49 protein-coding genes, 10 pseudogenes and 1 riboswitch (1 of these 60 running past the window's edge) are annotated in these 57,671 nt (G+C 42.7%); of the genes and pseudogenes, 21 read left to right on the forward strand and 38 right to left on the reverse strand.

The window, feature by feature from the left end; translation table 11 throughout:
* From AACW06_RS09815 to AACW06_RS09900, 18 genes and pseudogenes are all read right to left on the reverse strand, one after another.
* Positions 1-293: pseudogene (locus tag AACW06_RS09815) on the reverse strand (type VI secretion system tip protein VgrG); the annotation flags it as partial.
* A 177-nt stretch (positions 294-470) separates the two neighbouring features.
* Positions 471-1,757 carry a type VI secretion system ImpA family N-terminal domain-containing protein gene (locus AACW06_RS09820; RefSeq protein ID WP_192074917.1) on the reverse strand — a complete coding sequence of 429 codons (1,287 nt, stop codon included), beginning with the start codon at positions 1,755-1,757 and terminating at the stop codon, positions 471-473.
* 55 nt (positions 1,758-1,812) lie between these two features.
* On the reverse strand, positions 1,813-5,313 hold the full coding sequence (gene tssM, locus AACW06_RS09825; protein ID WP_192074962.1) for a type VI secretion system membrane subunit TssM: 3,501 nt from the start codon (positions 5,311-5,313) through the stop codon (positions 1,813-1,815).
* 62 nt (positions 5,314-5,375) lie between these two features.
* On the reverse strand, positions 5,376-6,773 hold the full coding sequence (gene tssA, locus AACW06_RS09830) for a type VI secretion system protein TssA (protein WP_192074918.1): 1,398 nt from the start codon (positions 6,771-6,773) through the stop codon (positions 5,376-5,378).
* A gap of 9 nt (positions 6,774-6,782) precedes the next feature.
* Positions 6,783-7,439 carry a type VI secretion system-associated protein VasI gene (gene vasI, locus AACW06_RS09835; protein WP_192074919.1) on the reverse strand — a complete coding sequence of 219 codons (657 nt, stop codon included), beginning with the start codon at positions 7,437-7,439 and terminating at the stop codon, positions 6,783-6,785.
* Complete coding sequence (locus AACW06_RS09840) at positions 7,436-9,016, reverse strand: sigma-54 interaction domain-containing protein (RefSeq protein WP_192074920.1); 1,581 nt, start codon at positions 9,014-9,016, stop codon at positions 7,436-7,438. Before AACW06_RS09840 ends, vasI begins: the two co-directional genes overlap by 4 nt.
* Positions 9,017-9,018: 2 nt before the next feature.
* Positions 9,019-11,637, reverse strand: coding sequence for a type VI secretion system ATPase TssH (tssH, locus tag AACW06_RS09845; RefSeq protein ID WP_192074921.1), 2,619 nt, complete (start codon positions 11,635-11,637; stop codon positions 9,019-9,021).
* 23 nt (positions 11,638-11,660) lie between these two features.
* A complete protein-coding gene (icmH, locus tag AACW06_RS09850) occupies positions 11,661-12,434 on the reverse strand; it encodes a type IVB secretion system protein IcmH/DotU (protein WP_192074963.1) in 774 nt (257 codons plus the stop codon).
* Positions 12,435-12,436: 2 nt separating this feature from the next.
* Positions 12,437-13,771 (reverse strand): type VI secretion system baseplate subunit TssK, encoded by a 1,335-nt coding sequence (tssK, locus tag AACW06_RS09855; RefSeq protein ID WP_192074922.1) that lies wholly within the window; start codon positions 13,769-13,771, stop codon positions 12,437-12,439.
* A gap of 4 nt (positions 13,772-13,775) precedes the next feature.
* The gene (gene tssJ / locus AACW06_RS09860; protein ID WP_192074923.1) at positions 13,776-14,255 is read right to left on the reverse strand and encodes a type VI secretion system lipoprotein TssJ; all 480 of its coding nucleotides are present in this window, start codon (positions 14,253-14,255) and stop codon (positions 13,776-13,778) included.
* A gap of 2 nt (positions 14,256-14,257) precedes the next feature.
* On the reverse strand, positions 14,258-15,736 hold the full coding sequence (tagH, locus tag AACW06_RS09865) for a type VI secretion system-associated FHA domain protein TagH (protein ID WP_192074924.1): 1,479 nt from the start codon (positions 15,734-15,736) through the stop codon (positions 14,258-14,260).
* 3 nt (positions 15,737-15,739) lie between these two features.
* Entirely contained in the window at positions 15,740-16,756 is a 1,017-nt protein-coding gene (gene tssG, locus AACW06_RS09870; protein ID WP_192074925.1) for a type VI secretion system baseplate subunit TssG, read from the reverse strand.
* On the reverse strand, positions 16,720-18,489 hold the full coding sequence (gene tssF / locus AACW06_RS09875; protein WP_192074926.1) for a type VI secretion system baseplate subunit TssF: 1,770 nt from the start codon (positions 18,487-18,489) through the stop codon (positions 16,720-16,722). The genes tssG and tssF overlap by 37 nt, the downstream gene beginning before the upstream one ends.
* A gap of 6 nt (positions 18,490-18,495) precedes the next feature.
* Entirely contained in the window at positions 18,496-18,933 is a 438-nt protein-coding gene (gene tssE / locus AACW06_RS09880; RefSeq protein WP_192074927.1) for a type VI secretion system baseplate subunit TssE, read from the reverse strand.
* Positions 18,934-18,938: 5 nt separating this feature from the next.
* Complete coding sequence (gene tssC, locus AACW06_RS09885) at positions 18,939-20,414, reverse strand: type VI secretion system contractile sheath large subunit (protein WP_192074928.1); 1,476 nt, start codon at positions 20,412-20,414, stop codon at positions 18,939-18,941.
* A gap of 48 nt (positions 20,415-20,462) precedes the next feature.
* Positions 20,463-20,972, reverse strand: coding sequence for a type VI secretion system contractile sheath small subunit (tssB, locus tag AACW06_RS09890; protein ID WP_192074929.1), 510 nt, complete (start codon positions 20,970-20,972; stop codon positions 20,463-20,465).
* Between the two features lie 364 nt (positions 20,973-21,336).
* On the reverse strand, positions 21,337-22,338 hold the full coding sequence (locus AACW06_RS09895) for a sel1 repeat family protein (RefSeq protein ID WP_202884024.1): 1,002 nt from the start codon (positions 22,336-22,338) through the stop codon (positions 21,337-21,339).
* Entirely contained in the window at positions 22,328-22,612 is a 285-nt protein-coding gene (locus AACW06_RS09900; RefSeq protein ID WP_053309034.1) for a type VI secretion system PAAR protein, read from the reverse strand. The genes AACW06_RS09895 and AACW06_RS09900 overlap by 11 nt, the downstream gene beginning before the upstream one ends.
* A 428-nt stretch (positions 22,613-23,040) precedes the next feature.
* On the opposite strand from AACW06_RS09900, the gene AACW06_RS20965 reads away from it, so the two are divergent.
* The 9 genes and pseudogenes from AACW06_RS20965 to AACW06_RS09935 all read left to right on the forward strand — a co-directional run bounded on the left by AACW06_RS20965 (position 23,041) and on the right by AACW06_RS09935 (position 30,833).
* On the forward strand, positions 23,041-23,301 hold the full coding sequence (locus AACW06_RS20965) for an IS1-like element transposase (protein ID WP_443263221.1): 261 nt from the start codon (positions 23,041-23,043) through the stop codon (positions 23,299-23,301).
* Positions 23,302-23,306: 5 nt separating this feature from the next.
* Positions 23,307-23,531, forward strand: coding sequence for an IS1 family transposase (locus AACW06_RS20970; protein WP_443263223.1), 225 nt, complete (start codon positions 23,307-23,309; stop codon positions 23,529-23,531).
* Positions 23,532-23,571: 40 nt separating this feature from the next.
* A pseudogene (locus tag AACW06_RS20975) lies at positions 23,572-23,730 on the forward strand (IS1 family transposase); the annotation flags it as partial.
* A 338-nt stretch (positions 23,731-24,068) separates the two neighbouring features.
* Positions 24,069-25,766 (forward strand): RluA family pseudouridine synthase, encoded by a 1,698-nt coding sequence (locus AACW06_RS09910; protein ID WP_192074964.1) that lies wholly within the window; start codon positions 24,069-24,071, stop codon positions 25,764-25,766.
* A 126-nt stretch (positions 25,767-25,892) separates the two neighbouring features.
* Positions 25,893-26,480, forward strand: a complete 588-nt coding sequence (locus tag AACW06_RS09915) for a TetR/AcrR family transcriptional regulator (RefSeq protein WP_168524293.1) — start codon at positions 25,893-25,895, stop codon at positions 26,478-26,480.
* A 97-nt stretch (positions 26,481-26,577) separates the two neighbouring features.
* Entirely contained in the window at positions 26,578-27,609 is a 1,032-nt protein-coding gene (locus tag AACW06_RS09920; protein WP_192074931.1) for an NADP-dependent oxidoreductase, read from the forward strand.
* Positions 27,610-27,622: 13 nt separating this feature from the next.
* Positions 27,623-28,237 carry a glutathione S-transferase family protein gene (locus AACW06_RS09925; RefSeq protein ID WP_053309002.1) on the forward strand — a complete coding sequence of 205 codons (615 nt, stop codon included), beginning with the start codon at positions 27,623-27,625 and terminating at the stop codon, positions 28,235-28,237.
* A 158-nt stretch (positions 28,238-28,395) separates the two neighbouring features.
* On the forward strand, positions 28,396-29,946 hold the full coding sequence (locus AACW06_RS09930; RefSeq protein WP_192074932.1) for a YjjI family glycine radical enzyme: 1,551 nt from the start codon (positions 28,396-28,398) through the stop codon (positions 29,944-29,946).
* Positions 29,943-30,833: a YjjW family glycine radical enzyme activase gene (locus tag AACW06_RS09935; RefSeq protein WP_192074933.1), complete on the forward strand. Its 891-nt coding sequence runs from the start codon at positions 29,943-29,945 to the stop codon at positions 30,831-30,833. The genes AACW06_RS09930 and AACW06_RS09935 overlap by 4 nt, the downstream gene beginning before the upstream one ends.
* Before the next feature lie 363 nt (positions 30,834-31,196).
* On the opposite strand, the gene AACW06_RS09940 is transcribed toward AACW06_RS09935, so the two are convergent.
* Positions 31,197-32,933 (reverse strand): SulP family inorganic anion transporter, encoded by a 1,737-nt coding sequence (locus tag AACW06_RS09940; protein WP_192074965.1) that lies wholly within the window; start codon positions 32,931-32,933, stop codon positions 31,197-31,199.
* 348 nt (positions 32,934-33,281) lie between these two features.
* Between AACW06_RS09940 and AACW06_RS09945 the strand changes: the two genes are divergently transcribed.
* Positions 33,282-33,536: a hypothetical protein gene (locus AACW06_RS09945; RefSeq protein WP_192074934.1), complete on the forward strand. Its 255-nt coding sequence runs from the start codon at positions 33,282-33,284 to the stop codon at positions 33,534-33,536.
* A 312-nt stretch (positions 33,537-33,848) separates the two neighbouring features.
* Positions 33,849-34,499: an HAD family hydrolase gene (locus AACW06_RS09950; protein ID WP_192074966.1), complete on the forward strand. Its 651-nt coding sequence runs from the start codon at positions 33,849-33,851 to the stop codon at positions 34,497-34,499.
* A gap of 95 nt (positions 34,500-34,594) precedes the next feature.
* Here the strand turns inward: AACW06_RS09950 and AACW06_RS09955 are convergent, their stop codons facing one another.
* A complete protein-coding gene (locus AACW06_RS09955) occupies positions 34,595-35,830 on the reverse strand; it encodes a DEAD/DEAH box helicase (RefSeq protein WP_192074935.1) in 1,236 nt (411 codons plus the stop codon).
* A gap of 162 nt (positions 35,831-35,992) precedes the next feature.
* On the opposite strand from AACW06_RS09955, the pseudogene AACW06_RS20980 reads away from it, so the two are divergent.
* Positions 35,993-36,118 (forward strand): annotated as a pseudogene (locus AACW06_RS20980) (ABC transporter permease); the annotation flags it as partial.
* An 88-nt stretch (positions 36,119-36,206) separates the two neighbouring features.
* On the opposite strand, the pseudogene AACW06_RS09965 reads toward AACW06_RS20980, so the two are convergent.
* Positions 36,207-36,403, reverse strand: a pseudogene (locus tag AACW06_RS09965) (transcriptional regulator); the annotation flags it as partial.
* Between the two features lie 345 nt (positions 36,404-36,748).
* Between AACW06_RS09965 and AACW06_RS09970 the strand changes: the two are divergent.
* Both AACW06_RS09970 and nhaD read left to right on the forward strand, forming a co-directional pair.
* Positions 36,749-38,053, forward strand: coding sequence for a dicarboxylate/amino acid:cation symporter (locus AACW06_RS09970; RefSeq protein WP_192074936.1), 1,305 nt, complete (start codon positions 36,749-36,751; stop codon positions 38,051-38,053).
* Positions 38,054-38,223: 170 nt separating this feature from the next.
* The gene (nhaD, locus tag AACW06_RS09975) at positions 38,224-39,672 is read left to right on the forward strand and encodes a sodium:proton antiporter NhaD (RefSeq protein WP_337923361.1); all 1,449 of its coding nucleotides are present in this window, start codon (positions 38,224-38,226) and stop codon (positions 39,670-39,672) included.
* Positions 39,673-39,766: 94 nt separating this feature from the next.
* Here the strand turns inward: nhaD and AACW06_RS09980 are convergent.
* Together AACW06_RS09980 and AACW06_RS09985 are read right to left on the reverse strand one after the other, a co-directional pair.
* A pseudogene (locus AACW06_RS09980) lies at positions 39,767-39,874 on the reverse strand (IS1 family transposase); the annotation flags it as partial.
* Positions 39,869-39,982, reverse strand: a pseudogene (locus AACW06_RS09985) (IS1 family transposase); the annotation flags it as partial. The pseudogenes AACW06_RS09980 and AACW06_RS09985, both read right to left, overlap by 6 nt.
* 273 nt (positions 39,983-40,255) lie before the next feature.
* Positions 40,256-40,417, forward strand: a riboswitch (FMN riboswitch).
* A gap of 93 nt (positions 40,418-40,510) precedes the next feature.
* Here AACW06_RS09985 and ribB point away from each other — a divergent pair.
* Positions 40,511-41,167 (forward strand): 3,4-dihydroxy-2-butanone-4-phosphate synthase, encoded by a 657-nt coding sequence (gene ribB, locus AACW06_RS09990; RefSeq protein ID WP_192074939.1) that lies wholly within the window; start codon positions 40,511-40,513, stop codon positions 41,165-41,167.
* A gap of 58 nt (positions 41,168-41,225) precedes the next feature.
* On the opposite strand, the pseudogene AACW06_RS09995 reads toward ribB, so the two are convergent.
* A pseudogene (locus AACW06_RS09995) lies at positions 41,226-42,101 on the reverse strand (LysR family transcriptional regulator).
* Between the two features lie 102 nt (positions 42,102-42,203).
* Positions 42,204-42,470, reverse strand: a pseudogene (locus AACW06_RS10000) (helix-turn-helix domain-containing protein); the annotation flags it as partial.
* A 3-nt stretch (positions 42,471-42,473) separates the two neighbouring features.
* Here AACW06_RS10000 and AACW06_RS10005 point away from each other — a divergent pair.
* The 3 genes and pseudogenes from AACW06_RS10005 to AACW06_RS10015 all read left to right on the forward strand — a co-directional run.
* Positions 42,474-43,367, forward strand: a pseudogene (locus tag AACW06_RS10005) (MFS transporter); the annotation flags it as partial.
* A gap of 118 nt (positions 43,368-43,485) precedes the next feature.
* Positions 43,486-44,211, forward strand: a complete 726-nt coding sequence (locus AACW06_RS10010; RefSeq protein WP_192074941.1) for a TSUP family transporter — start codon at positions 43,486-43,488, stop codon at positions 44,209-44,211.
* Between the two features lie 117 nt (positions 44,212-44,328).
* Positions 44,329-44,760: a YccF domain-containing protein gene (locus tag AACW06_RS10015; protein WP_053308978.1), complete on the forward strand. Its 432-nt coding sequence runs from the start codon at positions 44,329-44,331 to the stop codon at positions 44,758-44,760.
* Between the two features lie 55 nt (positions 44,761-44,815).
* Here the strand turns inward: AACW06_RS10015 and AACW06_RS10020 are convergent, their stop codons facing one another.
* The gene (locus AACW06_RS10020; RefSeq protein WP_192074942.1) at positions 44,816-45,685 is read right to left on the reverse strand and encodes a glycerol kinase; all 870 of its coding nucleotides are present in this window, start codon (positions 45,683-45,685) and stop codon (positions 44,816-44,818) included.
* Between the two features lie 214 nt (positions 45,686-45,899).
* Between AACW06_RS10020 and AACW06_RS10025 the strand changes: the two are divergent.
* Positions 45,900-46,145, forward strand: a pseudogene (locus AACW06_RS10025) (MBL fold metallo-hydrolase); the annotation flags it as partial.
* 113 nt (positions 46,146-46,258) lie between these two features.
* On the opposite strand, the gene AACW06_RS10030 reads toward AACW06_RS10025, so the two are convergent.
* The 3 genes from AACW06_RS10030 to AACW06_RS10040 all read right to left on the reverse strand — a co-directional run bounded on the left by AACW06_RS10030 (position 46,259) and on the right by AACW06_RS10040 (position 48,154).
* Positions 46,259-46,666, reverse strand: a complete 408-nt coding sequence (locus AACW06_RS10030; protein ID WP_192074967.1) for a hypothetical protein — start codon at positions 46,664-46,666, stop codon at positions 46,259-46,261.
* A 9-nt stretch (positions 46,667-46,675) separates the two neighbouring features.
* Positions 46,676-47,155: a methylated-DNA--[protein]-cysteine S-methyltransferase gene (locus tag AACW06_RS10035; protein WP_192074968.1), complete on the reverse strand. Its 480-nt coding sequence runs from the start codon at positions 47,153-47,155 to the stop codon at positions 46,676-46,678.
* Positions 47,156-47,263: 108 nt separating this feature from the next.
* Positions 47,264-48,154 carry a LysR family transcriptional regulator gene (locus AACW06_RS10040; RefSeq protein WP_192074943.1) on the reverse strand — a complete coding sequence of 297 codons (891 nt, stop codon included), beginning with the start codon at positions 48,152-48,154 and terminating at the stop codon, positions 47,264-47,266.
* A gap of 148 nt (positions 48,155-48,302) precedes the next feature.
* Between AACW06_RS10040 and AACW06_RS10045 the strand changes: the two genes are divergently transcribed.
* Positions 48,303-48,662, forward strand: coding sequence for a DUF413 domain-containing protein (locus tag AACW06_RS10045; RefSeq protein ID WP_192074944.1), 360 nt, complete (start codon positions 48,303-48,305; stop codon positions 48,660-48,662).
* A gap of 153 nt (positions 48,663-48,815) precedes the next feature.
* Here the strand turns inward: AACW06_RS10045 and AACW06_RS10050 are convergent, their stop codons facing one another.
* On the reverse strand, positions 48,816-49,067 hold the full coding sequence (locus tag AACW06_RS10050) for a DUF3081 domain-containing protein (protein WP_053308984.1): 252 nt from the start codon (positions 49,065-49,067) through the stop codon (positions 48,816-48,818).
* 320 nt (positions 49,068-49,387) lie between these two features.
* Between AACW06_RS10050 and nagB the strand changes: the two genes are divergently transcribed.
* Complete coding sequence (nagB, locus tag AACW06_RS10055; protein WP_192074945.1) at positions 49,388-50,188, forward strand: glucosamine-6-phosphate deaminase; 801 nt, start codon at positions 49,388-49,390, stop codon at positions 50,186-50,188.
* A gap of 94 nt (positions 50,189-50,282) precedes the next feature.
* Here the strand turns inward: nagB and AACW06_RS10060 are convergent, their stop codons facing one another.
* The 8 genes from AACW06_RS10060 to putP form a co-directional block, all read right to left on the reverse strand.
* The gene (locus AACW06_RS10060) at positions 50,283-50,696 is read right to left on the reverse strand and encodes a bactofilin family protein (RefSeq protein WP_192074946.1); all 414 of its coding nucleotides are present in this window, start codon (positions 50,694-50,696) and stop codon (positions 50,283-50,285) included.
* The gene (locus tag AACW06_RS10065; RefSeq protein ID WP_192074947.1) at positions 50,600-51,547 is read right to left on the reverse strand and encodes a M23 family metallopeptidase; all 948 of its coding nucleotides are present in this window, start codon (positions 51,545-51,547) and stop codon (positions 50,600-50,602) included. The genes AACW06_RS10060 and AACW06_RS10065 overlap by 97 nt, the downstream gene beginning before the upstream one ends.
* A 712-nt stretch (positions 51,548-52,259) precedes the next feature.
* Entirely contained in the window at positions 52,260-52,742 is a 483-nt protein-coding gene (locus AACW06_RS10070; RefSeq protein ID WP_192074948.1) for a YehS family protein, read from the reverse strand.
* A 187-nt stretch (positions 52,743-52,929) separates the two neighbouring features.
* On the reverse strand, positions 52,930-54,381 hold the full coding sequence (locus AACW06_RS10075) for a coniferyl aldehyde dehydrogenase (RefSeq protein WP_192074949.1): 1,452 nt from the start codon (positions 54,379-54,381) through the stop codon (positions 52,930-52,932).
* A gap of 16 nt (positions 54,382-54,397) precedes the next feature.
* Positions 54,398-54,877: an Lrp/AsnC family transcriptional regulator gene (locus AACW06_RS10080; protein WP_053308967.1), complete on the reverse strand. Its 480-nt coding sequence runs from the start codon at positions 54,875-54,877 to the stop codon at positions 54,398-54,400.
* 181 nt (positions 54,878-55,058) lie between these two features.
* Entirely contained in the window at positions 55,059-56,948 is a 1,890-nt protein-coding gene (locus tag AACW06_RS10085; protein WP_192074950.1) for a methyl-accepting chemotaxis protein, read from the reverse strand.
* Positions 56,949-57,207: 259 nt separating this feature from the next.
* Entirely contained in the window at positions 57,208-57,435 is a 228-nt protein-coding gene (locus tag AACW06_RS10090) for a hypothetical protein (RefSeq protein ID WP_192074951.1), read from the reverse strand.
* A 210-nt stretch (positions 57,436-57,645) separates the two neighbouring features.
* Positions 57,646-57,671: the end of a sodium/proline symporter PutP gene (gene putP, locus AACW06_RS10095; RefSeq protein ID WP_192074952.1), read on the reverse strand. It continues 1,465 nt past the right edge of the window; the window shows 26 of its 1,491 coding nt (coding positions 1,466-1,491); its start codon lies off the right edge, out of view; its stop codon occupies positions 57,646-57,648.

The raw sequence follows: 57,671 nt of genomic DNA on the forward strand, positions 1-57,671 counted from the left end.
AACGTATGGTGATGACCAATATCGCCCTTGCTAAATTGACGAATAATGCCATGCACGCGCTGTACTACAATGCCATCACGCAGCATCTCTAACTGCGCCGGTTTGTCCACCAGCTGCACAGCTTTGATGGTTGATTGACGACTCGCCAGTTTTATCTCGTAGCGAAAACCGTAACAGGTTTGACCGTTATCTAAGGGCTTATCCGACAGCGATTCGACCCCTTGATATTCACGCACCACTAAGGTGTCGTCTGTCAACCCATCCACTTTGAGCCTAAAACTTAACGTCGCCATTTATCTTCCTTTCCACTCATTTTTATTACAAATAGAATGGCTACAGCAAATACAGTGCCATCTATTTCATCTTATTATTCATGTGGTTATATTTGTGGTGAGTTTTTAAAGCAACATACTGCCTACGTTAAGCAAAAAACTGCTTCAAACTCACCATTTTTTGCTTAACCCCACACGCTATTGAGCCACTTCACTCTCACTTACCAAACGTTCAAATTGCAGATCCAACTCGGCTATTTTCCAACTCAAGTTATTGAGTCTCTCTTTCAAAATAGTGAATTCCTGATTCGCTTGAGTGATATCACCTTTTGCCACTAACTCTTCAACGTAAGCAGCACGACCGTAAATCGGCGACAAACTTATCGCAAAATCCTCTAGTGATTTAGTTTGCCGTTGCAATTCAGACAACCTTCCTTTTTGCGCAAGCAGTGCAATGTTAGCCATTTTTGTTCGAGTTTCACTGAAACGTTCAATAATGCTCTCTGTCTGCTGTATAGCCTGTTGTTTCGAACTTAATAAGGTTTTCTCAACCTCTAGCACCGCGGTAGATTGTGGGTACAGTAATCGCAAAGCATTCAGTACTTGCTGAGCTTCAACTCGCGCGGATTCAAAAGAGATCACAATATTCTGCTCGATCGCACTTCGATACAGCGGGACAATATCTTTCGATAACTCACTGATTTTTTCAGCAGAATGCTGCTGTTGAAAAGCCCTCACCTGATCTGTGCTACCCAGTGCTGGGCGCGCTTGTGATGTCGCATAAGGCATCGAATGGAAAAACGGTAAATACATAACTGAAACATAGACGACCGCCACAACCAAGATGCCGGCAACAAAAGTCATCACATGCGTAATACGAGCACGCTTTTGGTTACGTTCTGCTTGCACTTTATCGACTTGGTTATGGCGTTTGAGTAATGAGTGATATTGAGTCTCTAAGCGATCGATATGCTCAAAAATCGTAAAACCTACCCCTTCAAAGTCAACTAAACAATCCGGTTGCTGAGACTCTAAAATGGTATTCAATCGTTCGCAAAACCGCTCACAACGATAAAGATCTCTTAACGATTCATAGTTAGGACGAAGATCTTTCAACTCCCTCACAACTCGAGCGTTAACCCAATCTAAAACCTCTTTACGCATTTTGGCTGCTTTCACATCAGGTTGATGCAAATTACTTAAACAAGCGCATAACAGCTCTAACCCATTGGCATAACCAACTAACCCCTGCATTTTTAAACAAGCAACGGTGTAGTAACCACATAACAAAAGGTCAATACCTGGGCCTTTTGCCAATGTTTCACAAGCCTCTTTAACCACAGCCCAATCAGAACCACCCGATAACGGATTATGACGACGATTGATCTCATCTTTGACCCTTTGATAGGCATCAAGGTTACGAATCGCAGCTGAATCTTCTATTAGGTGAAAACGAGCATGGTCGATAAATATCGTATTGGACATAGCTACTGCGTCCTAAATTATGTGAGGAGCGATGACCAATCACTCCTCATTATTGTTAGTAAAGGGTTTTAGATAATTTGAAAGACTTAAATAACCGTTCAGTAAAGGGGTTAACGTCTGCTTCTGAGTTGAGTCGGTAGATCATCTCACCACCATCAACTGCAAATTTAAAGTCCACCGATGTCTCACTTGCGCCCACAACATCACCGTGTTCCAGTAAGCGGAAAAATGCCCATGGTCCTTGAATATTAATGCTTCGCGGCGACATGTTATTTTTGGTGGGTACCAGCGTCACTTTAGATATCGCGGAATCACGCAACGTATTTGGCCAAATAAGTTCAACGCTATCTCGAGGTCCATGGCTATAGGCAAGGTATTGACCATCTACATTCAAAACACTGCGACGCTTGTTCCCACTTAGGCGTAATGGCTCAACAGAGAAACTTACATCCAAAATACCTTTGCGATTAAAGAATGCTTGCTGGATTTTTTTCGCTTGTTTGAGCTGATCAAGTACATCTTTACGAATAATCGACTGCGCTTTATCGTCGTCGTTCACCGTAATATTCTCTTCCACAAACATTTTTAGTTGGTTGTTATAGAAGTTATCCAACGTACCATTCGGGGCAAAGAAGGCTTCAAAATCCGACAATGAACTGTCTTTATTTGATGAAACATTGAACGGATAACGGCCAGCTAGCTTCTCTTTGAATGTCTTATAAACGTCATCATGCCAACGCACTTCGAGGTGTTTAATCGCCTCTTGTTTGACGACATACCAACTTTCATCGGCCAATTTAGCAACCATGGTATCTAGCGGTTTAGGCAGCCCTGAGGCAATACGCTTTAGTGTATAAATTGGGTCGGCATTGACTAACTTCACGCGTGCTTTTGTTGCATCAAGAGCCGCCATACCAACATCAGGAGCGTCTTGAATAGACTTGAGGTAGTTTTGCAAATCCTCCACTGCAACCAAAACCTCATTGATGTAAGCAGGCTTATCACCCACTGGCGTTAGCATCGCGTTAAGCTCAGCAAAAGGAGCATCAATCAAAGAAGCCACTTTATATTTTGGGTTCTTTAACAACTCTTTTTGCGCTGCTTCGTCTTTTGGCACACCCGCATACATTTGAGTATTACTTTCAAGTGTGCGTAACAGACGCTGCATTGGCTCAATATTACCGGTAAAGTTTTCTAATACCGACACCGCATCATTAATATCACTGAAATACTTTACGCTAATTTCATTTAGTGCAGCACGCCAAGTATTGGTGTAATCCGCTACGTACAAATTGCGAATTTTGTCACGCAAAGACTGCTTATCTGCTTCACTAAATTGTGCAGACTTCGACTGACCTAATACCCAACTATCGATAAGCGCGAGTTCTGATACTGACTCCGACTGTGGCATGAAGTAGTCTTCAAAGCCTTTATGCGTCAGCATCTGTGGAATATACAATGCACTACTGTTAACAACCCTTTCCTCAAACACCACATCAAATACCGGGCCGACAAGGTTACGTAAATTGATGGAGGGACCAAGCACCGTTTGCGCATTCAACTTTAAGTTACGGTATACACGTTGATCATTGGGCATCGAGCCTAATTGCATTTGAACGTTGGCCACCACTTGATCATAGGGTTTCATCACTTGCTCAGCATTGAGATCACCATTTGCTCGATCACTGGCTAAGTCGGTATGCAGCATGGCGTAATCTAAGTGGCCGAGTAACTCTTCTTGAATCAAACGCTGACCGGCGAACTCACGCTGCCAGTACTTGGAAAAATAATCGAGAACGTAATCTTTATAACGTCCACTTTTGTCGACCATCATTCGATAAACACGCAATACAGCCAGTTTTTCCTCATCCGTTTTCGCTTGGTTAAGCTGTACCACCACATCCGCCATCAGCAGAGGTAAGAAGCGACTTTCCAACAAGTTCAGATATGTGGCTTCCACCATGGGACCAATCGTGTGCCCTTGATACAACCCAAAGTCAGAAATGTATTGTGGTTTTTCACGGAAGAAGCCAAATTCAAGTGTCGCTTCACGTATCTTATTTAGTGGTTCCAATACATCTTGTTGAGAAGCAAGATAGATATTGGATGGAAACTCATGTTTGTACTCATTAACTTTAGTTAACACCGCGTCTGAATGCTTTACGTTGGCTAAGTAGTAACGGTGCCAAGTCCCCACCAGCAAAACGGTGGCAATAGAGCAGGCCACAACAGACAGCCCGATTAAGCGTCGCTTTTGTTTTGCTACACGGAAATTATCAGATGCCAAACCGGCTTCTGGGTAAATGACGTTATTGAATAACTTCTGCGTGAAATAAACGGTTGAATTTTTGGCTTGTTGCGCTTTGTTAATTGCATGGTCTAGGCCATAGCGGCGCGAAGCTGCATCGTCAAAAGCGTTAGTTGGAACACCTTGTTGATAAACTGAGGTAAAGTAAGCTCCACGCACTAAAGCTGATGTAGAAAATTGATCACTTGCCAATGCGTCATTAAAAAATTGCAGCAAAATCTCTTTCAAGCCCGAAATTTGACGAGTAAAGCTATAGATTGCATTACGCTCTTCCAGATCCATAGGTACCGAAACAGCGTGAGGCAACACGGCGTTAATGTGCTCCACAAATTGGCTATAATCTACCGAAAATTCATTCAGCCAATTGTCTAAATCAGCAATTGAATCAAGAGAGAAGGTAAAGCCAAGCACTTCTTCACGCTGACTACGAGTGTAGTGTTTGAAAAATGGTTCAAAGCCATTGAGCAAATCAAGTTTGGTCAGCGCAATATAGACAGGTAGACGAGTAGACAGTGTTTCCATCAATTCGCGCAAGCGAGCTCGCAGCAAGTTAGCGTAAGCTTTGCGTTCAGTTGCCGTTGCGGTGGCTAGGTGAGACACATCCAGTGCCAATACAATACCGTTTAGTGGTCGACGGCTGCGCGTTTTTTCTAACCAGTTAATAAAATGCAACCACAAACGACGCTCCATCGCGCCATCATTATCGCTGCTGCGGTTACCCTGGGTGAGTAGTTCCCCATCCGGGTCAATCAATACCGACTCATCACCGATCCACCAATCAAACGAATAAGGGTTTTCACTTTTTTGTCCTGAAGCTCGCATTACTGAAGAGAAGACAAAGTTTTGTCCCGAACGGTTGATCAAACTAGTTTTACCGGCGTTTTCTAAACCAAGCACCAAGTACCATGGCAGTGCATACAGGTAGTCGCGCTTGTTGAGGTTCTCTTTCATGCTGACCATCACTTGGTTCAGCTCAACCTCTTGACGCTCTTCATAAGCTTGTATCGGGTCTTGGCGTAACTGTTCTTCTCGTTTTTGCTCCGCTTTAAAACCTTGTAGCTTACGCCACTGCCAAATACCCCAAACTGCCAAACTGCCCAATGTAAACAAACTGCTCGCAACCGCGCGCTCAGTAATTGAATCTAATGGTTTGTTATTTGTTATCTCTAACCAAGGGCCAGCCCACCAGATAGCTACATTCAATAAAATAAATGTGCTAAATAGCAAAATAGGCATCGCTGCCGCCATGCCAGGCTTTAATTTTTTCGCTATCCCAACAATAAATTTCCACATGGGTTCGTGTCCTTCGTTTACTCTGACGTTGTGTATTGTTCTAATTGATCAACTAATGAGGGTTCCCAATCAGTCACGCTCATGGTCGTCGCTTGAGCATGCAATGTTTGGTACTGTTCTTTCGCCATCGCATCTAAATTATTGGCATTCAATAAATCGGCTGACAGTAACCGCCAATAAAACTTGTCTCGCGGTTCACTGGCACCAACCAAACCATCGTTTAACATCGAAAGGGCGACCGCAATGCCCCCTTCTTTTGCCAAGGTGAACGCTTCTTTACGCTTTTCTTGCCAATCACCTGTTACTTGACCTTGTGAAGATCTATTGTGGCTACTCACCAGCCACTCTTTCACCGCATCGCTGATAAACGGCTCTCCACCTTTAAATTTGAGATCAATTAATGAAGGCAAACGCTCAAGAAATTGCTGGCTTTCACTAAGAATCGCTTCACACCACAGCGTTTTACCTAAGCTTTGCGCGATGTTGTAGCTCATCATCTGACCTTCAAACCAATAAGGTGCCATGGTTAAGCTTTGCTCAACCTTGCGCCATAACGCTAAGTCAGGGCTGCGCATTTGCTCTTGATACTCTTTCACTCTTTCTTGTGACATGGCCCGCAGCAGTGTTTCACCACTTACATCATGTTCAGGAGGAGAAGTAATACTCGACCAAACTGCATAACGTCTAACTCGAATCGCAAGGGTTAAGCCAAACTCTTGCTCTGAGAGAAACTCCGAGACCTTAAGCAACGTCTGCTTAGCGGCCTTATCACTTGAACTATCCACCGAAATTGAACTTGCCGGGCTCGTCTTAGGCTCAACGAGCGGTGTTTGTTCGACGCTTTTGTTGACTTGTTCACGCTCTGAGGCGCGTCTAAGTTCACTATTGATCTTAGTGACTAACGTTTTGACGCTATCAGACATTAAGCCAACGCTAGTGACTGATTTTTGCCAAGCATCAATAGCTGCATTAAGGTCATCACGGTCTTGCAAGTCGAACTGGGCAAAATCTATTTTGTCGATAACCAGAGCCAATCGTTGCACGATTTGGCTGAAGAATTTACGACGCGGTAAACCGCCTCTTTTCCCCGGGGCTGGGAAACAGTCCTCCCAGTACAGAGACATGAAGTCACCGAGTACCAATAACGAAGTGGTAAAACGTTGTGGCGTGACTTGGTTATGCAAACACTGCAAGAGATAGATTAAAAGTTTTAAATCCTTACTTTTCTCACTGAGTAACTTAAGCGAACTGTGCTCGACTTCATCCCATTGCACACTGCTATGAGCCAGCGAGCCCACCTTCATCATTTGGTCTTCAACAAAATCAAAAAGCGGGTCGTCAATTAATCGCTCGCCAACGGGGTTGTCGCGCTCTATCGGCTGAGTAATACAGCGTCGATAATCAATCAATTCCATATTGACTCCTTACCAGCCACAGCGCTGTTTTAGCGCTGTCAATGATTGAGAAAGTTGGCTGGTATCAAATTGCAACCCGTCCACCAATGCTGAATTGGAACGCAACACCAAACGATTTTCGCGCGCCATGGCTTTCATCATGTCAATAGCAGGCATACCCCGCCCCGATGAAAACAACAAGCCCAAATCATCACTACGCCAGGATTGAGCTGGTGTGTGAGCCACCGCCACTTTAATGCGTGGATCAACCACAGCATCAGGAAACGCAAGTTCCACTCGGCTCAAATTATCAATGCAACTCATCATCAGTATGGGTTTCGCATTTTCCGAAAAACCCGTATTGCCGTTTAGTGCAGCTAAGGTTACCCAAGCATTCCCATTCGTTTCATCGCCCTCAATAGTTAAGTGGCTATTCGCCCCTTCTTGATACTGACTGAGGCTATCAAAAGCACGATGCCAAGATAGTGGGGCAGAGTGCTCGGGGGTACTGGAAACCAACATGCTAGACGGGGGTTTAAAAACGTGGTCAAAGCAGCTTAACCTATCTAAACGAGAGGTGATGGTTGTACATTGCTGAGCTTGATCTAATACTTCTGTCGAAGCGTTAACCATTGAAGAGCATAAACCTAAAGCGATGGTGGATAAGGTCAACATCATTGTTTTCATGGTGTTTTTATCTCCAGTTTCTGGCATTTGTAAGCTAATGTCCGCTTGGGAATGCCTAAACTTTCGGCCGCTTTTGCTCGGTCACCAGAAAAGTGTTGCAAGCGTTCACGAATAATCCGTGACTCAAATTCACTGATGGCTTGTTTTAAGTCGTCAATTACTGCGAAATTGGTCGTTTCTTGCGACGTGACTTCCGCTTGAATGTACTGTTCAACTGCTGAGGCTGACTGCATTTGCATACTTACTAAACGATGCACAAAACAGTGTTCTTCGACTTGAGTTCCGTCTTGTGTTTGAGCACAACCAAATTCTATTAGGTGTTTAAGTTCGCGCACATTGCCAGGAAAATCATAACGTTTCAGACAATCGATCGCTTTATAATGCAAACCACGAATGTTTGTTGCATGTTGCTGATTAAAACAGTGTACAAAGTGCTGGCTCAACTGCTCAATATCTTCCAATCGCGAGGCTAAACGCGGCAACGTTATCGGATACTGGAATAATCGGTAATAGAGATCCTGACGAAATGCTTTGGTGCGAACCTGTTCGAACAAGTTGACGTGTGTTGCCGAAACCAAGCGAAAATCTGACGATAACTCTTTCTTACCACCGATTGGTCGAAAGGTTCGAGATTCAAGAACACGCAATAATTTGGCTTGTAAACTCAGTGGCATATCACCAATTTCATCGAGAAACAGCGTGCCACCATCAGCTTGTGCGATTAGCCCTTGCTTGTCAGTATCAGCACCAGAAAACGCACCTTTGCTATAACCAAACAGCTCACTTTCCAACAAACTCTCTGGAATGGCCGCACAGTTAATCGCGACAAAAGGTGCTTGTTTTCTGGATGAAAGTTGATGAACCGCTTGCGCTGCAAGTTCTTTGCCCGTGCCCGTTTCGCCTTGAACCATAACGGACAGATGCGAAGAGGCGGCGCTGACTATTTGCTCACGCAACTTTTGCATTTCTAAGCTGTTGCCAATCAATTGATTGGACAAATTAGCCATTAATGCACGACGAGCACTATCGCGCTGCGCATCAACCAACGATTGAGACAAATCTTGGCGACTCTGCTCTTCACGGATCATGTCGTTAAGCAGTGACCATTGATGTGTAAACACATTCACATATTTAGTGAATTCAGGTTGTTTAAACACCATTTCTAAACTGCAACTTTCACCAATCAATAACAGTATAGATTGTACTTGTTTGTCACCAATCGGCAGGGGGTGTATCAATACGCTATCAAACATACCAACCTGATTGGTCAACTGGCTGAAAGCACGATTCGATTGCCAAAAAACCAACTCATCTGAGGTCAATTGCATCGGTTTGGCCGATTGCAAAACATGAGCAAGCGGACAGTCAAAATCCGTCACAGACCACTGCAAATTCTGCTGATCGGTTTGCGGTTCTTGAGTGTGTGTTACTAATGAACGTCCATCAGAGCTTGGCACTAATAATAGACAGGTATCTAACTTAAGCTCTCGGCACATCGTCTCCACAAACATAGCCGCTAATTGGCTAGGTTTTCTGGCGACCACAAGCTCGGTCGCATAAGCTAACCAGTGGCCCATGATCACTCAACCTCTCCAATAAACTCACTATTTTCAGCCGCTAGATAAATACGATTTACAGGCTGCTTTTCTGCAAGTTTGTTTAATAACGCGAGAGAAATTGGCGGCAACAATTGACCTTCAATGATAGCTTCTAGCATACGAGCTCCATTTTCAGAGCGCGTGGCGCGGTTTAAAATCTCTTCGATTAGGCTGTCTTCTATCACCACTTCAGCGCAGTAGCGCTGCTTAAATAGTTGTTCGAGACGAGTGAGTTTTCCACGTACAATCTGCTCTAACACTTCTTTATTCAGTGGTAGATATGGAATGATCTCCATACGAGCTAATAAAGCTGGTTTGAAGAAAGCCGCCAGTTCAGGGTAAAGCTGCTCATCTAATAATTGTGGTTGTTGTGCATAGTCAACAATCGTCTGATAGCCTAGGTTAGAAGTCAGGAAGAAAACGATATTTTGACAATCGATCACACGGCCTTCGCCATCAGCAAGCTCACCTTTATCAAACGCCTGATAGAAAATATTCAACACTTCTGGGTGCGCTTTTTCTACTTCATCAAGCAGAACCACTGAGTAAGGCATTTTTCGAATAGCTTCAGTTAAAATACCGCCTTCACCGTAACCCACATAGCCCGGAGGTGAGCCAATTAAACGAGAAACAGTATGCTTTTCTTGATACTCGGACATGTTGATGGTGGTTAGGAATTGTTTACCGCCATAGAGTTGTTGCGCTAGTTGTACAACGGTTTCGGTCTTACCTACACCACTTGGTCCTACAAGCAAAAATGCACCTTTCGGACGCCCTGGACGACGTAAATCAGCTCGCGCGGTCAATAAATGACGGTGTACACGCTCTATCGCTGTATCTTGACCTTTGATGGCTTCGCCTAAAATAGAGGTTAAGTTGGTAATTTTATGCAGTTCATCACTGTTCATTTGATCAACAGGAACACCCGTCCAATCAGCAATCACTTCAGCGATTTGTTGCGAGTCAACCTGTGGGTGCATTAAACGTTCAGCATGTGGAATATTCTCTAGTGTTTGGTATTGCTCTTGAAGTTGAGCAAGCAGTTCATCGCGGTTTTGTTGCTTATCCTCTTCGTCAACATGCACTTCATCTAATAGCTGATCGCGCAGATTGATGATCGTTTCAATGATGGTTTTTTGTGCTTTCCAACTTTGAGTCAATGCTTCTTTTTCCGCTTCGTCAGCGATTTCTTGGTTGCATAATTCATCTAAGCGCTGAGTATCAACCACTTGACCTAAATAATGTGCGCGCTGCAACATGTCGATTTCAAGCTGGCGTTGATGACAGGCTGTCTCTAACTGTGCTAAGCGTTTAGGTGGTGTGGTGATATTAATCGCGATACGTGCACAGGCGGTATCAAGGACATCAATCGCTTTATCTGGCAGTTGACGGCCAGAGATATAACGCGCTGAAAGCTCTGCGGCGGCTTTTAATGCATCGTCAGTAATGAGTACGTTATGCGCTTTTTCATAAACACGATTCAAACCACGTAGAATATCCACGGCTTGCTCAATGCTTGGCTCTTCCAACTTGACCAGTTGGAAGCGACGAGTTAACGCAGGGTCTTTCTCAAAGTATTTTTTGTATTCTTTCCATGTGGTCGCCGCGACGGTGCTTAGCTCACCACGAGCCAAAGCAGGTTTGAGTAGGTTTGCCGCATCACTTCCACCTTCTTGGTTACCAGAGCCAATCAGGGTATGCGCTTCATCTATGAATAAGATGATCGGTTTCGGTGAAGTTTTGATGGCATCAATAACGCCTTTAAGGCGTTTTTCAAATTCACCTTTCACCGAAGCACCCGCTTGTAACAAGCCTAGATCAAGCGAGTGCAACTCAACATTTTCTAGCTGAGTAGGCACATTGCCAGCAACGATTCGCAAAGCGAGCCCTTCAATCATCGCACTTTTACCGACACCAGCATCGCCGACGACAATCGGGTTATTTTTACGACGACGACATAAGATGTCGATCATCAAATTCAACTCGTTTTCACGGCACAATACCGGGTCAAGCTCACCGTTACGGGCTTGAGCTGTCACGTTAGTGCAATATTTATGCAGTGGAGAGGAAGCTGCATCTAATGCCGCAGTCGGTTGTGCACTGCTGGTTTTTTGTTTTTCAACCACCGTCTCAGAAGAGTCTTGTAATAAAGAATCAAAACCTTTTTTGAGGCTCTCTTTATTGATGTGCTCAAATAGGCGGATCAAGTTTAATGGCAGATAACGGTCAGCACGGGTCAGCGCTGCTAGCAATACGGCACCAGAGCGCAAATGGGGCTGATTCAATTCAGTGGTGGAAAGTAACCATGCTTCTTGCAGCAACTCGACTAATAAAGGCGAAAATGCAGGATAAGTATCCAACACTTGCTCGCGGGCGTAGCTTGCGCTGATCGCCTGTTTAATTGCATCTACTTCTACGTTGGCTTGCTTAGTAATAATGCGAACATCAGAAAGTGGGTTTTCAAGCAATACATCTAAGAAGTGTTCGTAAGTTACTTCAGGGTGTTGACGTTCAATACATAATGACGCGGCTTGCTCTAGGGCTAGCTTACTCTGCTCATTGAGTTTTGAAATTAATGTGGGTAATTCAATACGGATCACTACAATCACCTAGCCTTTTATAATTAGAGTATTTGGTTTAACTGGTTTAATACGTCGCTCGATTGGCTGTGTAATAAATAGGAATACCCTAAAAATACACTGACCCATATGACGACAAAGCCGAGTAAGACAGACCAAACAGGCAACTGTCGGCTTAATTTATATTTTGATTTCACGACATGCTCAGTAGCGCACGTCAGCTCTTGGGGTTCACTTTCGTCTAAGGCACTCACGGCACCATGCAAACGAGCGATCACCTTTTCACGCTCGTGGTGGCCATTTTCCATCACTCGATATTTGCCTTCAAAACCGAGCACCAAACACTGATAGATAAACTCCAGTAACGGACGATAACGTTTAGGCTCACCTTCTAGTCGGCTTAAAATAGTGAAGACTTTCTCGCCGCCCCAGGTTTCATTATGGAAGCGCGACAACATTGAGTGTTCAGCCCAAACACTAGAAGAGCCCCAGCCAGTTCCCATAACCGCTTCGTCCAAAAACGCACACAAAATGTAGCGATAGGCCATTAAAATCGCATGTTCAAAACCTTGCTCCGTGAGCTCTATTTCAATCGCTTTGATCTCTTCCACGGTCTGTTTGTAAATTTGTTCAATGTTGTCGCACTCAGATAAGCTTCTGACACGCAAAGACAAACCAAACAGTGGTGTTGCTGCATCAATCAAGGTATTGGGGTTATCACCACGTAGTTGAAACCAATAATCTTGGTCATGGTTCATTTGTTCAACGCTGTCAAAAAGCAAGTTGCTGTACTGCGTATTTTTCTTGTCGTTATCCATCATCAGCTCCTAATCGCCCAGAATTGCAGGTCAAGATCTTCAAATGCACCAGCCACATGGAAAGCAAAACCGCTTGAGTGACCAAGCATTGACCAAGCTGCGCTAGTTTTATCTAATTGGTAATAGGTGTAACCCGCGTGATATGGCAGTTGTCTCGGTGCTACAGGTAATGGTGTAATTGGAATACCTGGCAATTGCAGGGAAATCAATTCACGAATTTTCTCAACTGACGACACTTTCGTTTGCTGAGTGAATAAACGACGCAGTTCATCCAATGGCATGCGAGCTTTGACAGCAATAATGAATTCTGCACTCTCTACTAATTGAGGATCATGAATAGGCGCAACCATCAGGCCGTACTTACGCTTGTCTAACTGGATAGAGACCGCTCTCGGTTCTAGTACAATGCTGAGACTTTGTCTTAAGTTGCGAATTAACGGCCAAAAAGAGTTGCTTGGCATTTCATGGTTGTAACTTGGAATGGTCGGTGGCAAACGACTTTCATCAGTGAACGTTGCTAACTCTCCACAGACACACGACAAGCATTCAAATAATCGCTCTGGGTGCAGGCTACGAAGTTCAGCCAAGTGTTGCATTTGTGGCTGTAGACGATTGAGTGCTTGCAACAGCATAAAGTCCGAAACATCAGCAACACCACCTTGTGAAGGAGAGCTAATACGCTGCGCAATATTTTTTGCTCGCTCACGCATCAAGCCAGAAATTTCATTAATAAATCGATGCAGCGCTGCATTACTGGCGACATTCAAATGGCAAGGGATAAAGTCCGGGTCAAGTACCACGCTGCCATCTGGACGCTTTTCTAAAATACGCGCGATCGCGATTGAAGCGTAAGAGCTACGGTCTTCCCTTTCTAACATTAACTGCATGCGTACCGGTGATACATCCAGTGTGGTGGTATCACCACGCACGGTATGGACATCACGCACTTCTAAGCGATTACTTTTATATCGCCCAGTTCCTCTTTCTTCTGGCCAGTTGATCTCCATAAGAGATTCACTACGTAGCGGGATCGCTAAATAAATTAACTGATTAGCAAGTGAGGCATCTTCAATCTCTAGTGCATCGGGTAACACATCTTCTTGAGGAATACGAAAAACGGTGCCATCTGGCATGATGCCCACAGCTCTTTCGATAGCAATGCGACCAAAAGCCAAATATTCAGGGTTTAATGACAGTTCCGATACACCATATAAATAACGACTGACCGACGATACTCGCTCATCGATATGATATTCAAAATAGCGTTGTTGTTGCTGGAAATGTTGGGGTTTAATGAATAGACCTTCATTCCAAATGACACGGTTACGTGCATACATCTTGTTATTCCACCCTTTCCAATTTTACGTTGTAGTCTTTGAAATACATCAAAAGGTGGTATTCCCGACCGGTATTAATCACCTTCACCGCTTTTTTCCATTCACTCAGTTCAGGTTCAGCAAAATGTGCCATGACACCAATGTAGTTTGTGCCTTCTTTAACCTCGAATGCGTTGACGAATTTGAACTGACCCGGCGTTAAGACATAGTCATAGTTGCCGATAAAATTACTTCGTAACGCTTTTTTGTAGTCAGCTTTTACTTGATCGTAATCAGCCGACATAAACATCGAATCGTCTTCAAGTTCAAACACCTGAACTTCTATTGGCGATGCCTCTCCCCAAATATTGGGGTTCGTACCTTCATCGCTGACAAGACTGAAAGTCACTTTGGTGGGCGCTTTGGCTGGCTCATACTTTTCTGATGAGCTGCACGCGGTTAAAAGCGTAAGCAACGTCACCAGGATAAAAGAATGCTTGTTCACCGTTATAGCTCCAGTTGTTTTTCACGAATTTTCTTGTCGTATGACTGCTCGAAAATTTCCCAAAACAACTTCTCGAAACCTTTCTGGCGATTAGAAGTTAGCTCTTGATAGTAATTGCAATACATCTGCCACGCCCATGACTCAGATGACTGATTTTGCTGATCGCTGTTGCGTTTATAATGGTGGAAACGGCGCAGCAATACCTGTGGAGAAAAAGCGTTTAAGATCTGATTCAGTGCTTCCGTAGTGGCATGCTGCATGGCCTCATTATGGTCGCGAACATTTTTAAGGCTTTCAGAAATGGCAGCCGGAGCCGACAAATGCACTAAGCTTTTATCAGCATCATATAAGGTTCGGATGGTTTCTTCGTACGACAGTCCGAGCCTTAATGGGTTATCTTCTATCGGTTGTAGGTTACGATTCATCATTCCAAAACGTCCTTCACGAACTTGCTGATGCAGCTCTAACAACCCCTGCACACACGCTTGCAACGACAGGCCTAGTTCTTCAGACAGCATATGCATTTTTGCCATGTCATGGTTATCGCCAACCTCAACACCGAGCCCATTGAGCATTGGACCGGTAAGCAGGTGTGAAGCATTCTCTAAAGTACTGCGCTGTACGTCAGTATGTGGTTGGTAACTTTTCGCTACTTCTTCTTCTAAAAGATCTAATACCTTGTCATCCATCGCTAAGCCCTCTGGTACGTTGTTATTGTTATCATTAAAATCGTGTTGTGTTGTGTGAACAGCCTGAACCGTTGACGTACGATCAACCCCCGCCGTTAATTCAGGTTGGGTTGGACGTTTACCAAGCCCTAGAATTTTCTTTAAACGAATCGATGACGTCATTTCATACTCACTGTCTGCTTGCGGTGTGAATTGCAACGGCGTTGGTCCGCTATCATTTCCCGTTAATAACGATGAACCTTGCTGAGGTTCAATTTTCTCGGCTTCTTCTAACAGCGACTCTTCTTGTTTTATGTCGTTGAACAACTCGTCCAAAGCCGTGATCGGGTCTGCTGAGTTTTCCTCAGGATTACTCTCTTCAGTGTCCAATTCATCCGACGATGCGTCTTTGAGCAAATCGATGCTCTGTTGCTCAAAAAGTTGATCGAGTGAGCCATGAGCCAAAGGGTCATCTTCTCCCACATTGCCAACCACCACTCGAATTTGGTAGGGACCCAACGTCACTTCATCTTTATGGCTAAGTTTGGCTAATTCACCTTGACCTAAAGGCATGTGCGAACCGTTGACATACGTGTGACCACACAAGTCTTGGATGCAGAATGCACCATCAACAATACGAATTTCACAATGATGATTGTGGATGTGTCCGGCTGAATCTCGGAGGCGCCAATGGGCATCATTAGCAGTACCTATTACGCCACCTTGTTGGTTAAAAATGCACTGCGCTGCTAAACCCGATTCAAGGTGTTGAACGTTAGTTACGATCAGTGAAAGAGTGCGTTTTTGCTGCATAACTTACTGCCTTACCTGTATAAGAACGTTTTTATCGGCTAAATTTTGGCCTAAAAATGAGGACCAACCTAAAGCTACACCGCTGTCACGAGACAAGCTCATAGTTGGCGCTTCGCTTTCATGCATAGTCAGTTCAAGGTCATACGCCATTTGCTCACGAAGGATGAATTCCACCAATTTGCATAATGGTTGGTATTCCTTACCTGACGGCAGAAAATCTACGAATCGCTCACGAGTTAAGCTTTTGATACAAATAACAAACTTACCATTACAATCGATGACTGATGAGCCAAGCATGCTGTTGATACCTAGCTCACCATTTTGTTTACCCAAACAACATTGCTGATGAGGTTCTATCTGTACTTTTCGTCTTACCCATTGGCGAATACTGACATCTTGTAAGTCAAAACAGTGAGCAACAATTCCCGATACCACTTGTGGGGAACGACTCCTTCCTGCCAAGGTGCCAGCATAGGCCAACATTTTGCACCAGTTGATTGGCGTCTCACCGCGCAGGTCGGCATCGCCTAACCCAACCAGAGAAAACAGTTGGGAAGAAAACTGATCTTGAGCTCCGGCTTGAAACCGCACGTAATAACGATATTTACGCCACACGCGGTACACCAAATTAATTAAGCGGTTATTAAAAAAATCTAAAAATGGGCGCTTAAATCCACCGGGATCTTCTTCCGCCAGTTGCTGCAAAATAAACCCAGGCAGTGGTGATTGCGCACCAGTCAAACCAAAGAAGTTGGTTTGCAAAACCAATCGTTCATCGTCTAATTCACGCAGATCAGTCACATCCGCAGGGGCGAAACCTAAGCTTGGGTTAGCACTAAACACCAACTGACACGCACGCTCCCAATCTTCAGATTCTGGATTCAGTGCATTCAGCTTTTGCAACAATTCAACCAATTGGTAAAAATTGTAAGTTCGAACGTCATTGGGTAAGCCAACCTGCGATTCCTGCAACGCAGTAATCTCTAGATCAACGGCTGCATTCCTGTCTGTGTTCCCCATGTATACTTCTCTTGGTTAGTCGCATTAATAACGATCAACTCATGAAACGAATTGATACTGGCATAAAGAGCAAAAAAGTGACTAAGTACAGTACCGAATAAGTAGAGTTCACCTTCCGAACCAAAACAGTTTTGATCGATATAGATCGTGGACTGTAAACCGCGCACTGGCAGTCCTCGTAAAATTTTGTCTACCGGTTGAGATTCGATTTTTTGAATACCTTCTAACCGTAAGCGCGCAACGCGCTCTGCTTGTCTGTCAACTAATGCCCTAAAGTCATACGCTCTCAGCACGCTGCTCAACGCGTCTTTTGAAAGAAGAGATAAATAATTAAGCGATAAATTCGATATCAACACCCACAACAAGCTACCATCAAGCACAGGTCTAAGTGATTGAGAAGGAACGGTAATATTACTGAATGTGGCGAATGGTGGTGAGCTATCTGTCGGCTCACAAATGTCACCAACACCAAGTTCTAATGGCAGTAAACGGTTAGTACAAGTCAGTTTCAGCGATACTGCTTCATCAACATGCATGGACTGGGTTTCGTCACCACGAATGAAAGAGATAAAATTATCAAAACCATCGCCACGAATGCTCTCTTTGACTCGCGTGCGGTAGTAAAGCGCTTCTCTGTTACGCACACGTTCAACTTCATGTTGAAAGCTTTCAAAAGCCGAGTAAACACGCTTTTCACCACGAATTCTTTGGCTGGCTTGTGTTTTATCTTGCCATCCAAAAACACCATCAACGCTAAATACCTCATAGTGTGATGGGTAGCGACTTGATGGCACAATCCGGTATTCAGAGCGTTTTCCGGTCAAATCGATAGGGTCTGCATCATGTTCAAACAGGTTAATCACCGGCGTACAGTACAACTGAAAATTGTCCTTACGGACTCGAACATCTGCTGGCAGCGTCTTACAAAAACTAATTTTCAGCTTAAATTCACCGGTTACAGATCTCGGCAAAACGCTCGCTAACCTATTGATATCAAAAAAATGAAATGCTTCTGGAAATGAAAGGTACTCTTGCAGTATCCGATAGCCTTCATACACATTAGATGGATAAGGCAACAGCGATTGCTCACTATCAAAACCAACCGTTTTGAACGCACTCGCTGGTAACGTGAATTCGGTGCCCGCCACTTCAACCGAAATTTTATCCAGATAGTGGTCAAGCCATAAATACAACATTTGCGAGCTGTATTTATCTCCTCCCAAGTAGAAACGAAGATCATCGAGATGCGCGTCACCGACACTGTTATCCCCTAGCATCTTCAACGAGATCTCAATCGTTGTTGCTTCACGAGTGTGCTGAGCTGCCACATCTTGGCATTGCAGTGGATAAAGTTGGACATCTCTACAGGTACGAAAGTGACATTTAGTACCAAATACTGCTTTGCTGTCTAACTGTGTACCGCGGCTGATTTGCTGCTTGTCGCTGACACTTTTTTCTGGGGCGAAAGAGACAATGCTCATACTTGGCACAGGGCGTAAGTAGTTAGGCCAAAGCATATTAATAATAGAATGCGTTAATTCTGGAAATTCATCTTCAACTTTTTCGCGCAGGCGAGCGGTTAGAAAAGCAAAGCCTTCAAGTAAGCGCTCAACATCAGGGTCGGTCGTTCTACCGTGTAAAAATCGAGAGAGTTGAGGATGAATTTCAGTGAACTGCTTTCCCTGTTCCTTAAGGAAAGCCAGTTCTTCTCTGAAGTACTTATCTTGAGTCATAATTTTCTAAAATACTCGGTACTTTCTGTTTTGATCAAGCAACAGATTAAACTGCACTTTGTCATGCAACGCGTCACTGTTGATTTCGGCTGTTATATGAAAGCGCAGCATTAATGGGCTACACACATCAGATTCCGAACAAATAACAATATTTTGTAAACGCGGTTCAAACGCATCTAAGCAGCTCTGGATAGCCAGTTTGATCCGTAGTGAAAGGTCTAAGGTTTCTAACGTTGCGTCGTTAAAATCCACAAGACCCAATAAAGGCGCACTTTGAGCTTCACCCATCCGCGTATTCAAAATATTAGCGACATTACGTTTTATCGATTGGAGTACATCCCATGCATCTGGCCCTTGGGTTAATGACATAGGAAGAGTGCCAGCTTCTAAACGTTCAAAGAAGCCGACACCAAATGCACTCTCTTCAGGTGCGATATAAGTCATCGTCGTTATGCTTGGTCTAAACGGCCAACTAACGATAATTCAAAGTTCGCACCCATATATTTAAAGTGAGGGCGAACTGATAATGACACTTGATACCAACCTGGCTCACCTTCCACATCCATTACTTCAATTTTTGCGGCACGAAGAGGGCGACGGCTACGTACGTCTGCGGGTGGGTTTTCTTGATCAGCGACATATTGTTTGATCCAACCATTTAGCTCACGCTCTAAATCTTGACGTTCTTTCCAAGAACCGATCTGCTCGCGTTGCAGTACTTTTACATAGTGTGCAAGTCGGTTGATGATCATCATATATGGCAGTTGCGTACCAAGCTTATAGTTGGTTTCGGCTTCTTTGCCTTCTTTAGTATTTGGGAATACCTTCGGCTTTTGAATTGAATTGGCTGAGAAGAATGCGGCGTTATCACTGCCTTTACGCATAGTTAGAGCAATGAAACCTTCTTCCGCTAATTCAAATTCTTTACGGTCTGTTACGAGTACTTCAGTTGGAATCTTGCTTTGTAGTGCACCCATTGACTCAAATACATGCACGGGTAGATCTTCAACAGCACCACCACTTTGCGGGCCGATAATATTTGGGCACCAACGGTACTTAGCGAAACTGTCAGTTAAGCGTGTGGCAAAAGCAAACGCGGTGTTACCCCATAGATAGTGTTCGTGTGAAGCACTGACATTTTCTACGTAGTTAAATGATTTAATTGGGTTTTCAGTTGGGTCATAAGGCACACGCAATAAGAAACGCGGTGCAGTTAAACCAAGGTAGCGCGCATCTTCAGATTCACGTAAAGATCGCCATTTAGTGTATTTAGGGCTTTCAAACGTTGACTTTAGGTCTTTGATGTTTGGTAACTCTTCAAAAGAATCGATGCCAAAGAACTCCGGTCCTACACTTGAAATAAATGGGGCATGAGCCATAGCACCTAGTGCGCCCATGTACTGCAACAACTTCATATCTGGCGTTGATGGAGTGAACGCAAAGTTACCGATAATGGCACCCGTTGGCTCGCCACCAAATTGACCATAACCTGATGAATAGACGTGTTTGTACAGACCAGACTGTGTTGTTTCTGGCGCAAATTCAAAGTCTTCTAATAATTCATCTTTTGTGACATGCAGTAGGTCAACTTTATTGTTTTCTCTGAAATCGGTACGGTCAATAAATAGCTTCAGACCACGCCATGAAGATTCCATTTGCTGAAAACGCTCATCATGTAGAATTTCATCCATCTGAGCACTAATTTTTTTATCGAGCTCAACAAGCATTTGATCAACCAGCGATTTATTCACAGGTTCTTCGGTTTGATTAGAGCCAATAAGGTTTTCAATAAAAGCGGCGACCCCTTTTTTGGCAACATCATAGCCTTCTTCACTCGGTGCAAGGCGAGTCTGGGACATGATTTCGTCAAGCAAACTGCCTTGTGTGGCACTTTGTCTCTCTAACACTGCTTCTGTAGTAGACATCAATTTTGTTCCTAAATTTGATTAAATAACACGTATTGTTGGTCAGGATTAAGCTTGTGGCTCTTCTTCTTTACCGCTCACTAGGCTAAGTTCTGACAAAAGTTTTTCGCGTGACTCTTCAGAATTGAGAAGCTCTTGTAAACGATCTCTAAATGCTGGGATGTTGCCTAGGGGACCTTTAAGGGCAACAAGTGCTTCGCGCAACTCAACTAATTTATTTAATTCTGGAACTTGTGTGGCTAATGAATCTGGGGAAAAATCAGAAAGTGACTTAAAGCTAAGCTCGATAGGGAGCTCTGCGTTGTCATCATTACTCAATTTGTTACGTACTGTCGTGGCCAGTTTCAAATCACTTTCGCGCATCACTGCTTCAAAGTTATTTTTATCAACTGAAACCGTTTGTCTTTCTTCTAGTGGTGTGTCTTCTGAGTGGCCCTTGAAGTCACCCACCACTAACGTTTTTAATGGTAACTCGACTTCTGCCTGTGCATCTCCCGTCGCTGGAATATACTTGATATTTATCCGCTCTTTAGGAGCTACACTTCCTTCTTTAGACATATTTCGTCTCCAATACCTATGCCAAACATTGTTTAAATTACGGACATGAGCAAACCACTGCTCTAGCCGAAGGTTATATATAACGTTTAAAAATCAAAGCCCCATAAAAGATGCGACATTGAACATATAATGGTTTCTTCTATTATTTATAATTACACCAGCAATCTTTTCATTAGGTAAGCCTAATGAAAATCAAAGCTTAATTTATTTTATTGATAACAAACATCTAGAATTTATCTATATTTATCTTGGTTTATCCGATACATTCTATTCATATTAATACGATATAAATATAAATTTTCATAAAAGCAAGAACTCCGTTCCAAAAAAAATACACCACCATAAGTTAATGTTTAATTTATCATTAATAATCCCAAAAAATATCATGATTATAGAACGTCATATTATTATAAGTATCAACCAGTTTTTTTACTTGATATTCGTCCTCAGCACTCATCTGGCTCCTAAGTGTTTCTTCTTCTATTTCCATCATTGAGTAAACAGATGCCATACGTTCACTTCCTGCGGCAGTAAGGTATAAATCTAAATAAGCTTTAGCTTTTATATCGTCACGAGCGACAAAACGGTACGACGCACCTTTACCTAGAAGAATTTTAGTTACCGCTGCGAGAGAGACAATATCTCCTTCTTCTAAAGCAGACAAACGCCATTTATAAACATTTTGAAAATCACCTTTATTTTCTAAAATATCAATATAATGACGCATAGCTGGGATATAACGTGTTTTTGCAGCCTCGAGATACATTTTTCTAGCTTCTGTTTCTCGCTCGCCGGGCATGAAATACACCCCTTCCCCTTGTTGAATCAGCGCAGCCTTATCCATCAATGCTTGAGGATGATTAAAGCCAACTGCTTTATCTAAATAATAGATATACATTTCTTGATTGGAATTTTTGAAATAACGGGCCAGCTCATAAGTGGCTTGAGAAGGGTTAGTGCTCCCTAAACGAATCAAACTATCATAATACTGGCTTTTCCAGTACATAACGTCTCTATGTTTCAACCAATGAGCATTCGTATAGAGTTGATACATGGCTCTACGACTGCCAAGCCTAGCTGCTTTAAGTAAATATTCTCTAGCTTCAGGAGGTGTTCTAATAGTGGTGTTGTAATTGGCTAACTCCATCGCATAAAGAAAGGAGGCCTCAGAGTTACCATTGTCAGCGGAGTGCTTTAGATATGGACGAGATTCTAAATTTTTGTACTGCGCTCGAAGTAAACGGCCTGTCTCAAAAGCCTTTTCTGGAGATAATGCGCTAACTTCATAAACGTCTTGACCGGCAGAAACATCCGGGGTGATTAGCGATAAAAGTAATGATAAATATACACTAGATTTAACCCACATTGACACTACTTCCACCTGTTAACACACCACCACAATCTACTGGGTCCCCAGCTCTTGCTGCAGGCTTACCATCAATTTTGACGCTAGCAGAACCCGCTGCAATACTACGCCCGTGCGATGGATTCTTGGGCTTATCATGAGGCTCTAGTGGGTCACCTTGCCGTGCTGCGGGAATACCATCAAATTTTACGGTACCAGAGCCAGCTGTGATAGGGGTTGGTGGAAACCCATCATGCTCTGTTCCTATATTCCCAACTACGATACCATTTCCCATAATGTATATTTCCTTAACGTTAATTCAGTATCATCTAAATAACATCAGCAAGAAACATACCCCATTTATTAATTGATTAATTGCCACCTCATTCTGATAGTTTGGCAATACACTACCCGGCTAGGCAAAATCCTGCCTAGCCGGGTAAAAAATTGCCCTGGAAATTTCACATAGACGAACATCGAAAAAAAATTAAAAACACGGCCATCAAAAAAAGAAACAATACAACAAGCAAACATCACAAAATTAAATATAATGACAATTTCATGACAAAATGAGTTTACTAGATAGATGTAGATTTATTTTATTTGATCGTAGATTTAGAAACACACGCTACAAAATTTAGTCGGTTTGCACTAAAAGGTCGCAACTCCAACATGAAGAACTTGTGTTAAAATGGTAACCTTTTCACCCTCAAACAAGAAATCATGGCTACCATTCAATGTCGATTTTGTAACCAAACTGAACATGTACGTAAACACGGCAAGGGGGTAACGGGCTTTCAGCGATTTCGTTGCATAGAATGTAAGCGTTCCTTTCAGCTTGATTACGCTTACGAGGCAGATAAGCCTAATGTCAAAGAACAAATTATTGATATGGCAATGAATAGCTCTGGTGTTAGAGAAACAAGCCGTGTCTTAAAAGTTGGCTACAACACCGTGCTACGCACTTTAAAAAACTCTCGCTAAGGCAAGTGACCGCTATACCCTTCGATAAAGCAAACATCTCTCTAGTCTATGAAGTTGATGAGCAATGGTCATTCGTTGGTAAAAAGAAAAATCGCCGCTGGCTTTGGTATGCTTGGGAGCCTCGCTATAAGCGCATCATTGCTCATGCATTTGGTGGCTGTAATACGGATGCTCTACGCTCGTTGCTCGCTTTGCTCAAGCCGTTTAATATCAGCTTTTTTTACCGATGACTTCAGCGTTTACACAAAAGAATGACCAAGGGAAAAGCATGTTGTGGGTAAAAGGTTCACTCAACGGATTGAGCGAACCAATCTAACCCTGCGTTCCAGATAAAAACGCTTAGTACGTAGAACAATCGGTTTTTCCAAATCGGAGAAGATGCACAATAAGGTGATCGGAGCATTCATTGAACGAGAATTCTATCTTTGAATCAATCGATTGGAGTCACGACCACATATCTCACATCATTTTTTATGCTTAACTCTTTGTTTTTCATTTTTTATCTGAAACCTAGGATACAACCTACCCCCTAAGCTTGCTATTCACTTGAGCGATGATGAGAATATTCTTACAGACAATGTTGTCATTTAATACCTACTATTCTCTGCAACCCAGCAGTTATAAGAGTGAGCTTTAAGCTTGAAAACCTTGTATCACAATAAGGAAAACATTATTAACAGCACTCCATTTGCTAAATAAACTCCTAGCTAGTATTCCTTCGTTAAAAAGGTACAATCCTTTGTTTTTACATGCCTGAGCCAGAGATGATGCCAACAACACCTACCCACTTCACGAGCTTCAATACCCCTATTGAGGGATATTCTCTGCCAGAACGCTTTACTTTTCCTTTATGTTATGAACCAGACCCTTTGTGTCAGTTGGCTGCACAGCAACTACAAGAGCATTTATTGACTCAAGCGTATTGGCAGCATGACTTTAGTTCAAAAAAAGTAAGTGTTCAGACAAACGACTTAAGTGTGGGGGGAAAAATGTTTGGCGTACTTGTGGTTCAAAACACAATCGGAGAGCTTGGGTTTCTATCTGCATTTTCAGGTAAACTGGCCGACAAAAATGTATTACCACACTTTGTTCCACCCGTTTTTGATATGTTGACAAATGATGGTTTCTTCCTCGCAGGCACTGCACCTATTAACCAAATCAATCAGCAAATAGATCAGTTGGAAAGCGATGAGCAATACTACAAGTTGCAGCAACAATTGAGACAAACTCAACTACAGGCAGATAAAGAAATAGAAGCATATCGCCAGTTGATGATTGAAGGACGTAAAAATCGCAAGTCACAACGCCTAGCTATCGAGCAAATATCAAGCGCAACCACAAAAAATGAAATGTTGGATTCTCTTGCCAAGCAGAGTATTGCCGAGAAAAACCACTTTAAGAGGTTGAAGGAAGAGTGGGATACGCGTATCGCCACTATCAGTAAGCAACTCACAGAATATAAGAAAATCATTGAGACATTAAAAGAGCAGCGTAAGCAACTTTCAAATACTTTGCAGCAAAAGCTGTTTGCTCAATACAAATTCCTTAATATAAAAGGGGAAGAAAAGTCACTTGATGAGATTTTCCATGCGACAGCAAACCCGACGCCACCAGCAGGGGCTGGTGAGTGCGCAGCCCCAAAACTACTGCATTATGCATTTAAAAATGGATTGACCCCAATTGCGATGGCCGAGTTTTGGTGGGGAGCGTCACCTAAGTCCGAAATCCGCCAGCACAAAAAATTCTACCCTGCGTGTCAAAGTAAGTGCCAACCTATTCTGGCGCATATGCTTGAAGGTATACCGTTAGATGATAATCCTTTACTCGCCAACCCTGCAGAAGGTAAAGAGATTGAGATTGTCTACCAAGATGAAGCCATTGTTGTGGTTAATAAGCCGGCAGAATTTTTATCCGTACCTGGTGTTAATATCCAAGACTCCGTGTATTACCGTTTACAGCAACAATTTACCGATACTGAAGGTCCATTTGTTATTCACCGTTTAGATATGTCAACCTCTGGTCTTTTAGTTTTTGCGCTCACTCGACGAGCGAATAAGAATCTTCAAAAGCAGTTTATTACTCGCAGTGTTGAAAAACGTTACGTTGCTCTTTTAGAAGGAGAGCTTTCTCATTCTGAAGGTGATATTCAATTACCATTACGTGGTGATCTTGATGATAGACCACGCCAATTAGTCTGTTTTGAACATGGTAAAGCTGCCGATACTCATTGGCAACTCATCGAACAAAAAGAGGGACGCAGTAAAGTCTATCTTTACCCTAAAACAGGGCGAACCCACCAATTGCGTGTGCATTGCGCGCACACACTAGGACTTGATATGCCAATTGTTGGCGATGATCTGTATGGAACAAAAGCCGAGCGATTGCACCTTCATGCTGAACGGCTCAGTTTCGACCACCCTTATACCAAGCAACGTATGACCTTCACAGTGAATGCTGATTTCTAAATCAATCTAAAAACATCTCCTAAGCATAAAACCTATTCGGTAGATATATCCATCTCGATCTAATTGTGGTGTAGCAACGGAATAAAATCATAGACGACTGGTCTATTTTTATTTATAGTGTACAACATGAAAACGAAAACCAATGATACTCGCCAACACATTCTACAAGTCGGATACCAGTTAGTGGTATCGAAAGGCTTTACTGCTGTTGGCTTGTCTGAACTACTCAAAACCGCTGATGTGCCAAAAGGCTCTTTTTACCATTATTTTAAATCTAAAGAACAATTTGGTGAGGCGTTAATCCAAGAGTATTTTCAGCACTACTTATCTCGTATTGAAGCGTTACTATTGCAAAGTGATGGGACTGGCTTTGAGCGTGCAATGCGCTATTTTCAACGTTGGCTAGAAGTAGAAAATGAAACGTGTAATGCTCATAAATGCTTAGTGGTTAAACTTGGCGCTGAGGTGTCTGACTTATCGGACCCCATGCGTGAAGCACTGCTGGCGGGGGCCAATACAATTATATCGACTCTTGCTTGTTGTATTGCTCAAGGTATAGAAGATGGTTCGATTGCCAAACAAGACAGCACTAACACCGCACACATGCTCTACCATTTATGGTTGGGGGCGGGGTTAATGAGCAAACTCAGTCAAAACCAAACTGGGTTACAGCAAACACTGACCACCACCAAACAGATATTAACGGCTCAATAGCGTCGCTATAACTACATTAACCCGCCGATAAATAGGCGGGATTTTTTGAAACAAACACTAGACGACTGGTCTAATTCCATAAAATAAGGACACTCCAATGACAGCACAAACCAACCGCCGTATTGTACTTGCCTCTCGCCCCGTCGGCGCACCAACCGCTAATGACTTTCGCTTAGAAAACGTCGTAAAACCAACCCCAGCAGACGGTGAAGTCTTACTGCGTAGCATTTATCTATCACTTGACCCATACATGCGCGGTCGCATGAGTGCAGCAAAGTCATACGCAGATCCAGTCGAGATCGATGATGTAATGGTCGGTGGCACGGTGTGCCAAGTTGAAGTATCAAACCACCCACAATTTGAACAAGGTGAGTGGGTACTGGCATACACTGGCTGGCAAGATTACGCGTTATCCAATGGCCAAGGGTTGCTTAAACTAGGCAGTAATCCAACACAACCTTCTTATGCCCTAGGCATTATGGGTATGCCCGGCTTTACCGCTTATATGGGTTTACTAGACATTGGTCAACCGAAAGCCAATGAAACAGTGGTAGTTGCGGCAGCAACGGGACCGGTTGGTGCCACGGTTGGTCAAATTGCAAAAATTAAAGGCTGTCATGTGGTGGGCATTGCCGGCGGCGAAGAAAAATGTCGTTACGCTACAGAAGTATTAGGCTTTGATAACTGTCTCGACCACAAAGCTGACGATTTTGCCGAGCAATTAGCTGAAGCTTGTAACCAAGGAATTGATGTTTACTACGAAAATGTAGGTGGCAAAGTTTTTGATGCCGTTTTACCGCTACTCAACACCGCAGCGCGCGTGCCTCTTTGTGGCTTAATTTCACAATATAATGCCACCTCGCTACCTGAAGGGCCTGATCGTCTATCGATGTTAATGGGCACATTGCTTACCAAACGAATCCGTATGCAAGGCTTCATTATTTTTGATGACTACGGCCATCGCTACAACGAATTTGCAGCCGATATGACTCAATGGTTAAGCGAAGGAAAAGTAAAATACCGCGAGCAACTGGTCGACGGTTTAGAAAATGCACCACAAGCCTTTATTGGCCTATTGGAAGGAAAAAACTTTGGCAAACTGGTTATCCAAGTAAACCAACCTCTTTAATAAGGACAGTATGATGATCAAACTTCACCACCTTAATAAATCTCGCTCTAAGCGTATTATCTGGTTACTCGAAGAACTGGGGGTTGAGTATCAAGTAGTTCCGTATCAACGTGATAGCGTGACTTTTCTGGCACCACCGGAGCTAAAAAGCGTCCACCCACTAGGCAAATCACCTGTGATTGAAGACAGTGGTTTAGTGGTTACTGAATCTGGCGCCATCACGGATTACTTAATAGAGAAATATGGTCAGCAGTTTGCCCCTAAACGCGGCAGTGTTGAATACGTTCAATATCAACAATGGCTCCATTTCGCAGAGAGTTCAGCCATATTACCGCTACTGCTAAAGATGTTTGTCGCTAAAGATGGCTGTCAAACCAACTTCCTTGGTGGCTACGCGGATAATGAAACCGCCAAAGTCATGAGTTACTTTGACCAATGTTTGGTTGGTAAACGTTACTTAGTTGCCGATCAACTGACTGGCGCAGATTTTATGATGTCTTTCATTGCTGAAATTCTAGCAAACAGCGGTAGTATTGAACTCTACCCAAATATTGCCGCTTACCTAAAGCAACTAGCCACGCACCCTGCGTACCAAAAATCTGAACAGATTGAAGCGCAATACGCATAACACTCAGCACAAGTAAGAGCACTATAAAAGCGCCATTTCAGGTTATCTGAGAGGCGTTTTTATTTTCCATTTAGGAAATAACTTGTTTATCAATTTTCAATAGTGAAAATTATCGACCCGCATTAACATTAAACCCTCTTTTTATGAGGGTTTAATTCATGAGCCAACCGTTAGACCAACACCAACAACGTTGCTACGATATCGTTACCGATACGACTCTTTCTGCGAAGCAAAAGTCGCACTTTCTTGCTCTCGAAGCTGAGGCAAATTTACCTTATATAACGGTATCACCGGCGGTGACACAGGCAATGGATCAAGGTATTTTGTGTGACATGTTTGAAGGCCATGCTCCTTTTAAACCCCGTTATGTACTGCCTGATTACGCTAAATTTCTTCAACAAGGGTCAAAGCACTTAGAGCTAACGCCAGCACGAAATTTTGATGAAGCCATCAACATGCTGACGATTTTGTATCATCACGTGCCGTCGGTAACTTCAATACCAGTTTATCTCGGCCAATTAGATGACGTACTGCTTCCTTATGTCGGTGAGTTAAGTGAACAGGCGCTCTACAACAAACTAAAACTGTTCTGGATCATGCTTGATCGCACTCTGCCTGATGCCTTTATGCACGCCAATATCGGTCCGAGTGATAATATTATTTGCCGCCTTATTTTACGTATTGATGGCGAACTGCAACAGATCGCGCCGAACCTAACATTGATGTATGACCCAAGCGTGACACCTGATGATCTTTTACGGCAAGCCACCGCCAATATTTGTCAATGTGGTAAGCCCCATATTGCCAACTACCCCATGCATGCCAAAACCTACGGTGGAAATCGCTTTGGGATCGTCAGTTGCTATAACTCTCTACCTTTGGGTGGCGGTTCTAATACGCTCGTGCGGATGAACCTGAAACAAGCAGCGCAGGAAGCTAGTAACAGCGATGATTTCTTACATCGCGTTCTACCACACTACAGCAAGCTGATGATTGAATTAATTGATGCTCGTAGCACGTTTTTGCACCAACACTCTAACTTCTTTAACGGCTTCCTAACCCGTGAAGGCCTAATTGAAGAATCTCGCTTCGCCCCCATGTTTGGGATTTATGGCATGGCTGAAGCGGTTAACTTATTGCAAGACCAAGAACAGCTTGAAGGCCGTTATGGTCAGGACGAAACCGCCAACCAATTAGGATATAGAATTTCTGAAAAATTAGCGGAGATCGTACAGAACTCTCCAGTCAAATATGGCCTTAATGGTCGTGCGTTATTGCATGCACAAGGAGGTATTAGCCTTGACTTGGACGTAACACCAGGGGTTCGTATCCCTTATGGATCAGAACCAGACCCAATCGCTTACGTGCAAGCAACCGCAAGGCATCACGCCCATTATGCATCCGGCATCAGTGATATTTTAACTTTGGATGAAACGGTAAAATCGAACCCTGAAGCAATGTTTAACTTATGCAAGGGAGCCTTACATGCTGGCTATCGTGAATTTACCGCCAACGTGGCTTCTAATGATCTCATTCGGGTAACGGGTTATATGGTTAAGTTGTCGGAAATCGCACAGTTTGAACAACATGGTTCGCGAACCAATACCACTTTTCTTGGGGCTGAAGCGGCGAAAAACACCAACATTCTCAACCGAAAAGCACGAGTCATTAGCTTAGAAACCACACCATACTCTCCACCAGTACAATGATGAAAAAGGTGCAAAAGCTAACGGCTAAAGTCAGCCGTGTGCTGACTTTTTCTTGCGTTGACGGACCGGGAAATAGGCTGGTGATTTTTTTACAAGGCTGTAATTTCACCTGCCTTTCTTGCCATAACCCACACACCATTAACCACTGTAATCATTGCGGTGATTGTGTGTCGGTGTGTCCAAGTGGCGCGTTAACCATCAACTCCCACCAGCAAGTAGAATGGCAAGAACAGCAATGCATTCATTGTGATCGCTGCATCGAGATCTGTTCCCATCAATCAAATCCTAAAATTCACCACTACAGCGTGGCACAATTATTGGATTTGGTACGAAAATATCGCTTCTTTTTAAGTGGAATAACCGTCTCTGGTGGCGAGGCAACATTACAATTACCCATTATTACCGCGCTCTTTAAAGCGATAAAACAAGATAAAGAACTTTGTCACCTTAGCTGCTTTATTGATAGTAATGGCTCACTTTCGCGCCAAGGTTGGGAAAAAGTAACACCTTATTTAAATGGGGTGATGATCGACTTAAAAGCATGGCAAAACGAAACCCACTTGTGGCTTGTCGGAAGAGACAATCATCGTGTCATACAATCCATCAACTATCTATCGCAAGTCGGCAAGTTATATGAAGTGCGCTTGCTGTTTATCCCAAACGAAAGTGATCTAGATAGTGAAATTGATGCGCTTGCTGACTATCTGCGCTCATTGCCATCTCAAGTTCAAATTCGGCTCAATGCATTCCAGCATCATGGTGTGGTTGGCGAAGCTCTCAAATGGCAAAACTGTGATGAACAAGCAATACGTTCATTTCACGATAAACTGTTTGCATTAATACAACGCCCTATTTTGTTACCTAGTATTTATTGCTCTACTACGTAGCAAACATAATTAAATAGCTATTAAATAAATAAGTTTAAGTGCTTTTATTTACATTCCTTATTTTCTTTATTCTGTCACAAGTCGGCTCGCTGATACCCTCAGATTAGGTTTAACAAACACGGTGTGAGTAGAACCATTGTTTTCTTAGCATCAACCATATCAGTATTGGCTAACGATTCATCAGAGATTGCATTTCGTATAAGTAGTCTACAATGAAAAGAGGCGCATATTATGCTTCTTCTGTTCTCAACATTTAACATCGATATAAGGATACGCATCATGATTGAATTTGACTTTTTACAGCTCTTCAATACACAAGAGCTGTTTATTTTTTACTAAACCTGGCAGATAAAAATATCGACTTCAAACTGTAGCCGCAATTTCACTCTCAATGATGTTGGTCGGCTCTTTTTGTACCGGTGGCACCTGCCCTTCTTCCACCGCATGTTGGTAACAACCACTGAGTTTGATGGCTAAATACATATCAGCACGAACTACAATGCCACCATCTCCGGTTGGAATACCAGCTACATCACACCATTTTCGTAAGCTACGTTTACGCCCAGCCAACACTAAACGAATACCACGCTTCTTCAAGATCGTTTGCACATCGGCAAGCATAGCCATTACGCTTAAATCTAAATGAGTAAAACTCGCCACCGCATCAATAATTACACAACCAACACCAGTTCCTGCACTTTCTGTGTGTTGTAAAATCCGACGTTTAAAGTAAGGCGCATTAAAATAAGTTAAAGGCGAGTTGAAGCGATAAATTACAATACCGGGAATGGCTGACGCTTTTCCAGAAGCTTCGATACTTCGGATGATCCCTTTATCATCAAGCCCTAACACCTGATCACTAGGGCGCATCACGGTACGCAAAAATTGAAATAACCCAAGCAATACCGCCAGCGTAATACCTGGAATAACGCCAATCACTAACACCGCAATAAAAGTAATGGCAGCCAAATAAAAGGCATCTTTATCGCGCAGGCGTAAATTCCAAATCCCTTTTAAGTCAAGCAACGAAATAGAAGCAATGATCAACACCACACCTAATGCAGCAATCGGAATGTACTGTAACGGCCCATACGCAACAATAGCGACAAATCCAATCACAATCGCGGCAATAATTGACACTAATTGCGATTTTCCACCATTGGCATCGTTGACCGCAGTACGAGAATCCGCGCCACTGATTGCAAAACCTTGCGAAAAAGCAGAGGCCATATTCGCTAGCCCTAAAGCGCGAAATTCCTTATCAGCATCAATGTCATAACCGTTTTTAGCCGCAAAGCTACGCGCAGTAAGCATCATGCTCACAAAGCTCACCATCGCGAGGTTAAGAGCAGGCATAACCAATTCGCGGCTTTCACCCAAATTAAATTCTGGAGCTTGAAAAGCGGGCAAGCCACCTTGGATCACCCCAACCACTTTTACGCCCATCGTATCAAAGTGGAAAAACCACACCATTAAGCCAGAGACGACAATAGCGAGCATGGCCGCTGGCCAAGTTGGCCTAAAATGCTTGCATAGAAAATAGGTTACCGTAGTGACAATACTTAGTGTGAGAGTCTGCCAATGAAGATCGATCAATAAAGATGGCGCCTCTAAAATACGTTCAATCAAATAACTTTGTTCATATTTCAAGCCAGATACTTTCGCCAGTTGACCAACAATAATGGTCAACGCCACACCGTTTAATAACCCTAATAAAATAGGGCGAGAGAGAAAATCAGCTAAAATACCCAATTTAAATCGGCTAGCGATCAAACACCATGCGCCAGTCATGGCGGTCATAGTCATCACTAATTGCCAATGCTTTAGTGGGTCACCAGCAGCTAACGGCGTCACCACCGCTGCAATCACGGCACAAGTTGCTGCATCAGGCCCAACAATGAGCTGGCGTGATGTACCAAATAAGGCATACACCAACATAGGTAACACACACGAATACAACCCAACGATGGCGCTTACGCCCGTCAATTGGGCATAAGCAATCGCGACTGGAAGTGCGACAGCGACAACAGAAAATGCCGCACGAAAATCATCAACTAGCCAAACGCTTTCATAACCTTTCAGCTGATGCAAGCCCGGCATCCAACGTTGTACAAATCCATGTTTCAAAACAAGAACCCCTTCTCAGCTAAAGCCATTTTGAGTATAACCCATCATTGATAATTATGCTCTTATAATTACCTGATTTTATTGACAATAAAAGTTATCAAACCTAACTATTCATTGAATCTCACCTTTTTTATTTTCTATCAAATACGACATAGACAGTCATATATTCTGGTTAAATTTAGATCATCAGAATTTATTTACATGAAGAGGGTTACAATTAAGCATATGACTGCAATGCAAACAACTTCATTTGGTTGGTGAGTTATAAAATAAAATTATGAAAGTGTTCATTTCCATCTTGGCTTCTTTGTTTACTGTCCCATGCATTACTCAGGCTTATCTCATTATAAGGACGCCTGCCTAGAAACCGCTTCTTCTTGTAAGGATGATATTTTAGGTTATGGCATTTTTGCTGGGTATAATTTCGATGAATCATGGGCGGTAGAAGTTGGAGTTATATCGTATGGTAAACCACAAGCCAACTATCCATCAAAGAGTGTAAATGCGAGCATCTGGGGGGGAGATACTTCTATCATTGGTCACTGCACAGTGAATACCGTGTCATTGACGACATAGGCAACAGCTAAACGTGTTGGCGAATATATTATTACAACTTCCTATAATGACCTCAAAACGAGATCAACAGTAAAAATAAAAGTGAGATAACCGTAACCTTCAAACACATAGAACCAGAATGGTCTCTATGTGTTTGGAATAAAATATTATTTTAATTTTATATCAGTCTTAATTTTCACAAATGCAGAATAATCGAATTATTGATTACATTAATATTTCAGATGGCGAGAATAAGTCATGCAGAATAGATTCGCTTCATGCAGCCACATTATGGGAAAATGGCATTTCATTTCACTACCCAAAGTTGTACCGATGAAATTCCAAGCTGCTATTTTTGATATGGACGGACTGCTGCTCGATACTGAGCGAGTCTGCATGAGCGTTTTTGAACAAGCCTGCCAAGCGGTAGGGGTTCCTTTTCTCAAAGAAATTTATCTTTCTATTATTGGCCGCAATGCGGCAGGAATTGAACAAGTGTTACGTACAGGATATGGCCCACAATTGGATTATCCTGTTCTACATAAAGAATGGCGCAAACGCTATGACGCCGTAGTCAAACATCAAGCTATTCCGGTGAAAGATGGAGTGATAGAACTTCTGCAGTGGCTAAAAGCCAATAACATTCCAACCGCTGTTGCGACCTCCACTCAAAAAGAGGTCGCAAACATCAAGCTTAAACTTGCGCAATTAGATCACTACTTTGATTCATTCACCACAGGTTGTGAAGTAACTCACGGCAAACCTGATCCTGAAATTTATTTACTAGCCGCACAACGATTAGGAGTAGACCCTAAATTCTGTTTAGCGTTTGAAGACTCTAATAATGGTGTCATTTCAGCGGTGTCAGCCAATATGATGACCTACCAGATCTCTGACCTAGTCGAGCCTAGTGAAGAAATACTAGCCTTAGGTCATCGGGTTGTACCTTCATTACATGATGTATTAACCATACTAAAAAATTAGCACTAGTCTTTACTTATTGATCAAATAACGCCTGCTTAAATAGGCGTTATTTCACTAGAATATATAGCTGGGTTTCAAGCGGCTGATCCAAAAAATTACTTTTTCTTATCCATCGTTTTTTTCTGAAACTGCTTAATACTGCGTTTTTGTGCACTACGACGATTAGCTTGTTTATCACGCGGCTTACGCTTACTTGCACCTGTTGTCGGTTGGTCAGTCACCGTAAATCCAGCAAGTTCATGCTGTGGCAGCTCACGCTGAGTTAACTGGCGGATGGCTTGTAAAGCCTCCGTTTCACCATGGCAGGTTAACGATATGGCCAAACCATGCTGCCCTGCTCTCGCGGTACGACCAATCCGATGCACGTACACAGGAGCACTCGTTGGTAAATCAAAGTTAATTACTATCGGTAGCGCATCGATATGAATTCCGCGCGCCAGTAAATCGGTGGCGACCAACACGTCTATCTTGTTCGCTTTAAAATCAGCTAAGGTCTGCATGCGCACGGTTTGATCTTTATCGCCATGCAATGCCGCGGCTTTTATCCCCGCCTTCAGTAATTTTTTGCTCAAAGCATCCGCGTTGTCTTTGGCGCTGATAAATACCAACACTTGCTGCCCCACATGCTCTTTCAATAAGGCAATCAACGCTTGTGATTTACTGCCCTTATTGACAAGAAAAATCCGTTCTTCAACCTCATCGACAACTTGATTCGTTTTATTTGCCTCAATGCGTATTGGATTGGACAACAAACCCTGAGTAAGGCCACTCAGTGCATCAGAAAAGGTCGCTGAAAATAGTAATGTCTGACGTTCACTAGGCATCAATTGCACGATACGCTGCACATCTGGCCAAAAACCCATATCCAGTAGGCGATCCGCTTCATCCAACACCAGTTGCTGAACAGATTCAAGTGACACGTACTGTTGTTTGAGTAAATCAAGCAGACGGCCCGGTGTGGCAACTAACAAATGAGGCAATTTAGCCAGCGCGTTAAGCTGCTCATCTTGAGCTACCCCACCGCATAATGTACATAAGCGAATGCCCATTTTCAGCGCAATGGACGACAAGTCTTGGCTAACTTGTACCGCTAGCTCTCGCGTGGGCACTAAAATCACACTTTGAATGTCCAGTAAATTTGGCTCAACTCGTTGTAACAGTGGCAAGCCAAACGCCAGTGTTTTACCACTTCCCGTCTGTGCTAATGCTAAAACATCACCTCCAGCCAGCACTGTGGGTATCGCTAAGCGCTGAATTTTTGTCGGTGTTAGCAGTGAACTAGGAAGGGATGCAACAAGCGAAGCATGTAAATTCAGGTTGGAAAAGGTCATAGAATCAGTTCATCAAAGAGGATAAGTGGTTAAGTCTAAACAGACGAGTGGCTGATGTATACTGACAATCAGAGCGAATTCCGTCGGCAACTAAATCAAATATCTCCAAACAGGGTCAAGACATCATGAGTATTGATAAATTAGCATCTGACTTCACCCATCCGTTCAGCGGTCAACATTGTTTCCAGTTTGCTTGGAGTGATTTTAACCATGACGATGATCCTCTTCACCAGCGCTGCGATTGTTCGTGAAAAAGAGCGGGGAAACTTGGAACGGCTGATCTCATCGATTTATGGCGAGATTCATTATGGATGCTAGGCTTTACAATTGTCGGAATTATTGTCGCTTCAAAACGATTTAAGAAATCTCTAGACTAAATTGCTATACGAAAATAATCATGATTCCAACAACTATAGCCTAGAACTTGATGTTCTAAGCGTAGCTTAAGAGCATCCACCACTGCCGGAGGTGAGGAAAGTCGATGTCTGAAATAGTAAAAGGCAGTATACCTGCTTTGTCAAAACGATCTTACACGTAATCACACTGTATACAATAAATACCAAATCGATTAATAAATTTGAAAAATCAAGTAATTTGCTCATAACAATTCTCATCACTCAACATATAAATATGCAACCCAAAGTGCATCAAACTGGTTAAATATCCGTATTATTTTCAGTAGATGAGAATATCGAAACTTGTTAAACATAAGGGCACTCATGTTGCCTCATCGTCAAATATAGAAATAAAATCCTAAAAATATGCTAAAAAATGGTTTCATTGCCCTCTATTTTAGTGATGGAGATCACAGCAATTAAGCATGCACATTATTTTACTTTTTGATCTGCTTGCTCCCCTGCTAACCTGCGGCACGCTTTGAAATGATGTCGAAGTGCATAAAATAAAGGAGTGTTCACAATGAATACCAAAAAACCGATGTCGCTTACCGGCCGTGTTATTTTAGGTATGGTAGCAGGTATCTTTACTGGGTTTGCTATTCGAACCCTATTCGCAGAAAGCGGTTTCGTTGACGCCTACATCGTCAACGGTTTATTTGAAGTCGGCGGCAAAATCTTTATCGCCAGTTTGAAAATGCTTGTTGTTCCTCTCGTGTTTGTTTCATTAGTTTGCGGTACAAGCTCACTAAAAGATCTGTCAACACTTGGACGTATGGGTGGTAAAACGCTCGCGTTTTACATCGCAACTACAGCGATCGCCATTACACTAGCCTTAACAATGGGTACCGTATTCCAACCCGGTGCTGGCGCAGACCTTACTGCGGCAAGTTCATTTAAATCAGCACAAACGCCATCTCTAGGCCAAGTGTTTATTGATATGTTCCCAACCAACCCTATCAGCGCAATGGCTGAAGGTAAAACGCTACAAGTAATTGTGTTTGCTGTACTGTTTGGTATTGCGATTAGCGCAGCTGGTAAACCGGGGGAACGTATTGCAGAGGTTTTTAACGACCTCAATGAAGTAATAATGAAACTAGTTGCATTGTTAATGAACCTTGCCCCATACGGCGTATTCTTTCTAATGGCAAAGCTGTTTACCGGTCTTGGTCTAGGCGCAATCTTGAACCTTGCTGAATACTTTGTGGTATTAACTGCCACCTTACTGATACATGGCTTGGTGACCTACAGCTTAATGTTGAAAGGTTTTACAGGATTAAGTCCAATCACCTTCTTCCGCAAGATGGAAGATGCGATCATGTTTGCGTTCTCTACGGCTTCTTCTAACGCAACCATTCCTGTTACCATGGAAACCGCAAAGAACCGTTTTGGTGTACACAATAAAGTGGCTTCATTCACAGTTCCGCTTGGTGCAACAGTCAACATGGACGGCACTGCGATCATGCAAGGTGTTGCGACCGCGTTTATTGCTCAAGCATTTAATATCGACCTTACCATGGGTGACTACCTGATGGTAATTCTGACTGCAACGCTAGCATCAGTAGGCACCGCTGGGGTTCCAGGTGTCGGCCTTGTGATGCTTGCCATGGTGCTTAACCAAGTCGGTTTACCACTTGAAGGTATTGCACTGATTATGGGTGTTGATCGCTTGTTAGATATGATCCGTACTGCGGTCAATATTACTGGTGATAGCTGCGTAACCTTAATTGTTGCGAAAACTGAAGGCGCGTTAGATGAAGATCGCTTTAATGACCCACATGCAGGTGAGAAAGAAGAAGAAGTGCATTTGGCGAAAGTTCAAGCCTAATTTTTTCACCTTCTAACTATAAAACCCAAAACCCCATAGCCATTGCTATGGGGTTTTTCTTTGTTAGGTTCAAACCTCAAAAATAAGACTAAAAATCAACCAGATCAGAGCTATCTCACATCGGACTACCTTGAATAGATCTAGAATTTTATCAGCCTAACATTCAAGGAGTGAACACGATGATATCTCGCCTCGTATGGCCTACCTTACTGTGCACTGTTTTAACATCTTCAATTGCCCACGCGTCATCGGTAGATCTTCAGCCGTTAGATCTGACTCACTCTTCTATTGGGTATGCAGCACTAGCCATTTTTACTGTGGCATACACTTTGGTCATGTTAGAGGAATACCTCAAGTTACGAAAATCCAAACCCGTGTTACTTGCCGCTGGTTTGATTTGGGCAATGATTGGTTATGTCTATCAACAATACGGCTTAACCGAAATAGCAAGAGCCGCACTCGAGCATAACTTACTAGAATACGCAGAATTATTACTGTTCTTATTAGTCGCGATGACTTACATCAGCGCAATGGAAGAACGACGGCTGTTTGATGCTCTACAAGCATGGATGGTCGGAAAAGGCTTTGATTTTCGAGCGCTGTTCTGGCTAACGGGGTTACTCGCCTTTTTTATTTCCCCCATTGCCGATAACCTGACCACCGCATTATTGATGTGTGCCGTTGTATTAAAGGTTGCGGGCGATAACGCTCGCTTTGTCAATATTGCCTGCATCAATATTGTTGTTGCCGCCAATGCGGGTGGAGCATTTAGCCCGTTTGGTGACATCACTACATTAATGGTTTGGCAAGCTGGTCATGTATCGTTTTCCGAGTTCATGCCACTGTTTCTTCCCTCGGCCATCAATTACCTAGTTCCTGCATTATTGATGTCATTTTTCTTACCACAAGAAAAACCCAACACCGTGCATCAACATGTCGAACTCAAACGCGGTGCTCGCCGTATTGTAGCGTTATTCATACTTACGATTGCTACTGCGGTTTCTTTTCACGCTGCCCTCCATTTTCCGCCCGTAATCGGGATGATGATGGGGCTAGCTTATTTGCAATTCTTTGGCTATTTCTTGCGTAAAACACTCCCGACCTCATTAGCAAAAAAAACCGCCCTTGCGATTGCAAACCATGATGAAGCTGCCTTGAAACGAATTGGCTCAGTTGTTCCCTTTGATGTATTTAAACGAGTGTCACACGCAGAATGGGATACATTACTGTTTTTTTATGGCGTAGTTATGTGTGTTGGTGGCTTAAGCCTACTGGGTTATTTAGGGTTGATTTCCGAAGTGATGTACACCGAGTGGAACCCCGTTTTGGCCAATATAGTGGTCGGGATTCTATCCGCCATTGTCGATAATATTCCCGTCATGTTTGCGGTACTCACCATGGAGCCAGCTATGTCTACCAGTAACTGGTTATTAGTGACGCTAACTGCTGGGGTTGGGGGCAGCTTACTGTCCATTGGCTCTGCCGCTGGCGTAGCATTAATGGGAGCCGCACACGGCAAATACACTTTTTTCGGCCATTTAAAGTGGACGCCAATTATTGCTGTCGGCTATGCCACAAGCATCGCCGTGCATTTATTACTCAATCAAATGATGTTTTAGTTGTTGCGCAAGGCACATAAAGCAAAATTACACTATTAGCGATTAATAAAAAGAAAGGTGCTAATCAATTCAGTCATGACTCCAATTGGTTGATTCAAAGATAGAATTCTCGTTCAATGAATGCTCCGATCGCCTTATCGTGCATCTTCTCCGATTTGGAAAAACCGATTGTTCTACGTACTAAACGTTTTGATCTGGAACGCTTATATTCTATGCAACGAAATCGCTGAAAGCTCGTTACCCCCTTGCCGTGTTTACGTACATGTTCAGTTTGGTTACAAAATCGACATTGAACTTGAATGGTAGCCATGATTTATTGTTTGAGGATGAAAAGGTTATCATTTTAGCACAAGTTCTCCATGTTGGAGTCACGACCAAAAATATTGCGAATACGTTTAAGAGTTAGTTTAAAAATACGAGTATTTCTTTGATGAGCGGGTTTCGGTTATTAGCGATGGTTATGCCTCTGATACCGATTTCCCATACTACAACTCGACTAAGTTTTAACGTTGATGCATTCGTCACTTTTCATCTGGGTTCAAAACCACTAACATGCTTGAGCTTTCTAAGCACACATATTTTTTTAAATTCTCAGGGCGGGGTGTAATTCCCCACCGGCGGTATATTGACTTACACACTTTCATGGTTGGAGTTGATGAGCCCGCGAGCGCTCGATTTTTCGAGGTCAGCAGATCTGGTGAGAGGCCAGAGCCGACGGTTATAGTCCGGATGAGAGAGAATGAAAAAACATCAGTTATTCGATTAACTGGTGCAATTCGTTTTGGATTTGATCCCTCATATTACGCCCTGATTCTGGTGATTTTTTAGGAGTAGAACCATGAATCAGTTATCACTTCTTGCCGAATTCGGTGACCCAATTACTCGCGTTGAAAATGCATTATCAGCCCTTAAGCAAGGTCGGGGGGTTTTACTGCTTGATGATGAAGATCGTGAAAACGAAGGCGACATTATCTATGCAGTAGAGTCGCTGACAACCGAGCAAATGGCATTGATGATCCGTGAATGCAGTGGCATTGTTTGCTTATGTTTGACCGATGCACAAGCGAACAAACTACAATTACCGCCGATGGTTGTAAACAATAATAGCGCAAACCAAACCGCGTTTACCGTATCTATTGAAGCGAAAGAAGGCGTCACTACTGGTGTATCCGCGCAAGACCGTGTAACCACGATTAAAACGGCAGCTCGGTTGGATGCCAAACCTGATGACCTTGCCCGTCCGGGACATGTATTCCCATTGCGTGCACGTGCAGGTGGCGTATTAGCTCGTCGTGGTCATACCGAAGGTACGGTTGATCTAATGCAAATGGCAGGTTTAATGCCTGCGGGAGTTTTGTGTGAATTGACGAACCCGGATGGCTCTATGGCAAAAACCCCAGAAATTATTGAATTTGGGCGCGTGCATAATATGCCAGTTCTAACCATCGAAGATATGGTGTTGTATCGTAATCAGTATGATTTGAAATTGGCTTAACCATTGAATCAAGGGCGCATGATGCGCCCTAACTAATCATCTTTCACATACAAACCTTCTAGGCTGTCATATTCTCTTTCCAACTTTCCGCGATAAAATCTATGAACTGTCTTACCACTGGAATTTGATAGCTACGAGATAAGTACACTGCCCACAGTGCATTGCTAGGAGAATGGTACTCTGGCAATACAACCTCAAGCAGCCCTTTCGCAATCAGCGGATTGGCCAGGTCACAGGGTAAACGCACAATGCCATGATGATTGATAGCAGTTCGGCTTAATATGCCCATATCATTGGCCCGAAGGTTGCCGCTGACTTGCACCGAATAATGCTGATTGTCTCGCACGAAATTCCATTTATCACTACTTAAGTGCACAAAGCAGTTGTGCTGAGATAAATCACTCGGCTGAGTAATGACTTCATGCTGTTCAAGATAATTTTTCGAAGCACAGACAACGGTATCGACGCGTATTAAGCGGCGTGCTATTAAGGTGATCCGGTTGCTGGGTAAAGCGCAAGGCTATTTCGACTCGTTCATCAACCAATTGTGATAACCGATCAGAGGCGACCATATCAATCATGACCAGCGGGTGAAGGCTTGTACAACATCTAAAAGCATATTTTGCGCAAGGCCAATTGGAGCGGCTATGTGAATGGTTCCAAAAAGTTGTTGAGATTATTCTAATGCCCGCAATTCCAACTCTGCGGTTTGGTGACGTATTTGCTCACAGCGCGCCAGAGCATCTTCACCAGCGGTCGTGAGGCTAACTTTTCGAGTCGTTCTATGCAACAAACGTTACTTCAACCAATCCTCCACTTCTTGCACGTGTCGCGATATTTGCAAGCGGCTTAGGTTTAAATTATCAGTAGCTTTAGTAAAGCTGGCGGTATTAGCCACTTCAATGAAGCTGCGCATGGCGGTGAGTCTATCCATCGAGAATCTCTATTGGTTAGCTATTAGACTGTAATAGTTGTCTAAAACAGTAAATGAATGAGAAAACAAGTTATGAAAATTGCAGTTTTAACCTAAATAACATTAACCGGAAAATTGTTGCCGATATTGTTTGGGTGATACGCCGATTAAGCGTCGAAAATGATGACGCAAAGTTGTGGCGTTATCAAAACCAGCAAGTTGGGCGAGTGTTTCCATATTCACCGATTCAGTTTCGAGTAAACCTTTTGCTCGTTCGATTCGTTGCAGGATAAGCCATGTTTTAGGTGAAAGGTTAAAACTAGCGCGAAATTTTCGGTCAAATGTACGGCGCGACATATTTGCTTTGGCCGCCATGGCTTCAATATTGATAGCTTGGTCGGTTTAGGGCTCAGTGCGACTAGCTATGTCATTGTGCTTGGTGCAGTAGCTAAAATGGTTCCTGCAGAACATGCGGCAAAAGCATTTGGACTCACCACCGCCGCGGGCTCATTGGGTATGTTTGTAATGCTCCCCGGAGCGCAAACTTTATTGGCTGATGTTGGATGGCAAGGCACTTTGCAAATATTTGCGATGTTATGTAGTGCTATGATTGCCTTTGCGCTATTTATGAAAAAAGTAGATCCGCCAACCAATTCAATACAGAGTTTGGTCAAGCAACAAACATTGAAACAAGCTTTAAGAGAGGCATTTGCGCATCGAGGTTATTGGTTAATTCATGCTGGATTCTTTGTATGTGGTTTCCACGTGATGTTTATTGCTACTCATTTACCAAGTTATTTGGCAGACAAACAGTTACCAGCCTCAAGTGCGGCCATGGCCTTAGCCTATGTGGGTATCTTCAATATCTTTGGTTCTTATTTTTGGGGAGTCATGGGCGATCGTTTTAATAAACGTTATGTGATGACTGCGCTTTATTTGATGCGAACTGTGGTGATTGGCGGGTTTGTGACATTACCCGTGACTGAGCAAACCGCAGCCATATTCGGCGCAGCGATTGGTTTTTGTTGGCTAGGGACTGTACCATTAACCTCAGGCTTGGTACGTCAAGTTTTCGGTGCTCGTTACCTTTCTACCCTTTATGGTTTAGTATTCTTCACCCACCAAGTGGGCAGCTTTCTAGGAGCATGGGTTGGTGGTCGTATTTATGATTACTATGGTTCTTATGAGCCTATTTGGTGGTCGACGGTGGTGCTGGCGTTGCTTGCCGCTTTGATACATCTGCCAATTAACGACAAACCCATGCCTCGCTTGGCCGTTGCGAGCTAAGTGTCATGACAAGTTGAGTCCAAGCAGACCTGAAATCAATTTTATGATGTTGGTTTGATTCTGAGTTCTTCTATATGATGAGCTCAGAATTTTTTTGTTTTTAGAGTGGAAGGTTTTTGTGTCTGAGTGGATTACTACGCCTGCATTGATTGCTATATTACTGATTTTCCTTGGATCTTTCGTGCAAACGGCGATTGGCTTTGGATTAGCGATTGTAGCTGCGCCTTTACTATTTCTTGTTTCACCGGATTATGTGCCTGCTCCTATCTGTTTAGTAGCACTATTTATCTCAATACTCAATGCGATGAAGCATCGTAGTAATATTGAAATTGGTGGATTGAAAATGGCGCTTATTGGTCGTATTCCTGGCTCTATCGCTGGTGGTTTTTTGTTAGTGATGGTGTCAACCGATGCATTAGCACTGTGGTTAGGTCTATTAGTGCTGTTTGCGGTGGTGGTGAGTTTACTGCCATTTCGTATTGAACCGACCCCTACGCGCATGGGTGTTGCGGGGTTTTTCTCAGGCTTTTTTGGCACCAGTTCTGCGATAGGTGGACCGCCAATGGCATTACTGCTACAGCATCAAGAGGCCAATCAATTACGTGGCAATCTTTCGGCTTTCTTTGTTTTCAGCTCGATCATCTCTTTGATGATTCTGCTACCCGCTGGGTTTTTAACTGTACATCATTTGTGGATTACCATTCCGTTAATTCCAGCCGCGTGGGTTGGGTATAAATTGGCCTTGATGACCACGCAGGCGTTACCCAAAGAAAAAATTCGCGTTGGGGCGCTGTTGTTATGCACTATCAGTGGCGCAACGGCGGTGTGGCAAGGGCTGTTTTAAGTTTGTTAATCTTCAGTTAAGTATGGTTTGGGATACTTAACGGTATCTAATTTAGCACTAGATTGCTTGTAATTTAAGCGATCGATAACGAAAGTATGTTTTGGAAAAGGTGAAGTTATGAGAACGTTGGGTAACATTATTTGGTTTTTGTTTGGTGGGATTTTTATGGGCTTGGCATGGTGGTTCTTCGGTTTGCTCGCCTTCATCAGTATTATCGGTATTCCTTGGGGACGAGCCTGCTTTGTGATCGGTAATTTTTCATTTTTCCCATTCGGCCAAGAAGCGATCTCGCGCGATGAATTGACCAATGAAACCGATATTGGCACCAGTCCACTTGGTTTTATTGGCAATGTCATTTGGTTTATTTTTGCAGGTTTTTGGTTGGCGGTTGGTCATATCCTTTCTGCTTGCGCATGCTTTATTACCATTATCGGTATTCCATTTGCGTTGCAGCATTTGAAATTAGCCGTGATCTCTTTAGCGCCGATTGGCAAAACGATTGTACCGAAAGAAGAAGCTGCTCGTGCCCGTTATTCTTCTCATCGTTAGTGGTTGATTTTTCCCAAGACTCCGAGGGTATCTTCGGAGTTTTAATTTCCTCGGTTCAATAGGCTTTTATACCGAATGCCCGCAGCTTGCTTGGCAGTATCTCATCCAGTTTGGTTACGTCTTCATAATTGAGTTCAATGAGATTAAAAGCGTGTTCGTGATAAATAATGCGCACTTTTTCTTGATCTTTTTCTGCCGTCGGTCCTGAATCTGAGCCCCAATATTGGAGATAGACTTTACCTGCGGGTAAGTAAAAATCGCTGGTAATATCTTGGTCGATAGGAAGTTGACGCTCATAGGCATGCACCACACCTGCCATATAAAGCCAGTTATCAATCAATAATTCACCTTTTGATCGAACGTAATGGCCATCCAACGTGCGATGTTTTGCTTCAAATTTTTGACGAAAACTGGAGTAGGATTTATCGGTGGAGTGTGTTTCAGCATCTTGCCCGCAAAATTCAATAACGGACTGCTTTAAACGTTTATTACGAGTTATTGAATCATGCCAAACGACGAATTGGCTTTCTGATTCTTTCCCTTCACGCTGCTGCCCTCCTGCTCGTAAGCCCGATTTTGTGACTTTCCAGCCGGTGTCACTTTTCGCTATCCAGCCTAGTTCACTCAACAGTTGGTTAATTTTCTTCGGGTTGAGTTTAAAGCGTTCACCCAATTGCGTGGCGCTAAGGGTGATACCACGGTTAGCGTCTAAATCGATTAACAAGTTTTCAGGCCAAACGATGAATTGTCCAAACTTTTGGTGATCGACGTATTCGCCGCCAAATTTTGCGCCGAGTTCGGTGAGCACCCATTTTTCATCGTGGCGGTTAATATATCCTGCTTTTTTGAGGTCACTAAAAAGTTGTTTAGCTTCTAGCTGGCGAATTTTCGCAAGCGCTGAGGTGGATATTTTCTCTGGTTTCATTCAAACCTCAAAAACAGTGGAAAATATTTGCTATTCAATCACATGCTTTTCATAAAATTCAATGCTTCCTGCACTAAAGTGATGGATGCAGCGAGTTTTTTCTTTGTTTTGTATCTAAATTTTAACTAGCTATATCCTATTTTCGATCTATTTGTTCTCATTGAAAAACAATAAGCTTGTTATCACTTCGAATTATGACTAACAGGCATTAATAATGACATTCCAACAACGTGCTTTAACCGGCTTACTTTTAGCAGGTGTTTCTTTTTCTAGCCTAGCAGCGCTGACTTTCCAAACTTATAACCCAGGAGAAAAGGGGATTTTCCCCGTCAGTTCCACTCTAATTAGTGGAGAAAAACAAGCCATATTGGTTGATGTTCAATTTGGTACTAAAGATGGTCAAGCATTAGTTGATATGATCAAGCAATCAGGCAAAGATTTGACGGCTATTTATATCAGTGGTGACTGAGATGGTGAAGGCTTACCCCAAATTGCCAGGCCAACAAGACTTAGAACTGAGTGCTCAAGTAAACACTGGTGAGCGTCAGTGGTAACCGGTTTTAAAAGCGCGAGTTATTGACTCGCACCTTCTATCGTTGGCGTTTTTGCTTCAACATAGCCGATCTTAGTCCAGACATTACTTAATTTATACATAGCGCAAACGCTACAAGTTAGGACTTCACCTTGGCCGTGTATCACAATCACAATGTCTTCACGTTGTTCTTTCGAATTATTGCGTACTTGAATAGAAATTTGAGTCCCGTCAACGGTGTAGGGACGAGACCAAGTTTGTTTTTCTGAATGTGCGCTAACGATCCCATCTTCAAATATCAATAAATCGGAATTGTATTGGTTATCATAAGTACCGTGAAACTCGTAGGTTTCACTATTGGCCCAACGCTCAATATCTTCCTGAGAGCAGCCTTGTAGAGCAGATATGAGTGCCAAAGTGCCTATCCATTTCACTAAGGTATAACTCATCATAAAACGTTACCTCGATAATTTATTCTCAAGCTCTAGTAAACTTGCTTTGCGTTCAAGCCCACCAGCATAACCGGTTAGTTTGCCATTTTTCCCTATCACTCTATGGCATGGCACAATAATAGAAATAGGATTTTTCCCATTCGCCAGCCCAACGGCTCTCACCGCTTTAGAGTTACCAATGGTATTCGCTAATTGCTGGTAATTCCATGTTTCCCCATAAGGGATCTTGCATAATGCTTGCCAAACAGATTGCTGAAATACGGTACCTTGTGCGGCAAGAGGAATGTCAAATACAGTTCGCCGCCCGGTAAAATACTCATCTAACTGTTTGATTGTGCTAGTAAGTATAGGACAGTTTTCCGATTTTTCTCCTAATTCATCAGGTCTCGTTGTTTCGGTTTCAAACCAAGCGCCGAGCAACCCCTGCTGGTTGGCTTGTAATGTCATCAGCCCTAACGGACTGTAATAATAAACAAAGTGATTCATATTGTTGATTCCAGCAGTCGAAAGTGACATAGCTCCCCTGCAAGCCGACTTATTTTCTCGTAAATCAAGTTGGCGCATTGGTATATTGATTACGGCTTCATTATAAAATCAGTCGATAACCGCATCACCTGCTTGTTGTAAAGAGTAAGCGGTTAGTGGATCAATATTAGCCACTAACTTTTCAACTTGTGTAATTGCTTCAATCGATGAGCTGTTTTTACGATAGCTTAGATAGATAGGGCGTTGCCAATCTTCCACATCTTCAATGCGATACAGTTGGCCTGAATTGATAAATGGTTCAACTAAAGATTTAGGGAGATAAGCACTGCCGCCTTTTTCGAGAATGAAATCAAGTGCAATACGAGCGGTAGACGTTCGTAAAAATGGAATTGGAGCCTTTGGGTGTCGCTCAGAGTGCTCTGATGCGAAACGACTTCCCCAATCTACATAGACATATTTGTTGTCAAAGGCGGTAGCTAACGTATCAGGTCGAGTGGATACCAATACTAGTACTATATCTGCTACTTTTTTGCAGTTGAGTTCTTCGGCTTTGATTTGATCGAAAGCAAAAGCCATATCCAATGTGCGTTCAAGTAAACTGCGATTAAGGTGTTCTCTACTCATTACTTCAGCCATAAAGCCATAGCCGGTAAAAGAGTCGGTGACAATGCTTAAGCAGTTTTGCAAATAGGCATCCCATACATTTGGTGTTCCGCCTAGCGTGAGCTGTAAGGCCTTCCCATTTTCAAGAGAGAGTTCGAATTTCGCTTGTTGTAAGGTAGCGACCATCACTTCCGCGTAGTTGATGAGCCGTTCTCCAGCAGAGGTGAGCTTGATATTATTGCGATCTCGCGTAAACAGTTGAGCATCGAAATAATTTTCGAGTTGTTTAATGCGTGCACTGACCGCTGCTTGAGTCAAATAAAGGTTTTCAGCTGCTCGCCCAAAGTGACGAACTTTAGCGAGTTCTAGAAAAGTGCGAAAAACTTTTACATCCATATTTAATCCTCTGAAATTACCCCACCAGATTAACAAGGAAGAGCAATTATGACGATAAAAAATTTTTGTTTTTCTTTTGAGAGAATTACGCCTAATTTTCGCCTGATCCATCGCTACATGGTGGCAGCATTATTCACATGAGGTTGATATGTCTGAGACTGAATTCCGTCACGGAAAAAAACGATTTTTTGACAATGTAAAGTTTCCGCGAGGCTTTGCAAAATCTGGTGATTTTACTCTTGCTGAAGAGGAGCTTCTGATCACTTATGGGGACACCATGCTTGGCCTAGAATCTGGTGATATTCTTCCAGAAAGTGCAGAAGAAGCGCATTTCATTAAAGCGATTGAAAATCCAGTAAAGGCTAAATCGAAGTTAGAGCGAGTCTGGCTTAAATACACACAACTCGCTCGTGGTCGTAAGCGATTCCATACTTTGAATGGTCGCAACAAACCGGAAGCGGGTGACGACTATACCGAAGAAGATGTTAGCTTAAGCGAAGAAGATTAATCTTCATCTCTAACGCCGAATCCTCATGGCTTAGGATTTGCTCATCGTTAAGCGGTTTCAACGTGCTAATGAAACTGATTAAGAGTTTAGCCAGCGTCTTCCTGTCAAAGCCCTAGCATTGGTTTGTTGCTGGGGCCTTGTTCCCAGTTCGTGCTATTTCGCTAACTGCGATACTTTCTTTAAGAAACTATCTCTTAAATGCTCTTGGTCGTAATCTAAATGGTAAGTGTTGTGAAAACCAACCTTGAGTTCTACACCATTACCGCGCATGTAGATGTTGTAACCATCGTAGTCTGAAAAGGCTTCAATACCCTCGTAAATCTTACCAAACTCAGTGGGTGTGCCGTTCTCCATTATCATCTCATAGGCATGTAGAACCTTTGTGCTATCCAATTCATTTTTCATGAGGTTAACTCCTTTCTCGCCTGTGTGACAAGTATGGTCAAGGAACACCGCTCCTGCCATTAATCATAGCGTTTTAGATCAAGTTTCCACTTAATTTTACCTATGAATTTTTTCTGTATATTCACTAAAATGATGAGAGTATGAGAGAGGTTATTGCTTTAATACAGATGATGGATGAGTGTTAATTGAACAGTTTTGGGCAATTTATTCAATAAACTTCTAAAATTTGACCTAAAACAATGGCAGTCGCTAAAAACTTATTTTATAATGCGAATTAATGTTTCAGTACATCATAATATTCCAATTATTAGAGGCCAAACATGAGACTTATCCCGTTAAAACAGGCAGTGCAAGTAGGTAAATGGGCTGCTGCACACATCGTAAAACGTATTAATGCATTTAACCCAAGCGCGGATCGTCCTTTCGTTTTGGGCTTACCTACTGGTGGAACACCGCTTGCTACGTATAAAGCGCTGATCGAAATGTACAACGCTGGTGAAGTGAGCTTTAAGCATGTGGTGACATTTAACATGGACGAGTATATCGGTATTCCTGCTGATCATCCGGAATCTTACCGTTCATTTATGTACAACAATTTCTTTAAGCACGTTGATATTCAAGAAGAAAATATTAATTTGCTTAACGGTAACGCTGATGACGTTGATGCAGAATGCACACGTTATGAAGATAAAATCAAGTCTTATGGCCGCATCAATTTATTCATGGGCGGTGTGGGTAACGATGGCCATATTGCTTTTAATGAACCTGCGTCTTCTCTTTCTTCACGCACTCGTATTAAAACGTTGACCGAAGATACACGCATTGCTAACTCACGTTTCTTTGATGGTGATATCAACCAAGTACCTAAGTATGCATTGACGATTGGCGTGGGCACTTTGCTTGATTCAGAAGAAGTGATGATTTTGGTGACCGGCCACAATAAAGCACTTGCGTTGCAAGCTGCAGTTGAAGGTAGTGTGAATCATCTATGGACTGTGTCTGCACTGCAGCTCCATCCAAAATCTGTGATCGTATGTGATGAGCCATCAACCCAAGAGCTGAAAGTAAAGACAGTAAAATACTTTACTGAATTAGAAGCGAAGAATATTGTAGGTTTTTAAGTCACCTACTGTTTTGTAAAAAAGCCCTGCTAGAAATAGCAGGGCTTTTTTGATGAGACATCATGTTGTCGTTATAGAAGTAAGCTTTGAAGTGTTATGCTTCAGCAGCTAATTTTACATCTTTCAATTCAACGAGGTGTTTTTCTGGGTGCTTTTCAGGTGCTGGGTAAGTCACCCCGTTAAAACGACCACCGTGTTCAATGCTAAGATCGTCACTATAAATAGAGCCAGTAACGCTGCCTTTACTTAAAATTTCAATTTTAGTAGCGTGACATGTACCTTCAAATTCACCATTGATAATCAGATGCTCGGCAAACAGTTCCCCACTAACGATACCCGTTTCACTGATCACTATGGTTTTATCGACATGTATTTGACCTTCAACTGAACCATCAATTTGTATATCGCTTTCTAGCTTGAGCTGTCCGTTAATGGCGCAGCCTTTTGCGATGAGAGTTGTAGCTGAGCGCTGACTCTTAGCTCGACTTTGTTTACTAAAGATTCCCATCGGATACCTCTTACCTTACTAAATATCGTTTCAAAATCATTTACGCCCCAATCAACAAATGGTCTTGGATCTAAAGAGCGCCCGACAAATCGAATTTCATAGTGCAAATGTGGGCCTGAAGACAACCCGGTGTTGCCGGAATAGGCAATTAAGTCACCTTTTTGCACAAAGTCCCCTCCTTTCACTGCAAATTTCTGCAAATGTGAATAAGAGCTGGTAAAACCATAGGAGTGCTGAAGACGTAAAAAATTTCCAGAACCCTTGTTACTTGCCCGAGTGACCTCAACAACGCCATCTGCTGGGGCATAAATAGGTGTACCAGTATTCACTGCAAAATCTTGTCCGCGATGAACTTTGACTGCGCCTGTAACGGGGTGGATACGTTCACCATATCCTGACGAAATTCGCGCGTTATGCACAGGTGCACCACTTGGTATTTGGGTTAGCATCACCATTCTTACTGAAGAAGTGATTGCAGCAGTGTCTAAACGTGACTCTAGTTCCGCACCGCTTTCATCCACACCGAGCACTTTTTCAAGATCACCCAGCCTATCCGATACCAACTGCATTTTTTCTTCACGTTCTAGCAGATCATTTTCTAAGTTGTCTTTTAGTTCTTTTAATGAAGTGACTTCTTCGCTTAAAGACATGGATTGACTTTCTAACTCCTGTTGTTTGAGTTTAGCAAAGTCAACTTCATTTACTAGATAATAAATAACGCCGCCAGTCGCCACGACACCAGCCAGTAGCAAGTATCCAAACCCTTTTAGAATGTGGCGAAACCATTTACCGATATGAAAGTGCTTTGTTCCATGAATAGAGGAAACAGAAACTATAACTCTTTCTTTCATTGATTCGTTTACAGCGTTAATAGTGAAAAGTGACCAGATTCTATCAGGGAATCAGTAATGTCAAAACATTTAGCGTTGTAGGGTAATGCCTAATTCACAACCTTATTGTTATCTTTGTGAATTGGAACGTATGCACGATGCAATCGTGATTAGAAAAACATCAATTTAAATAAAGCACTAGCTTAATACTGCACTCGATGATAAATGCTTAATGAAATAGATGTCCCCCGAAATGCTGCAAAATGCAGAAGCCAAATCTAGGAGGTTGTAGGCTAATCGCATTTTATCAGCACAATGCATTGTGACTCAGAGACTCTTTACTATGCGCCCAGCTTCTTAAGTGACGTGTATGTAAATTACAGAATTAACAATTAATCTTGGGGTTATTTATTTTTCAAGGCGAAATAAATTATAAAGTGTGATTTATGGCATGTTATATTTTTGCGTGAATTATAAATATATACCCGTTCAACTTGAAGATCATTTTTGCACATCGGTATTTTTACTTTATGTTGGCGAAACGATGTAAATCATAGCGATGTGCAAAGACCAAATGATGGTTGACTTTCATTCAGAACGTGAAGACTAGACAAATGATACGAGGAGTTAATAATGATGAGATGGGTTGTTATTTACAGTGTAAAACTAGCTAGGTAAGAAACTAAATTTGAATCCATAAAAAAGCCACAATATATGTGGCTCAGTGTACTAATTAGTTGACCAATTCTTGATATTCACGCTTATCTTCGGGGCGCAATTGACGCTGCACACCCATTAAGAAGTTACGCAAAATTTGGTCTTTACAGTCACGATAATGTTTATTGTCTGGCTTACGGAAAAAGGCATTTAATTCATGTTTACTTAAACTGAAATCGACAACCGATAAAGTATCTAAAATATCTTCTGCTTTCATATCTAAAGCAATACGTAATTTCATAAAGATCATATTGTTAGTTAAACGAGCCTCTGGATTTGGTTGCTCACCTTCACGCTTACCACGTTTGGTGTTAATTAACCCATTAAGAAATATCGCCAGCTCAGTATCACTAAACACAGCATCTGTTTCTTTGCTCAACCAAGCAGAAATTTGATCTTGAGTTACTTGGCTATCAGCAGCAGCGAAAATTTCAACCATAGTTGAGTCTTTAAAATCGAAGGTGTAGCGAATGCGGCGTAAAATATCGTTATTGGTCAAAATAGATCCTAGGGTTAGATTTAACCAGTGCCGTCAACATGACAGACTGTGAAGAAATAGCGCACCACTGTAGCAGAATAGCTATAAGCTACCTATTGATTTCATACCGAGAAGAGAAATGCTGGCTGGAAAATGTCAAGCACAGCAATTGAAGCGAGCCCGACATCAAAAATGCATAGTCAGTTGACTAGCGTATAAACCAGCGTCTCAATATCGGTAAAAAAGCTTTGCGATAGCGCAATAACCAATGGCTGCGAGGTAACCATTGTGGAGAAGCAAGCACCGTTTTCGTATGTGAAAAGGTCTTAAAACCTTCGATACCATGATAGTGCCCCACCCCCGATTCGCCAATACCACCGAAGGGAGCATCATCTGCTGCGACCTGCAGTAACGTATCATTCACCGCTAGGCCACCACTGTGGGTTTTGGTTGTGATCTGCTGCACTATAGAAGTGTCATTCGTCATTAAATATAACGCCAGAGGACGTGGGCGAGCGTTCACATAAGCAATCGCATCATCCAGTGTTTGATAACCAAGAATCGGTAAAATTGGGCCGAAAATCTCTTGCTGTGCCACCAACATAGACTCATCGACTTGTGTTATAAGATGAGGTAAAAACTGCCGTCCGACACCTGAACCATTAGTGTTTTGTAAAGGGTGAATGTGCGCCCCTTTTCGCTCAGCGTCCTCGAGATAAGATTGCAAGCGATCAAATTGAGCCTGGTTAATAATATGAGAAGTATCAAAAACGCCACTCTTCAGCACAAAATTCTTTTTAAAACGTTTGAGATAAAGCTCAATGAAGGTTGAAACTTTAGCTTGTGGAACTAAAACATAATCTGGCGCAACACAAATTTGCCCAGCGTTCACCGCTTTACCCAGCATAATGTTATCGACACTACGTTTTAGATCAGCATCATCAGCAATAATGACTGGAGATTTCCCCCCTAATTCCAAGGTAATCGGGGTTAGATTTTTCGCCGCGGCTTGTGCCACTAATTTTCCAACCGATGTTGAGCCAGTAAAAAGCAAATGATCAAACGCTAAGGCACTAAATTTTTCGGCTACATTGGCATCGCCTTGCACGGTGGTAATCGCTTCTTCTACAACCGAAAAAATGCGCGCCAACACTTGGTTAGTCTGTGGTGTGTATTCACTCAATTTCACCATCACTCGGTTACCAGCCGCCAGAGCCGTCACTATTGGAGCTACACTAAGAACAATAGGAAAATTCCAGGGCACAATAACCCCGACGACACCTAGTGGTTGGTAATGAACCTTTACTTTTGAAGGAAATAACAGTAATCCATTATGGCGCGAGCTTGGTTTCAACCACGATTTAAGCTGCTTTAAGGTGTAATTGATATGCGAAACCGCAGGAAGAAGATCACAAATAGTGCTGTCAAAATCGCTTCGATAGCCGTAGTCGTCACTTAATGCTTGAGTAAGTGCTTGCTGTTCATGGATTAGTGCCTTTTTAAGAGCGATTAACCATAGACGACGTTGGTCAACACTCGGATATGGTGCACTATTTGCGCACTGCTTAAGCTGCACAAATTGCGCTAAAATATCCGTTTCACTTAATGAGGTGGCAGGTGATTCTACCTGATCTCTCTGACTGCCTTTCGCTTGCAACATACGCCCTTCTTTTTAATTACAACATGTTTGAGATAAGTTCAGGATTGATACCAAAACTGGCTTTATGCTCTTCAATCACAAACTCACTACGTGTCTGAATAACCCCTGGCAACGTTCCAAGTTTGCCGGACATAAAACCTTGGTAAGCCTTCATGTCTTTCACTCGTACTTTGATCATGGTATCAAAATCACCAGACAGCGAATAACACGCTTCAATTTCAGGAATATCGGCGACCGCTTCGGCAAAACGTTCAAAAATAGAGAAGCTTGTTTGATCTAATCGAATATGGATGAACACTTGCACATCTAAACCCAATTTTTCTGGGCAAAGTTCTGCGTGGTAACCTTTGATATACCCTTCTTTTTCTAAGCGCTTCACACGATCAGAACAAGGAGAAGTAGTTAAATTGACTAGTTTTGCAAGCTCAACGACAGGTAAACGCCCTTTGTTATGCAAAATACGTAAAATTTGTTGATCAATTCGGTCTAAGTTCATGGCGCTCTATGTGAGTTAACAAATCATCATGTGCCATACAATAATGGCTTATATCACTATGCCTAGATACCTTAGCAAGGCATTGTGATAGTGGTCACATTGAAGCTAAAAAGATAGCCAGTCAGCGAAACTGACTGGCTATCAATAAAAAACGTCTTTATTTTCACATTAACGAGGTTTGCTAAAGTTTGAAGCGAGAAATTTCCTTATCAAGTTCACCCGCAAGGCCGCGTAATTCACGCGCTTGTTCAACAGCACCCTGTGCATCATGAGCTAATTGATCACTCACCTCACGTACTGACTCAGTATTACCGTTAATATCTGCCGTCACTAATGATTGCTCTTCAGCTGCGGAAGCAATTTGCGTCGCCATATCGCTGATCATTTGAATCGCTTCACTGATAGCATTTAAACTCTCCCCCGTTTGATTAACGTCTTGTACACTGGTCTCTACCAATTTATGACTTTCGGTCATCACAGAAACTGCATTAGCCGTTACCTTCTGCAAGCCTGCAATTTTAGACTGAATTTCTTCAGTTGATGCATGAGTTCGCTGAGACAAAACTCGCACCTCATCTGCGACCACAGCAAAACCACGTCCTTGCTCACCAGCGCGAGCCGCTTCAATCGCCGCATTCAACGCCAACAGATTCGTTTGCTCAGCAATAGAGCGGATAGTCGAAAGAATGGTCGAAATTTCATTACCATGAACTTCAAGCTCGCCAATAATACCCACCGCATTGTTTAGCTCTTGTGCTAATTGATCAATCGACTGTTTGCTTTGTTGCATTTGTTGGTAACCTTGCGCACCAAGCTCAACCGATTCATTAGCATTTTTAGCCGTGTTATCAGCATTACCAGCAATTTCTGCCGTTGCGGAAGCCATTTCGGTTACCGCCGTTGCAACCATGGTGATCTCATCTTGCTGAGTACGAATTCGCTCACTACGTTGAGTGGCTGCGCTAGCAGCTTGGTTCGCTCCTTGGTTAAGAGACTCGGACACCTCTTTTACATTTTTCACCATCACATGCAAGCGATCGACAAATTTATTGAATTTGTCCGCAACCAATCCAACCTCATCTTGGCTATGCACTTCCAAGCGACGAGTTAAATCACCATCACCTTCCGCAATATCAGAGAGTGCCTGAGCAATATTACCAAGCTCCGTTAATTGTCGCGCCACAAACCACGCGGTGCTCAACGCAAGGACAATCAAAATCGCCAACGCAATCAAACTTTGACTAAGTAACATCTCATTCAGTGGTGCTTCCAGAACAGCCTTATCCATGATCATTACTAGCAGCCAATCAGTATGTTCAATGCTTTGCGCCATCAATACTTTGGCATAACCATCAATATCCATAAATAGTGGTTGGCTTGAATTAGCAGTTGCTAGCAAACTGCTTATTGTCAAATCTGATGCAATGTCCTGAGTGGGTTTTAAGATCAACTCTTGATTTGAATGCGCGACGATCAAACCTTTCTGATTCACTAAAATAGCTTGACCTTGCCCTGGAACTTCAATCGCCAAGACATCCTTCATTAATTTGTCTAACGCTAGGTTTGACGCTGCCACCCCAATAATTTGACCATTTTGACGAACCGGTTCAGCCAAAGTCACCACTAACGCTTGCATCGTAACGCTAACATAAGGTGCAGTGGTGATCGCCTTACCTGCTGCTTTAGCTTCTTTATACCACCCACGAACTCGTGGATCATAACCCGCTTTATTAAGTGAAGGATCATGACGATACATCTCACCTTGCTCATTACCGTAGTAACTTAGCCCAAAAGCACCGGATTTCAGTGTTTGACGTAAGTGAGGAACAATATCTAAATTAGGGTTGAGTTCAATTTCTTCTTTTAAACCATTTAATGAATGCTGTTTACTTTCGAACCAATCACCGATTCCTTTAGCATTAGCCTGTAATACGTTTCGACTTTCGCTTTCTATGGCTCGCCAACTGTCTGCTTTGGAGGATTGATACCCCACCATCACCAATGCAACAGCCGTAAGTGCGATGGCAATGACAACAGAAAAAACCATTTTTCTCTTTAAACTAATTTGCATTGAACTACTCCTTAACGATGAATCAATTTAATTTATACCCACTGATAATATGAAAAATATCAGATAGTGTTTTGCTTTAAGTTGCAATACAAGATATTAGTGCCATGATTAAAGTAATAAACGTGCATTACATCATGGTAGGGTAGAGAAAATGATGATTTACCATCTGGATGATAATTGAGTGCTAAAGAGTAAATTTCAGAAGGTGTCTGGCTACAACCATAGACTTGATGCAGCCAGTAAAAACAAATGGTGAGTGTTAAATCACACGAACACGGGAAAAGTCAGTCTGGTTGAGTGTCGATTGATGATTACACACTCGGCAAAAACCTTGCTTTTCCATTTTGTAATAAGCTTCGCCTTGGAATACTAACGAGAGAAATTTTTGAACCCCTTGCCATGTCGAACACGGCTCAGTCTGGCAACGCTTCATCACTACTTTGTGCGGTGTTTGTTTACGACAGCAGTTACAATACGCCTTTAGCATGGTTCATCCTCGCTTATACCGTTATTGACAATTGACGTATTTTGCGCCAATTAGTTCATTCACCTCAAACTTTAGTTTTAATTTCGTGATATTAATTCACAAAATTAGCCATAAATATCGCCATATTTTGGCTAAAAATCACAAATATCCTGCAAAAAATAAAAAAGCCCCACAACGTGAGGCTTAAAATCAATAAGAGAAGATGATCAATTAATCAAGTTCAACCAACTGCTTTT

The organism is Vibrio sp. S12_S33, from assembly GCF_963889785.1.
GTDB classification, from domain to species: Bacteria; Pseudomonadota; Gammaproteobacteria; order Enterobacterales; family Vibrionaceae; genus Vibrio; species Vibrio aestuarianus.

What these genes read in the sequence shown, in the direction of transcription:
- AACW06_RS09820 (WP_192074917.1), bottom strand. Translation starts at nt 1,757, where the DNA reads ATGTCCAATACGATATTTATCGACCATGCTCGTTTTCACCTAATAGAA.
- tssM (WP_192074962.1), bottom strand. Translation starts at nt 5,313, where the DNA reads ATGGCGGCAGCGATGCCTATTTTGCTATTTAGCACATTTATTTTATTG.
- tssA (WP_192074918.1), bottom strand. Translation starts at nt 6,773, where the DNA reads ATGGAATTGATTGATTATCGACGCTGTATTACTCAGCCGATAGAGCGC.
- vasI (WP_192074919.1), bottom strand. Translation starts at nt 7,439, where the DNA reads ATGAAAACAATGATGTTGACCTTATCCACCATCGCTTTAGGTTTATGC.
- AACW06_RS09840 (WP_192074920.1), bottom strand. Translation starts at nt 9,016, where the DNA reads ATGGGCCACTGGTTAGCTTATGCGACCGAGCTTGTGGTCGCCAGAAAA.
- icmH (WP_192074963.1), bottom strand. Translation starts at nt 12,434, where the DNA reads ATGGATAACGACAAGAAAAATACGCAGTACAGCAACTTGCTTTTTGAC.
- tssK (WP_192074922.1), bottom strand. Translation starts at nt 13,771, where the DNA reads ATGTATGCACGTAACCGTGTCATTTGGAATGAAGGTCTATTCATTAAA.
- tagH (WP_192074924.1), bottom strand. Translation starts at nt 15,736, where the DNA reads ATGCAGCAAAAACGCACTCTTTCACTGATCGTAACTAACGTTCAACAC.
- tssG (WP_192074925.1), bottom strand. Translation starts at nt 16,756, where the DNA reads ATGGGGAACACAGACAGGAATGCAGCCGTTGATCTAGAGATTACTGCG.
- tssF (WP_192074926.1), bottom strand. Translation starts at nt 18,489, where the DNA reads ATGACTCAAGATAAGTACTTCAGAGAAGAACTGGCTTTCCTTAAGGAA.
- tssE (WP_192074927.1), bottom strand. Translation starts at nt 18,933, where the DNA reads ATGACTTATATCGCACCTGAAGAGAGTGCATTTGGTGTCGGCTTCTTT.
- tssC (WP_192074928.1), bottom strand. Translation starts at nt 20,414, where the DNA reads ATGTCTACTACAGAAGCAGTGTTAGAGAGACAAAGTGCCACACAAGGC.
- tssB (WP_192074929.1), bottom strand. Translation starts at nt 20,972, where the DNA reads ATGTCTAAAGAAGGAAGTGTAGCTCCTAAAGAGCGGATAAATATCAAG.
- AACW06_RS09895 (WP_202884024.1), bottom strand. Translation starts at nt 22,338, where the DNA reads ATGTGGGTTAAATCTAGTGTATATTTATCATTACTTTTATCGCTAATC.
- AACW06_RS09900 (WP_053309034.1), bottom strand. Translation starts at nt 22,612, where the DNA reads ATGGGAAATGGTATCGTAGTTGGGAATATAGGAACAGAGCATGATGGG.
- AACW06_RS20965 (WP_443263221.1), top strand. Translation starts at nt 23,041, where the DNA reads ATGGCTACCATTCAATGTCGATTTTGTAACCAAACTGAACATGTACGT.
- AACW06_RS09910 (WP_192074964.1), top strand. Translation starts at nt 24,069, where the DNA reads ATGCCAACAACACCTACCCACTTCACGAGCTTCAATACCCCTATTGAG.
- AACW06_RS09915 (WP_168524293.1), top strand. Translation starts at nt 25,893, where the DNA reads ATGAAAACGAAAACCAATGATACTCGCCAACACATTCTACAAGTCGGA.
- AACW06_RS09920 (WP_192074931.1), top strand. Translation starts at nt 26,578, where the DNA reads ATGACAGCACAAACCAACCGCCGTATTGTACTTGCCTCTCGCCCCGTC.
- AACW06_RS09925 (WP_053309002.1), top strand. Translation starts at nt 27,623, where the DNA reads ATGATCAAACTTCACCACCTTAATAAATCTCGCTCTAAGCGTATTATC.
- AACW06_RS09930 (WP_192074932.1), top strand. Translation starts at nt 28,396, where the DNA reads ATGAGCCAACCGTTAGACCAACACCAACAACGTTGCTACGATATCGTT.
- AACW06_RS09935 (WP_192074933.1), top strand. Translation starts at nt 29,943, where the DNA reads ATGATGAAAAAGGTGCAAAAGCTAACGGCTAAAGTCAGCCGTGTGCTG.
- AACW06_RS09940 (WP_192074965.1), bottom strand. Translation starts at nt 32,933, where the DNA reads ATGCCGGGCTTGCATCAGCTGAAAGGTTATGAAAGCGTTTGGCTAGTT.
- AACW06_RS09945 (WP_192074934.1), top strand. Translation starts at nt 33,282, where the DNA reads ATGCATTACTCAGGCTTATCTCATTATAAGGACGCCTGCCTAGAAACC.
- AACW06_RS09950 (WP_192074966.1), top strand. Translation starts at nt 33,849, where the DNA reads ATGAAATTCCAAGCTGCTATTTTTGATATGGACGGACTGCTGCTCGAT.
- AACW06_RS09955 (WP_192074935.1), bottom strand. Translation starts at nt 35,830, where the DNA reads ATGACCTTTTCCAACCTGAATTTACATGCTTCGCTTGTTGCATCCCTT.
- AACW06_RS09970 (WP_192074936.1), top strand. Translation starts at nt 36,749, where the DNA reads ATGAATACCAAAAAACCGATGTCGCTTACCGGCCGTGTTATTTTAGGT.
- ribB (WP_192074939.1), top strand. Translation starts at nt 40,511, where the DNA reads ATGAATCAGTTATCACTTCTTGCCGAATTCGGTGACCCAATTACTCGC.
- AACW06_RS10015 (WP_053308978.1), top strand. Translation starts at nt 44,329, where the DNA reads ATGAGAACGTTGGGTAACATTATTTGGTTTTTGTTTGGTGGGATTTTT.
- AACW06_RS10020 (WP_192074942.1), bottom strand. Translation starts at nt 45,685, where the DNA reads ATGAAACCAGAGAAAATATCCACCTCAGCGCTTGCGAAAATTCGCCAG.
- AACW06_RS10030 (WP_192074967.1), bottom strand. Translation starts at nt 46,666, where the DNA reads ATGAGTTATACCTTAGTGAAATGGATAGGCACTTTGGCACTCATATCT.
- AACW06_RS10035 (WP_192074968.1), bottom strand. Translation starts at nt 47,155, where the DNA reads ATGAATCACTTTGTTTATTATTACAGTCCGTTAGGGCTGATGACATTA.
- AACW06_RS10040 (WP_192074943.1), bottom strand. Translation starts at nt 48,154, where the DNA reads ATGGATGTAAAAGTTTTTCGCACTTTTCTAGAACTCGCTAAAGTTCGT.
- AACW06_RS10045 (WP_192074944.1), top strand. Translation starts at nt 48,303, where the DNA reads ATGTCTGAGACTGAATTCCGTCACGGAAAAAAACGATTTTTTGACAAT.
- AACW06_RS10050 (WP_053308984.1), bottom strand. Translation starts at nt 49,067, where the DNA reads ATGAAAAATGAATTGGATAGCACAAAGGTTCTACATGCCTATGAGATG.
- nagB (WP_192074945.1), top strand. Translation starts at nt 49,388, where the DNA reads ATGAGACTTATCCCGTTAAAACAGGCAGTGCAAGTAGGTAAATGGGCT.
- AACW06_RS10060 (WP_192074946.1), bottom strand. Translation starts at nt 50,696, where the DNA reads ATGGGAATCTTTAGTAAACAAAGTCGAGCTAAGAGTCAGCGCTCAGCT.
- AACW06_RS10065 (WP_192074947.1), bottom strand. Translation starts at nt 51,547, where the DNA reads ATGAAAGAAAGAGTTATAGTTTCTGTTTCCTCTATTCATGGAACAAAG.
- AACW06_RS10075 (WP_192074949.1), bottom strand. Translation starts at nt 54,381, where the DNA reads ATGTTGCAAGCGAAAGGCAGTCAGAGAGATCAGGTAGAATCACCTGCC.
- AACW06_RS10080 (WP_053308967.1), bottom strand. Translation starts at nt 54,877, where the DNA reads ATGAACTTAGACCGAATTGATCAACAAATTTTACGTATTTTGCATAAC.
- AACW06_RS10085 (WP_192074950.1), bottom strand. Translation starts at nt 56,948, where the DNA reads ATGCAAATTAGTTTAAAGAGAAAAATGGTTTTTTCTGTTGTCATTGCC.
- AACW06_RS10090 (WP_192074951.1), bottom strand. Translation starts at nt 57,435, where the DNA reads ATGCTAAAGGCGTATTGTAACTGCTGTCGTAAACAAACACCGCACAAA.